59 protein-coding genes (2 of these 59 running past the window's edge) are annotated in these 55,074 nt (G+C 69.1%); 37 read left to right on the top strand and 22 right to left on the bottom strand.

The features are described from left to right. Both KW843_RS05130 and KW843_RS05125 read left to right on the top strand, forming a co-directional pair. A protein-coding gene (locus tag KW843_RS05130) for a peptidoglycan DD-metalloendopeptidase family protein (RefSeq protein ID WP_218293997.1) crosses the window boundary here: on the top strand, nt 1–173 show its 3' portion. 754 nt of this gene lie to the left of the window's left edge; the window shows 173 of its 927 coding nt (coding positions 755–927); the start codon falls outside the window, past its left edge; the stop codon is at nt 171–173. Nucleotides 174–248: 75 nt separating this feature from the next. Beyond that, nucleotides 249–785, top strand: coding sequence for a pseudouridine synthase (locus tag KW843_RS05125; RefSeq protein WP_218293996.1), 537 nt, complete (start codon nt 249–251; stop codon nt 783–785). A gap of 10 nt (nt 786–795) precedes the next feature. Here the strand turns inward: KW843_RS05125 and KW843_RS05120 are convergent, their stop codons facing one another. Together KW843_RS05120 and gstA are read right to left on the bottom strand one after the other, a co-directional pair. Then, a complete protein-coding gene (locus KW843_RS05120; RefSeq protein ID WP_218293995.1) occupies nt 796–1,509 on the bottom strand; it encodes a glutathione S-transferase family protein in 714 nt (237 codons plus the stop codon). Continuing rightward, a complete protein-coding gene (gene gstA / locus KW843_RS05115) occupies nt 1,506–2,114 on the bottom strand; it encodes a glutathione transferase GstA (protein WP_218293994.1) in 609 nt (202 codons plus the stop codon). The genes KW843_RS05120 and gstA overlap by 4 nt, the downstream gene beginning before the upstream one ends. A gap of 116 nt (nt 2,115–2,230) precedes the next feature. Between gstA and KW843_RS05110 the strand changes: the two genes are divergently transcribed. The 4 genes from KW843_RS05110 (at nt 2,231) to KW843_RS05095 (ending at nt 5,140) form a co-directional block, all read left to right on the top strand. Further along, nucleotides 2,231–3,121 (top strand): LysR family transcriptional regulator, encoded by an 891-nt coding sequence (locus tag KW843_RS05110; RefSeq protein WP_218293993.1) that lies wholly within the window; start codon nt 2,231–2,233, stop codon nt 3,119–3,121. 188 nt (nt 3,122–3,309) lie between these two features. Next, a complete protein-coding gene (locus tag KW843_RS05105) occupies nt 3,310–3,720 on the top strand; it encodes a PaaI family thioesterase (RefSeq protein ID WP_218293992.1) in 411 nt (136 codons plus the stop codon). Nucleotides 3,721–3,923: 203 nt separating this feature from the next. Next, entirely contained in the window at nt 3,924–4,736 is an 813-nt protein-coding gene (locus KW843_RS05100; RefSeq protein ID WP_255594543.1) for an IclR family transcriptional regulator, read from the top strand. A 2-nt stretch (nt 4,737–4,738) separates the two neighbouring features. Then, on the top strand, nt 4,739–5,140 hold the full coding sequence (locus tag KW843_RS05095; RefSeq protein WP_218293991.1) for a hypothetical protein: 402 nt from the start codon (nt 4,739–4,741) through the stop codon (nt 5,138–5,140). A gap of 13 nt (nt 5,141–5,153) precedes the next feature. Here the strand turns inward: KW843_RS05095 and KW843_RS05090 are convergent, their stop codons facing one another. The 4 genes from KW843_RS05090 to KW843_RS05075 form a co-directional block, all read right to left on the bottom strand. Continuing rightward, a complete protein-coding gene (locus KW843_RS05090; protein ID WP_218293990.1) occupies nt 5,154–6,140 on the bottom strand; it encodes a tripartite tricarboxylate transporter substrate binding protein in 987 nt (328 codons plus the stop codon). Between the two features lie 32 nt (nt 6,141–6,172). After that, entirely contained in the window at nt 6,173–7,375 is a 1,203-nt protein-coding gene (locus tag KW843_RS05085; protein WP_218293989.1) for a CaiB/BaiF CoA-transferase family protein, read from the bottom strand. Between the two features lie 8 nt (nt 7,376–7,383). Then, complete coding sequence (locus tag KW843_RS05080; RefSeq protein WP_218294456.1) at nt 7,384–8,523, bottom strand: MaoC family dehydratase N-terminal domain-containing protein; 1,140 nt, start codon at nt 8,521–8,523, stop codon at nt 7,384–7,386. 100 nt (nt 8,524–8,623) lie between these two features. After that, nucleotides 8,624–10,174 (bottom strand): acyl-CoA synthetase, encoded by a 1,551-nt coding sequence (locus KW843_RS05075; protein ID WP_218293988.1) that lies wholly within the window; start codon nt 10,172–10,174, stop codon nt 8,624–8,626. Between the two features lie 250 nt (nt 10,175–10,424). Here KW843_RS05075 and KW843_RS05070 point away from each other — a divergent pair, with 250 nt between their 5' ends. Further along, nucleotides 10,425–10,967, top strand: a complete 543-nt coding sequence (locus tag KW843_RS05070; RefSeq protein WP_218293987.1) for a dihydrofolate reductase family protein — start codon at nt 10,425–10,427, stop codon at nt 10,965–10,967. An 80-nt stretch (nt 10,968–11,047) separates the two neighbouring features. Here the strand turns inward: KW843_RS05070 and KW843_RS05065 are convergent, their stop codons facing one another. After that, nucleotides 11,048–11,485: an Lrp/AsnC family transcriptional regulator gene (locus KW843_RS05065; protein WP_218293986.1), complete on the bottom strand. Its 438-nt coding sequence runs from the start codon at nt 11,483–11,485 to the stop codon at nt 11,048–11,050. A gap of 131 nt (nt 11,486–11,616) precedes the next feature. Between KW843_RS05065 and KW843_RS05060 the strand changes: the two genes are divergently transcribed. Further along, nucleotides 11,617–12,156, top strand: coding sequence for an alpha/beta hydrolase (locus tag KW843_RS05060; protein ID WP_218293985.1), 540 nt, complete (start codon nt 11,617–11,619; stop codon nt 12,154–12,156). A 47-nt stretch (nt 12,157–12,203) separates the two neighbouring features. On the opposite strand, the gene KW843_RS05055 is transcribed toward KW843_RS05060, so the two are convergent. Then, a complete protein-coding gene (locus KW843_RS05055) occupies nt 12,204–12,740 on the bottom strand; it encodes a DUF2242 domain-containing protein (RefSeq protein WP_370628453.1) in 537 nt (178 codons plus the stop codon). A 362-nt stretch (nt 12,741–13,102) separates the two neighbouring features. Further along, complete coding sequence (locus tag KW843_RS05050; RefSeq protein ID WP_218293984.1) at nt 13,103–15,058, bottom strand: tail fiber domain-containing protein; 1,956 nt, start codon at nt 15,056–15,058, stop codon at nt 13,103–13,105. 485 nt (nt 15,059–15,543) lie between these two features. Between KW843_RS05050 and KW843_RS05045 the strand changes: the two genes are divergently transcribed. The 4 genes from KW843_RS05045 (at nt 15,544) to KW843_RS05030 (ending at nt 20,450) form a co-directional block, all read left to right on the top strand. Then, entirely contained in the window at nt 15,544–15,978 is a 435-nt protein-coding gene (locus KW843_RS05045) for a thermonuclease family protein (RefSeq protein ID WP_218293983.1), read from the top strand. A gap of 206 nt (nt 15,979–16,184) precedes the next feature. After that, complete coding sequence (locus KW843_RS05040; RefSeq protein ID WP_218293982.1) at nt 16,185–17,468, top strand: MFS transporter; 1,284 nt, start codon at nt 16,185–16,187, stop codon at nt 17,466–17,468. Nucleotides 17,469–17,642: 174 nt separating this feature from the next. Beyond that, nucleotides 17,643–19,229 (top strand): DUF1800 domain-containing protein, encoded by a 1,587-nt coding sequence (locus KW843_RS05035; protein ID WP_218294454.1) that lies wholly within the window; start codon nt 17,643–17,645, stop codon nt 19,227–19,229. Nucleotides 19,230–19,238: 9 nt separating this feature from the next. Beyond that, entirely contained in the window at nt 19,239–20,450 is a 1,212-nt protein-coding gene (locus KW843_RS05030) for a DUF1501 domain-containing protein (protein WP_218293981.1), read from the top strand. A 191-nt stretch (nt 20,451–20,641) separates the two neighbouring features. Here the strand turns inward: KW843_RS05030 and KW843_RS05025 are convergent, their stop codons facing one another. Further along, complete coding sequence (locus tag KW843_RS05025) at nt 20,642–21,559, bottom strand: DHH family phosphoesterase (RefSeq protein WP_218293980.1); 918 nt, start codon at nt 21,557–21,559, stop codon at nt 20,642–20,644. A 156-nt stretch (nt 21,560–21,715) separates the two neighbouring features. Here KW843_RS05025 and KW843_RS05020 point away from each other — a divergent pair, with 156 nt between their 5' ends. Further along, the gene (locus tag KW843_RS05020) at nt 21,716–22,183 is read left to right on the top strand and encodes a TerB family tellurite resistance protein (protein WP_218293979.1); all 468 of its coding nucleotides are present in this window, start codon (nt 21,716–21,718) and stop codon (nt 22,181–22,183) included. A gap of 109 nt (nt 22,184–22,292) precedes the next feature. On the opposite strand, the gene KW843_RS05015 is transcribed toward KW843_RS05020, so the two are convergent. Continuing rightward, entirely contained in the window at nt 22,293–22,628 is a 336-nt protein-coding gene (locus KW843_RS05015) for an ankyrin repeat domain-containing protein (RefSeq protein WP_218293978.1), read from the bottom strand. 109 nt (nt 22,629–22,737) lie between these two features. Here KW843_RS05015 and KW843_RS05010 point away from each other — a divergent pair, with 109 nt between their 5' ends. Beyond that, nucleotides 22,738–23,520 (top strand): pseudouridine synthase, encoded by a 783-nt coding sequence (locus tag KW843_RS05010; protein ID WP_218293977.1) that lies wholly within the window; start codon nt 22,738–22,740, stop codon nt 23,518–23,520. An 18-nt stretch (nt 23,521–23,538) separates the two neighbouring features. On the opposite strand, the gene KW843_RS05005 is transcribed toward KW843_RS05010, so the two are convergent. Beyond that, a complete protein-coding gene (locus tag KW843_RS05005; RefSeq protein ID WP_218293976.1) occupies nt 23,539–24,129 on the bottom strand; it encodes an NAD(P)H-dependent oxidoreductase in 591 nt (196 codons plus the stop codon). Nucleotides 24,130–24,592: 463 nt separating this feature from the next. Between KW843_RS05005 and KW843_RS05000 the strand changes: the two genes are divergently transcribed. The 4 genes from KW843_RS05000 to KW843_RS04985 all read left to right on the top strand — a co-directional run bounded on the left by KW843_RS05000 (nt 24,593) and on the right by KW843_RS04985 (nt 27,256). Next, nucleotides 24,593–25,105, top strand: coding sequence for an MgtC/SapB family protein (locus tag KW843_RS05000; protein ID WP_218293975.1), 513 nt, complete (start codon nt 24,593–24,595; stop codon nt 25,103–25,105). A 199-nt stretch (nt 25,106–25,304) separates the two neighbouring features. Then, complete coding sequence (locus KW843_RS04995) at nt 25,305–26,222, top strand: DMT family transporter (protein ID WP_218293974.1); 918 nt, start codon at nt 25,305–25,307, stop codon at nt 26,220–26,222. Between the two features lie 142 nt (nt 26,223–26,364). Next, nucleotides 26,365–26,592, top strand: coding sequence for a hypothetical protein (locus KW843_RS04990; protein WP_218293973.1), 228 nt, complete (start codon nt 26,365–26,367; stop codon nt 26,590–26,592). A 124-nt stretch (nt 26,593–26,716) separates the two neighbouring features. Beyond that, a complete protein-coding gene (locus KW843_RS04985; protein ID WP_218293972.1) occupies nt 26,717–27,256 on the top strand; it encodes a DUF924 family protein in 540 nt (179 codons plus the stop codon). A gap of 24 nt (nt 27,257–27,280) precedes the next feature. Here KW843_RS04985 and KW843_RS04980 read toward each other — a convergent pair whose 3' ends face one another. Further along, the gene (locus KW843_RS04980; protein ID WP_218293971.1) at nt 27,281–28,222 is read right to left on the bottom strand and encodes a succinylglutamate desuccinylase/aspartoacylase family protein; all 942 of its coding nucleotides are present in this window, start codon (nt 28,220–28,222) and stop codon (nt 27,281–27,283) included. A 101-nt stretch (nt 28,223–28,323) separates the two neighbouring features. Between KW843_RS04980 and KW843_RS04975 the strand changes: the two genes are divergently transcribed. After that, nucleotides 28,324–31,464 carry a YncE family protein gene (locus KW843_RS04975; protein WP_370628434.1) on the top strand — a complete coding sequence of 1,047 codons (3,141 nt, stop codon included), beginning with the start codon at nt 28,324–28,326 and terminating at the stop codon, nt 31,462–31,464. Nucleotides 31,465–31,501: 37 nt separating this feature from the next. Next, nucleotides 31,502–31,747 carry a hypothetical protein gene (locus KW843_RS04970; protein WP_218293970.1) on the top strand — a complete coding sequence of 82 codons (246 nt, stop codon included), beginning with the start codon at nt 31,502–31,504 and terminating at the stop codon, nt 31,745–31,747. A 48-nt stretch (nt 31,748–31,795) separates the two neighbouring features. On the opposite strand, the gene KW843_RS04965 is transcribed toward KW843_RS04970, so the two are convergent. The 3 genes from KW843_RS04965 to soxR form a co-directional block, all read right to left on the bottom strand. Continuing rightward, nucleotides 31,796–32,356 (bottom strand): GNAT family N-acetyltransferase, encoded by a 561-nt coding sequence (locus KW843_RS04965; RefSeq protein ID WP_218293969.1) that lies wholly within the window; start codon nt 32,354–32,356, stop codon nt 31,796–31,798. Between the two features lie 305 nt (nt 32,357–32,661). Then, nucleotides 32,662–33,024, bottom strand: a complete 363-nt coding sequence (locus tag KW843_RS04960) for a VOC family protein (protein ID WP_218293968.1) — start codon at nt 33,022–33,024, stop codon at nt 32,662–32,664. A 223-nt stretch (nt 33,025–33,247) separates the two neighbouring features. After that, complete coding sequence (gene soxR / locus KW843_RS04955; RefSeq protein ID WP_369643871.1) at nt 33,248–33,709, bottom strand: redox-sensitive transcriptional activator SoxR; 462 nt, start codon at nt 33,707–33,709, stop codon at nt 33,248–33,250. 217 nt (nt 33,710–33,926) lie between these two features. Here soxR and KW843_RS04950 point away from each other — a divergent pair, with 217 nt between their 5' ends. After that, a complete protein-coding gene (locus KW843_RS04950; RefSeq protein WP_218293967.1) occupies nt 33,927–34,376 on the top strand; it encodes a RidA family protein in 450 nt (149 codons plus the stop codon). Nucleotides 34,377–34,462: 86 nt separating this feature from the next. Next, nucleotides 34,463–34,606, top strand: a complete 144-nt coding sequence (locus KW843_RS04945; RefSeq protein WP_218293966.1) for a hypothetical protein — start codon at nt 34,463–34,465, stop codon at nt 34,604–34,606. A gap of 103 nt (nt 34,607–34,709) precedes the next feature. Here the strand turns inward: KW843_RS04945 and KW843_RS04940 are convergent, their stop codons facing one another. Further along, nucleotides 34,710–37,007, bottom strand: a complete 2,298-nt coding sequence (locus KW843_RS04940; RefSeq protein WP_255594541.1) for a bifunctional diguanylate cyclase/phosphodiesterase — start codon at nt 37,005–37,007, stop codon at nt 34,710–34,712. Nucleotides 37,008–37,129: 122 nt separating this feature from the next. After that, nucleotides 37,130–38,098, bottom strand: coding sequence for a ribosome biogenesis GTPase YlqF (gene ylqF / locus KW843_RS04935; protein ID WP_218293965.1), 969 nt, complete (start codon nt 38,096–38,098; stop codon nt 37,130–37,132). Nucleotides 38,099–38,202: 104 nt separating this feature from the next. On the opposite strand from ylqF, the gene KW843_RS04930 reads away from it, so the two are divergent. Further along, complete coding sequence (locus KW843_RS04930) at nt 38,203–38,454, top strand: hypothetical protein (RefSeq protein WP_218293964.1); 252 nt, start codon at nt 38,203–38,205, stop codon at nt 38,452–38,454. Beyond that, nucleotides 38,451–38,681: an oxidoreductase-like domain-containing protein gene (locus KW843_RS04925; RefSeq protein WP_370628433.1), complete on the top strand. Its 231-nt coding sequence runs from the start codon at nt 38,451–38,453 to the stop codon at nt 38,679–38,681. Before KW843_RS04930 ends, KW843_RS04925 begins: the two co-directional genes overlap by 4 nt. Nucleotides 38,682–38,870: 189 nt before the next feature. Here KW843_RS04925 and gshA read toward each other — a convergent pair whose 3' ends face one another. From gshA to KW843_RS04910, 3 genes are all read right to left on the bottom strand, one after another. Beyond that, nucleotides 38,871–40,400, bottom strand: a complete 1,530-nt coding sequence (gshA, locus tag KW843_RS04920) for a glutamate--cysteine ligase (protein ID WP_218293963.1) — start codon at nt 40,398–40,400, stop codon at nt 38,871–38,873. Nucleotides 40,401–40,471: 71 nt separating this feature from the next. Next, nucleotides 40,472–41,380: an SDR family NAD(P)-dependent oxidoreductase gene (locus tag KW843_RS04915; protein ID WP_218293962.1), complete on the bottom strand. Its 909-nt coding sequence runs from the start codon at nt 41,378–41,380 to the stop codon at nt 40,472–40,474. 291 nt (nt 41,381–41,671) lie between these two features. Then, entirely contained in the window at nt 41,672–42,580 is a 909-nt protein-coding gene (locus KW843_RS04910; protein WP_218293961.1) for an aminotransferase class IV, read from the bottom strand. 120 nt (nt 42,581–42,700) lie between these two features. On the opposite strand from KW843_RS04910, the gene KW843_RS04905 reads away from it, so the two are divergent. The 11 genes from KW843_RS04905 to tolA all read left to right on the top strand — a co-directional run bounded on the left by KW843_RS04905 (nt 42,701) and on the right by tolA (nt 50,853). Then, on the top strand, nt 42,701–42,982 hold the full coding sequence (locus tag KW843_RS04905) for a DUF427 domain-containing protein (protein ID WP_218293960.1): 282 nt from the start codon (nt 42,701–42,703) through the stop codon (nt 42,980–42,982). A 546-nt stretch (nt 42,983–43,528) separates the two neighbouring features. After that, the gene (locus tag KW843_RS04900) at nt 43,529–44,206 is read left to right on the top strand and encodes a DUF938 domain-containing protein (RefSeq protein ID WP_218293959.1); all 678 of its coding nucleotides are present in this window, start codon (nt 43,529–43,531) and stop codon (nt 44,204–44,206) included. Then, a complete protein-coding gene (locus tag KW843_RS04895; RefSeq protein WP_218293958.1) occupies nt 44,203–44,502 on the top strand; it encodes a 2Fe-2S iron-sulfur cluster-binding protein in 300 nt (99 codons plus the stop codon). The genes KW843_RS04900 and KW843_RS04895 overlap by 4 nt, the downstream gene beginning before the upstream one ends. A gap of 313 nt (nt 44,503–44,815) precedes the next feature. Next, entirely contained in the window at nt 44,816–45,937 is a 1,122-nt protein-coding gene (gene ribBA / locus KW843_RS04890; RefSeq protein ID WP_218293957.1) for a bifunctional 3,4-dihydroxy-2-butanone-4-phosphate synthase/GTP cyclohydrolase II, read from the top strand. 5 nt (nt 45,938–45,942) lie between these two features. Beyond that, entirely contained in the window at nt 45,943–46,407 is a 465-nt protein-coding gene (gene ribH / locus KW843_RS04885) for a 6,7-dimethyl-8-ribityllumazine synthase (protein WP_218293956.1), read from the top strand. Further along, nucleotides 46,404–46,982, top strand: a complete 579-nt coding sequence (gene nusB / locus KW843_RS04880) for a transcription antitermination factor NusB (protein WP_218293955.1) — start codon at nt 46,404–46,406, stop codon at nt 46,980–46,982. The genes ribH and nusB overlap by 4 nt, the downstream gene beginning before the upstream one ends. A gap of 102 nt (nt 46,983–47,084) precedes the next feature. Next, nucleotides 47,085–48,269: a pyridoxal phosphate-dependent aminotransferase gene (locus tag KW843_RS04875; protein ID WP_218293954.1), complete on the top strand. Its 1,185-nt coding sequence runs from the start codon at nt 47,085–47,087 to the stop codon at nt 48,267–48,269. A 4-nt stretch (nt 48,270–48,273) separates the two neighbouring features. Further along, nucleotides 48,274–48,693: a tol-pal system-associated acyl-CoA thioesterase gene (ybgC, locus tag KW843_RS04870; RefSeq protein ID WP_218293953.1), complete on the top strand. Its 420-nt coding sequence runs from the start codon at nt 48,274–48,276 to the stop codon at nt 48,691–48,693. Then, the gene (gene tolQ, locus KW843_RS04865) at nt 48,690–49,403 is read left to right on the top strand and encodes a protein TolQ (protein ID WP_218293952.1); all 714 of its coding nucleotides are present in this window, start codon (nt 48,690–48,692) and stop codon (nt 49,401–49,403) included. Before ybgC ends, tolQ begins: the two co-directional genes overlap by 4 nt. Nucleotides 49,404–49,421: 18 nt before the next feature. Continuing rightward, nucleotides 49,422–49,850, top strand: coding sequence for an ExbD/TolR family protein (locus tag KW843_RS04860; RefSeq protein WP_056170151.1), 429 nt, complete (start codon nt 49,422–49,424; stop codon nt 49,848–49,850). A 31-nt stretch (nt 49,851–49,881) separates the two neighbouring features. Beyond that, nucleotides 49,882–50,853: a cell envelope integrity protein TolA gene (gene tolA, locus KW843_RS04855; RefSeq protein WP_218293951.1), complete on the top strand. Its 972-nt coding sequence runs from the start codon at nt 49,882–49,884 to the stop codon at nt 50,851–50,853. Between the two features lie 121 nt (nt 50,854–50,974). Here tolA and KW843_RS04850 read toward each other — a convergent pair whose 3' ends face one another. Then, the gene (locus KW843_RS04850; protein WP_218293950.1) at nt 50,975–52,315 is read right to left on the bottom strand and encodes an MFS transporter; all 1,341 of its coding nucleotides are present in this window, start codon (nt 52,313–52,315) and stop codon (nt 50,975–50,977) included. 312 nt (nt 52,316–52,627) lie between these two features. Between KW843_RS04850 and cyoA the strand changes: the two genes are divergently transcribed. Both cyoA and cyoB read left to right on the top strand, forming a co-directional pair. Further along, complete coding sequence (gene cyoA, locus KW843_RS04845) at nt 52,628–53,689, top strand: ubiquinol oxidase subunit II (RefSeq protein ID WP_218293949.1); 1,062 nt, start codon at nt 52,628–52,630, stop codon at nt 53,687–53,689. 58 nt (nt 53,690–53,747) lie between these two features. Continuing rightward, on the top strand, nt 53,748–55,074 hold the 5' portion of the coding sequence (cyoB, locus tag KW843_RS04840; RefSeq protein WP_218293948.1) for a cytochrome o ubiquinol oxidase subunit I. 680 nt of this gene lie beyond the right edge of the window; only the first 1,327 of its 2,007 coding nucleotides appear in the window; its start codon is at nt 53,748–53,750; the stop codon falls past the right edge of the window.

The raw sequence follows: 55,074 nt of genomic DNA, 5'->3' as shown, positions 1-55,074 counted from the left end.
TCACCGTGTACGCCCACCTCAGCAGCAAGGATGTGCGCGTGGGCGACGTGGTGAACGCGGGCGACGCGTTCTGCAAGGTGGGCGCCACCGGCCGCGTGACCGGCCCGCACCTGCACTGGGGCGTGATGCTCAACCGCACCATGGTGGACCCGGCGCTGTTCATCCCCGCATAACTACCATTTTGATAGCTTCTTGCGCTTGATGGACAAGCGCCAGCGGCCAATTTCATTCACAACATCACTCCCCGCATGACCTCGCGCCTGATCCGCTTCAACAAACCCTATGGCGTGCTGAGCCAGTTCACGGCAGAGGGCAAGTGGCAGGGCCTGAAGGACTACATCGACCTGCCCGGCGTGTATGTGGCGGGGCGGCTGGATGCCGACAGCGAAGGGCTGCTGCTGCTGACCAACGACGGGCCGTTGCAGGCCCGCATTGCCGACCCGCGCTTCAAGATGGAGAAGACCTACTGGGTGCAGGTGGAAGGCATCCCGGGCGAAGCCGCGCTGGCCGCGCTGCGCAGCGGCGTGGTGCTGAACGACGGCCCCACCCTGCCCGCCCGCGCGCGCCTGCTGGAGCCCGCGCCTGCCGTGTGGGCGCGCAACCCGCCCATCCGCGAGCGCAAGGCCATCCCCACCGCGTGGATCGAACTCATCATCCGCGAAGGCCGCAACCGCCAGGTGCGGCGCATGACGGCCGCCGTGGGCCACCCCACGCTGCGGCTGATCCGCGCGGCCATCGGGCCCTACACGCTCGACGGGCTGGCGCCGGGCACCTGGGCCGATTGAATCGAGGCAGCTACGCCGTCACCGCATCCATGCGGCGCGACAGTGCCGAGCCGCGCGCCCGCAGGAACACACGCAGCCCTTCGGCATAGTCCGCACTGACGGCCTGCTGCACCGAGGCGCGCGCGGCCAGCGCTGTGCGCCAGCGCAGCACACGTGGCAAGCCTTGCCAGAGACCCAGGCCGTCCACGCCCGGCAACGTGTCGATGACGTCGAAGTACCGGAACACGGGGCCGAACACCACATCCACCATGCCGAAATCCGGCCCCGCAAAGTACGGCCCCGCGCCGCTGAACGCACCCAGCGCTTCTTCGAGCTGCACGAAGCGGCCGCGCAGCTCCTGCGCGCGGGCCCGCAGCGCGGCTTCATCCGGCGCGGCGTAAAAAGCGCCGATGGTGTTGAGCACCGTGGAGCCAAATTCCATCCACGCACGGTGGCGGGCGCGCTGCAGCGGGTCCTGCGGGTGCAGCGCGGGCATGGCCACCTCGTCCAGGTACTCGCAGATCACCGCCGACTCGAACAGGCTCTGGCCGCGCACCTGCAATACCGGCGTCTTGCCCAGCGGCGAGAGGGCCAGGAACCAGTCGGGCTTGTGGGCGAGGTCGATGGTGCGGCGCTCGAACGCCAGGCCCTTCTCGCGCAGCACGATGGCCACGCGCTGCACATACGGGCACAGCGCGTGCGAGACCAGCGTGAGCGCGGGCGCGCCAGCCGCTGCTGCGCTCACGGTGCCAGCCCCTCGGCGCGCAGCGCGGCCTGCACCTGCGGGCGGGCCGCCACGCGTGCCATCCAGGCCTGCAGATGCGGGTAGGCCGTGAGCGGCATGCCCAGCAGGTGGGCCCAGTTGACGATGGTGAAGCCATACGCATCGGCCACGCTGTACGCGCCTGCCAGGAAGTCGCTGCGCGAGAGCACGGCATCCAGCTCCGCAAAACGCGCGGCCAGCTTGGCCTTGGCCGCCTGCCGCGTGGACTCGGCCGTTTCCTTGTGCCACAGCCAGGGGCTGAAGCCCTTGTGCAGCTCGGTGCTGACGAAGGTGAGCCACTCCAGCACGGCCAGGCGCTCGCGCGAGCCGGGCTTGCCGATCAGCGCCTGCGCCGGGTCCAGGTCGGCCACGTACTGCAACAGCGCCGCGCCCTCGGTGTGGCGCGACTGGTCGTCCAGCTCCAGCAAGGGCACGTAGCCGCGCGGGGAGATGTCGAGGTAGCTGGCACCCGCCTCGGTGGTGTGGTGCGCCAGGTCCACCTTGGTCAGGTCGAAGGGGACGCCGACCTCGCGCAGCGCGATGTGGACGGCGAGCGAGCAGGCGCCGGGGGCGTAGTAGAGCTTCATGGCAGTGGCGGGCTTTCTGTGCAAAAAGGGGTTGGGAGCATCGCCGCTGCACACAGCGGTGGCACGGGCGACAGGCAGAATTTATGATTGCATTTACGCAAACAAAATACGCATCCATGAAAACATCCATTGCATCATCGCAATACCGCCTGGGCGCCGCCGAGCTGGAGGTGCTGCTGGCCATGGTGCGCACCGGCACGCTGGCGGCGGCCGGTGAGCGGCTGGGCGTGGATGCGTCCACCGTGTTCCGCGCCATCCAGCGCATCGAGCGCGGGCTGGGCCAGCCGCTGTTCGAGCGCTCGCGCGCGGGCTACCGCGCCTCGGAGCTGGCCCAGGCCCTGGCCGAGCAGGCCGAGCGCGTGGAAGCCGCGCTGGAGGCCGCCCGCACCGCCACGCAGGCGCAGCCCGAGCAGGTCTCGGGCACGGTGCGCATCTCCACCACCGACACCATCCTGCAGGGCCTCATCGCCCCCGCCCTGCAGGTGCTGCAGCCCCGCCACCCGGCCCTGGTGTACGAGCTGCATGCGGGCAATGAACTGGTGAGCCTCACGCGGCGCGACACCGACATCGCCGTGCGCGCCACCAGGCGCCCGCCGCAACACCTGGTGGGCCGGCAGCTGGGCATGATCCGTTCGGCGCTGTACACCGCAGCCTCGAACCCGCTGGCACTGTCCGACGTGGAGGCGGGCCGCGCGGCCTGGGTCGCGCCCGACGACTCCATGCCCGGCCACCCCTCGGTGCGCTGGCGCAAGAAGCAGTACCCCAGGGCGCAACCCACCTACCGCGTCAACAGCCTGCTCACCGTGATGGAACTGGTGGCCCGGGGCGCGGGCGTGGGCGTGTTGCCCACCTTCCTGGCCCAGGGCCGCGGCGACCTGCGCCCGCTCACCGGCTCGCTGCCCGAGTGCGACAACGGACTGTGGCTGCTCACGCACCCCGAGTCGCGCCACCTGCGGCGCATCGCGGCGGTGTACGGGCACCTGGCGGACACGGTGCAGCTGCCCTGAGGGACTCCGGCGATTCCTGCGGCCCGGCCCATTCCGCCGGCCGGCTCCAGGGCTTAGGGCCCGGCCTGCTGATGGGCGCGCAGGCCGGGCAGCTTCATGCCCAAGGTATTTTGTACTAATACAATTATTTTTCAAAAGTACAATTTACCTCCACCACCTGCCCTGCAGACAGGTGCGAGGAGTTCACATTGCCCGATACCCTCTCTCCCCCAGGCACGGGCTGGAAGGCGCGCAGCCTGGCCGGCTTCATCCAGCACGCGGGGCCGCTGTGGGCCCAGCGGGAAGACCATGGCTGGGCCTATGGCTTCGCGGTCGGACCGCAGCACCTCAACCCCGCGGGGGCGGCCCACGGCGGCGCGCTGATGACCCTGATGGACCACGCCCTCAGCGCCGTGGCCTGGGAAGCCTGCGGCCGCAGCCCCTGCGTCACGTTGCAGCTCGATTCCCATTTCGTGAGCCCGGTGCGGCCCGGCCAGTTCGTCGAGGCGCGGGCCGAGGTGATCGAGCGCACCGGCAGCCTGGTCTTCATGCGCGGCGAGCTGCGCGCGGGCGCGAGCCTGGTGCTGACGGCCCATGCGCTCATGAAAGCCATGAAATGAAGCCGGCCAGCCCCGCACCGGCATCTGCCCGCCGTCACGCCGTGGCCGAAATTCCTTTGTACCCTGACAAGGAGCGCGCCCTGGACATTCCAGCCCACCACAGCCTGATGGCCCTCTTCGGCGCCCGGCCGCACCACGGCGCTGCAGCCGACGCGGCCACAAATGGGTTTACGCTTGCCGGTTTGAAGCTCCAGAACCCGCCCATGGCCTCCCGCTCCAAGCCCGCCCCGCCCCCCGCCGACACCAAGCCGACCAAAGGCGTGCGCGTGCGGCCCGTGCCCGCCGTGACACGCTCCATCGCCATCCTGCGGCTGCTGGGCGAGCACAAGCAGCCGCTCACGCTGAAGACGGTGGCCGAAGCCTTGCACCTGGTGCCCAGCACCTGCCTGCACATCCTGCGGGTGCTGGTGGCCGAAGACCTGGTCACGCTCGACCCTTCGACCAAGCGCTACGCGCTGGGCACCGGCATGATCAGCCTGGCCCGCAGCGTGCTGGAGGGCGGCGGCTTCACGCAGCTGGTGCAGCCGGTGCTCGACCGCCTGGCCGCGCAGTTCGGCGTGACGGCCATGGGGGTGGAGATCACATCGCGCCAGACGGTGATGGTGCTGGCGCTGTCCCGCTCCAGCCAGCCGTTTCGGGTGCACACCGATGTGGGCAGCCAGTTCGAGACGCTGGTCAGCGCCACGGGGCGGCTGATCGCTGCCTACAGCGGCGAAAACTGGCCCGCGCTCAAGGAGAAATTCGCCCGGGTGGTGTGGGACAAGGCCCCCACGTACACCACCTGGAAGAAGGAGGTCGAGCTCACGCGGTCCCGGGGCTGGAGCCTGGACCGCGACAACTTCATGGCCGGCATCACGGTTGTGGCCGTGCCCGTCTTCGCGCCGGGCGGACGGCTGGTCCACACCCTGGTGGTGGTCGGGCTCAGCAGCCAGATGGGTGCCGCCGTGGTGCAGCAGTTGGCCCAGGTCATGCAGCGGGAGGCGGCCGAGCTGTCTCGCCTGCTGGGCGGGAGCTGACCATGCCGGCGCCCGGTACAGCGGCGGCACAGACACTGCTCAAGACCATCACCATGCCCGCGGACATCGATGCCAGCGGCCAGGTGCCCACGGGCTGGCTGCTGGCCACCATGGACCTCGCGGGGGCCGTGCTGCCGGGGCAGCATTTTGGAGCGCCGGTCGAGCTGGTGGAGCTGTCCGACGTCACGCTGCTGGCCCGGCCCCGGCTGGGCCAATGTGTGACGTTCACGGGCCGCCTGGTGTCCAGCAGCGGCGAGGATGCGTGTGTCGCCATCGAGGCCTGGTGCGAGGAGCGCGGCCAGACGGGGGGCACCCCGCTGATGCGCGCCCAATTGCGCTATGTGCCCGCCACCATCGAAGTGCCCGGGAATCTCTTCCCGGGCACGTTCCAGGCGGGCTCCTGAGCGGAGCCTTGCATCAGTCCGCGCGGATGCCCGCAGCCTTGATGATGGGCGCCCAGCGCTGGCGCTCCTTCCTGGCGAACTCGATCAGGGCCGCGGCCGTTCCCCCCGCGGGCTCGAAGCCCAGTTCCAGCAGGCGCTGGCGCACTTCGGGCCGGGCCAGCACCTTGTTGACCGCCGCATTGAGAACACCGGTCACCGCCGCCGGCGTGCCCCTGGGCGCATACAGCGCGTTCCACGCCACGAACTCGAAACCCGGATGGCCCTGCTCCGCGATGGGCTTCACGCCGGGCGCCAGGTTGCTGGCGGTTGCCGACGTGACGCCAATGGCGCGCAGCTTGCCGGCCGCGATGTGGGGCCGCAGCGCCAGGGGCGTGTCGATGACCGCCGGCAGCTGGCCACCCAGCACGTCGGTCACCGCGTTGCCCGAGCCTTTGTAGGGCACGCCGAACAACGGGGCCGACGAGCGCTCCTTCAGGAACTCGACCACCAGGCGCGCCGAGGTGCTGGGCATCGCGATGTCGGCCGAGCGGGGGGCGCGTTTCACGGATTCGAGCAGTTCCGCCACGGAATGGTGGGGGGCATTGGCCCCCACCGCCAGCACCATGGGAAACGTGCCCACCATGGCGATGGGTTCGAAATCCTTCTCGGGGTCGAACGCCAGCTTCGCATAGAGAAACTGGTTGAGCACATGGGTGGCGTTGGTGCCCATGGTCAGGGTGTAGCCGTCGCCCGGGGCCTGGGCCGCGAGCTCGGTGCCCAGGTTGCCACCGGCACCGGCCCTGTTCTCGACGACGATGGGCTGGCCCAGTTCCCGGCCGAGCTGCTCGCCCAAAAATCGGGTGGCCACATCGGTGCCCTGCCCCGCGGCATAGGCCACGATGATGCGGATGGGCTTGGTGGGATAGCTGGGGTGCTGGGCCTGGGCCTGGGCCTGCGCGTGGGCAGCGGGCATCGCCCACAGCAAACTGGCAGCGGTCATGATGGCAGCGAAGGTTCGCATGCTTGTCTCCTTTATTTTTTGTGCTCTGCAGATCAGAGAGGGCGGGTGCGCGCGACACCCCGGGTATACAGGTCCCGCCTCTGGGCGTCATTGAATCCGAGATCGGCCAGCACCTCGTCGGCATGCTGGCTGAAAGCCGGGGGCGGCGCTCCCGGCAGGGCCGGGGTGCCGTACAGCCGCGCCGGGCCACGCAGCGCCGTGAACGCGCCCTGCCGGATGACCATCTCGCGGTGCGCGCAGTGCGCCTGGGCCAGCGCCTGCGGCACGTCGTTCACCACCCCGGCGGGCACCCCCACACGCATCAGCGCCTCGCACAGCGGCTCGCAGTCCTGCGTGGCAATCGCGGACTCGATGATGTCCTTGAGCGCCTGGCGGTGCGCGATGCGGTCTGCGTTGGCGTGGAACCGGGGATCCTCGGGCAGGCCCGGGCACCCGATGTGCTGGCTGAAACGGCGGAATTGGCCATCGTTGAGGATGCCGATGAACACATGCCCGTCGCGCGCCCTGAACTTGTCGTACGGGGCGATGTTGGGGTGCGCGCTGCCCAGCAGGCCCGGGGCCTTCTTCGACGCGAACCAGTTCGATGCATGCGGCAGCAGCAGGCTCAGCGCCGTGTCGTAGAGCGTGGCCTCCACCCGCTGCCCGGCACCGCTTTGGTGCCGGCTGCACAGGGCCATGAGGATGCCGGTGAGCGCCACATAGCCCGTCAGATGGTCCACGATGGGAATGCCCATGCGCGTGGCGCCCGTGGCCGATTCGCCGTTGATGCTCATCAGGCCGCACTGCGCCTGCAGCACCGCGTCGTAGCCCGGCAGGCCGCCCAGCGGCCCATCGCGGCCAAAGCCCGAGATGGCGCAGTAGATGAGGCGCGGGTAGCGTTCGGCCAGCACGTCTTCGTAGCCCAGGCCCCATTTCTCCATGGTGCCGGGCAGGAAGTTCTCCACCAGCACATCGGCATCCCGCAGCAGGCGGTGCAGCACCTCGTGCGCGTCGGGCTGGCTCAGGTCCAGGCTGATGGCCTTCTTGCCCCGGTTCAGCGCGGCGAAGTACGCGGAGTGGCCCATGTCGTCGTATGGCGGTCCGAGGTGCCGGGTCTCGTCGCCCCCTGGCGGCTCGATCTTGACCACCTGGGCGCCATTGTCGGCGAGCATCTGGGTGCATAGGGGGCCTGCGAGCACGCGGGTGAGGTCCACCACCCGCAGGCCTTCCAGCGCCGGGGCGCTGAAGCTTGTCATGCTGCTATTCACCCGCGGCGGGGCAACACCACCACGCCACCGCCAAGCACCGACAGCTCGCCGTCCTGGTTGTGCGCCTCCTGTGCGATCTCGACCAGGTGCTTGCCGCCCTCCTCGAACTTGCGCGTGACCTTGCCCTTGATGAAGAGCATGTCGCCCTCGGGGTTGTGGCGGCGAATCTTGCAGCTGGCCTTGTGAAGGAAACCCGTGTCGCCCATCCAGTTGGTGAGGTGGTGCGTGAGCCACGAGGTGCGCTCGGGGCCGTAGTCGTACGCGCCGGGCGCGCCCACTTCGAGCGCGAAGTCTTCTTCCCAGTGCACGCGCTCGGGCACGTCCGGGATGCCGAAGCGGTTCTTGATGCCCACGCCCGGGTGCGCGTCGATCAGCTTCCAGGCCAGCTTGTTGGCGCGGATGTACAGGCCGCCCCAGCCCTGCGCGTAAGCGATGAAGCCGGTCACGGTCATCGGCCCCTTGAACATGGTGGGCAGCTCGTCGCCCACGTTCACGTCGTCCCAGTAGCGGGGCGTGGCGCCGCGCACTTCCTCATTGCGGTAGAGCTTGTAGGCCTCGTTCAACTCTTCGTCGGTGTACTGGCGCGGGCCGCGTTCGCGCACGTTCTGGTATTTGCTGCCCTGCTCCCGCGCATGGTCGCGCTCGGTGCGAAAGCACCAGCTGTCGGCCTCGGCCACCTTGTCGCCGTCCTGGTTGAAGAAGTCCACATGGTAGATCTGCTGGATGGCCCGGCCGGCAAAACGCGTCTGGTGCTCGATCAGGTCCTTGAGCGAGGCCTCGGTCGAGATCACGTCGTTGCGGCGCACGGGCTTGTGCCAGGTCCAGTCCGCACCCGACCACATGGCGTGCACGCCCGGCAGGCCGCCCACATAGCCCGACACGATGCGGCTGGTGGCGAACAGGAAGCTGGGCAGCGCGACGATGCCGCCGTAGTGGCTCCTGGCCGCGTAGTCGGGGTCGCACCACAGGGGGTTGTCGTCGCCGATGCCGTGCGCGTAGTGGCGGATGTTGTCGCGCGTGGCCTCGTGGCACCAGGGCTCGGCGGTCTGGCCGATCTTGATGCCGATGCGCTCGCGCAGTTCATCGAGGCCGCTGTCGGTGATCTTGGGAAAGCTGCGCTGCGGGGTGGTGGCAATGGACATGGGTGGAGTCTCCTTGGGGTGGTGGTGGTGAATGAATGAATGGATGGATGGACGGACAGACGGAGGGAAGAAGGGACCGCGGGTGGCGGGGTGCTCAGGCGCAGGCCACCGCTTCGCGCTCCCGCAAGACCTTGCGGTGCACCTTGCCGGCGGGGGTCTTGGGCAGCTCCGCCACGAACGCGATGTGGCGCGGGTATTCGTGCTGGCTGAGCTTGGTCCTGACAAGGTTCTGGATCTCGTCGATGAAGCCCTCGCTGCGCTCGCGGCCTGACACGACGAAGGCCTTGACGACCTGCCCGCGCAGTGCGTCGGGCACGCCGATCACGGCAGCTTCGAGCACGTCCTCGTGCATGAGGATGACGTTCTCGATCTCCACCGCGCTCATGGTCCAGCCCGCGGAAATGATCACGTCGTCGGCACGGCCGCCGTGGAAGAAATAGCCGTCCTCGTCGGTGCGGCCCAGGTCCTTGGTGGGTATCCACTGGCCGCGCCGCAAGACCATGAGCTGCCCCGTGGTGCCCGGCGGGCAGATGTGCCCCTGCGCGTCGTGCACCTCGACCCGGGTGCCGGGCACGGCCTTGCCGAGCGAGCCGCGCTTGACCGGGAAGTCGCTGGCGCCGGGGTAGCTCACCAGCACCACGCCGATCTCGGTCGTGCCGTACATGCTGCACACCTCCAGGCCAAAGCGCTCGTGCACGAAGTCGGCCGTGTCGTCGTCGATGGGCTCGCCGGTGAACGACAGCTTCGTGAAGTGATAGGCGTGGTCGCCCGCCTTGCCGCAGTTCTTCATCATGCGGTAGTGCGTGGCGGCGGCCGACATGTTGGTGAAGCGGTGGGCCGACAGCGCCTGCAGCAGCCGCTCGGCGTTGAACCGGCCGCTGTAGCTGCCGATCGTCAGGCCTAGCGCCAGCGGCGCCAGCGTGCCATGCCACAGGCCGTGCCCCCAGGCGGGGGACGACGGGCACATGAAGCGGTCGCCGGGGCGCAGCCCCGTGCCGTACAGCGCGGCCACCATCAGCGTGACCAGCGCCTTGTGGGTGTGCTTCACGGCCTCGGGCAGCTCCCGCGTGGTGCCGGACGTGTACTGGAACACGGCCAGGTCGTCGGCCCGCGACGTGCTGGCGTAGGTGGCAGGCAGCGCCTGCAGCTGCTGCCACAGCGCGTCATCGAAGACCTCGAACGCGGCGGTGCCCAGGCCCTCGACGACCCCGCGCTTTTCCTCGTTGGTAATGAGCAGGCTCGGCTTGCAATCGCCCACCCGCAGGCGCACGCCGTCGGGGCCGAACAGCGTGAACAGCGGCACGGCAATGGCGCCCCGCTTGATCACGCCGAACATCGCCGTGTAGAACGCCCGCGAGGGCTCCAGCATGATCGCCACACGGTCGCCGCGCTGCACGCCCCGGCCTTCGAGGAAGTGTGCGAAACGGGCCGAATCCCGCGAGAGTTCGTCGAAGGTGATGGTTTCGTCCACGCCATCGGCGCGGCAGACGATCACCGCATCGCGGCCCGCACCGGCATGGCGGTCCACGCACTCATGGGCGATGTTGAACGCAGCGCGGTCCCCATCGAAAAGATCCCACAGGCGCTCGGTCGCGAAGTGGCTCTGGGCATCGGCGTAGCTGGCGTAGTCGGTCAGGCGTTTCATGGCTGCATGGGCTCTGTGTGTCGGTGCATGCAGTCTCGATTCTTCGACATTGATTGTCAAATACGACTATCAATTGTCTCAATACAATTTTTAAAAATGCACTCCATCGGCTCCTCGCGCTATTCGCGTGCCCGCGCGAACGGGGTTTCAAGGGCCCCGCGAGGCCGCGCGCAACGCACCATTGCTGCCAGTACGCTGTCACCAGCGCGCACTACAGTGCAGGGCCACCCACCGACCGGAAGGAATCCGCGTGACCACCCAGTTCTATGGCGCCTCCAGCCTCGACGGCTTCCTCGCCACGCCCGACCACGACCTCGGCTGGCTGCTGCAGTTTGGCGAGATCGAGGGCTCCAGCTACCCCGCTTTCATCCGCGATGTGGGCGCGCTGGCCATGGGCTCGCACACCTACGAATGGATGCTCAGAAATGCCATCGACGCGGGCCAGCCCTGGCCCTACCCGCAGCCCACGTGGGTGTTCAGTTCGCGCAGGCTGCGCGCGATTCCCGGTGCCGACGTGCGCTTTGTGCAGGGCGACGTGCGGCCCGTGCACCAGGCCATGGCGCGGGCCGCAGCAGGGCGCAATGTGTGGATCGTGGGTGGCGGCGAACTCGTGGGGCAGTTCCATGACGCGGGCCTGCTGGACGAGCTGATCGTGCAGATCGCACCGGTCACGCTGGGCGCGGGCGCGCCGCTGTTTCCGCGGTCCATCGTGCAGCCCACGCTGCGCCTGAAGTCCGTGACCACGCTGGGCGGCATCTTCGCGGAGCTGCGCTACGAGGTGCCGCGGCCGTAGAGGCAAGATTTGCTATATTTTATATAGCAACCTAGATTGATACTGAAAGCGCCGCAAGCCGTCCCGTCTTGCACGTCCCCTCACGCCAGCGGCACCGCCTTGTGCACGGGATGGGACAGCACCAGCGATGTGGACACGCTGCCATGGGCCGCCAGCGCATCGACCACGCGCTCCAGGTCGGCGGGCTGGCCGAAGGCGCAACGCACCACGAAGCAGTCCTCGCCCGTCACGCGCACGGCATCCAGCACTTCGGGCATGGACTGGAACAGCTGCACGTAGCGCTTGATGTGCTCGTGCGTGGTGCGCACCCGCACCACGGCCTGCAGGCCCAGGCCCACGGCGGCCAGGTCGATGCGCGCCGCGTAGCCCGAGATCACCCCCGCGTCCTCGAGCTTCTTCACGCGCTCGCTCATCGCCGGCTGCGACAGGCCGATCTTCTTGCCCAGCGCCGACAGGCTCTGCCGCGCATCGTCCTGCAGGGCCATGAGGATCTGCCGGTCTTTCTTGTCCAGTTCCACGGGGATGGTTCCTTTGCGATGCTTTCAAGGTTTGGGGGCGCGCTTTCCGATGAAGCCCGCTGGCCGCGGCGGCATGGTTTTCCTATCGTCGGGGGGCAGTGATGGATCTGCTTTCACGACAAGGAACACCAATGGCGACGCGACCTGTTTTGCTCATTCCCGGCATCCACAACTCCGGCCCCGGGCATTGGCAGTCATTGTGGCAAACCCGGCACGCGGACGTGGCGCGCGTGGAGCAGGCGGACTGGGATCACCCCGTGTGCGACGCGTGGGTACAGGCGCTCGACGACGCCATCGCGGCGGCGGCGCAGCCCCCCATCCTGGTCGCCCACAGCCTGGGCTGCCTGGTGGCGGTGCACTGGGCCGCACGCCACCACCGGCCGCTGCACGCCCTGCTGCTGGTGGCCGTGCCCGACCCCGAGGGCCCGGCGTTTCCAGCCGATGCCCGGGGCTTCTTCCCGCTGCCCGCCGCGCTGCCGACGATGGACAGGCTCATGCTGATGAGCAGTACCAGCGATCCCTACTCCACCCCCGGTTTTTCGGCGCGGTGCGCGGGCGCGTGGAACGCCGAACACGTGGTGCTGGGCGCGCTCGGCCATGTGAATGCCGACAGCGGCCTGGGCGACTGGCCCGCGGGATGGGAGCAGGTGGCGCGCTGGCGCGGGCAGTGAGGCCGCCGCCCGGCTTCGCCAGGCCTCGCGCGCATCCCGCAAGGGCCTCAGCCTCCGGCCGCCTGGGCCTGGTCGATCGCCAGGTACCGTTTGACGAGGTCAAAGAAGCTCTCGTAGAACGTGTCCTTGGAGATGGTCTCGCTCCCCACCTTGACCAGCGATTCGCTGCTGGCGGAAAACGGCAGCGAGACCGAGCCGATGGCGCCCACGCCCACGCTGGCGGAGTTGTTGGTCTTGCGCAGCGCATAGGTGTCCTGCAGCGCGGTCACGAACCCCAGGCTCACCTTGCCATCGCTGGCCTCCGGCAGGCACACCACGCGCACCACCATCTGCAGGTGCGACTCGGCCTCCGGCTGGAAGCTCTTCTTGCCTTCCACCAACTCCGTCTGGTGGGTGGAGATGATGTAGCCCTGGCTCAGCAGCGCGCGGCGCGAGGCCTCGCAGGTCTGCTGCGGGGTGGCATCGAACAGGCGCGAGTAGGTGGCCACCGATCCGAAGTTCTCCGGCACGGCGAAGGTCTTGGCACCCGTGGCCGAGCAACCTGGCAAAGTCAGCGCCGCGGCTCCTGCCGCCAGGGCCGCCACGAAAGTCCGGGCACGGCGCAGAGCCGGTGCCCCGCCGAGAAATCCGCGGGAAGAAGGCGCGCCCAGGGCGCCTGGATCAATGGGGGTGGTCGAAGGAAAGCTCAAACCGGCACTCCTTTTGTGTCATGGATCATCATCGGCCGCGCCTGCCCGCAAGCAGGCGCCAGCCCAAGAGGTGGTGTGACGGGCCAGGCCGCCCGCAGTTCCCTTGCGCGAGGCAACGGGGTCGCCGGCGGCGGCCCATTGCGATGGCTTCGCAGTATGGCCCGCATGGCGGGGTGGCGATGTCAGCGGGCAGCCCGTTCCCCCGCACACAAGGTATCAAATTGCTGCGCCCTGGTCCGCACCGCTGCGCCCGCGCCTCAGGGCCTGGCCTGGGAGAGAAGCTTTTCCAGCCGCTGCAGGCGCTGGGCCATGGCGGCCAGCGCCTCCTCCTTGGCCTGCAGGTCCTTCTGGAGCGCATCGATCCTTTGCTGCTGCGCCACCGTGCGCTTGTCCAGCGCCTGGACACCCGCGAGCGCCACGCCGTCAGGATCGATGGTGGCAATTTTCGTATCGCTGTCCCCCAGGCGGAAAGCGGCGGAAAAATCCTGCGCCATGGGCCCCATGTGGCGCACCGCAAGGCCTTCTGTCTTGTAGTTCCAGGTGGTCACCGGCACCGCGCGCAGGCGCCGCAACACGTCTTCACCATCGACCGCCGCAAAGTTCTCCTTGAGATTGCGGTCGGAGACGGAGGACCACGAGCCGCCCCCCGCGCCCACCGTGACCCCGGCCGCCAGGCCCGCGTCGGTGTAGATCGTGAAGCCGCCCGAAGACCGGAAGATGGCCTGGTTGGTGCCCGACGGGGTGATCGCGGCATCGCTGGAGCGGTCGGTCCACACGAAGCTGCCGTAGAAATTGGACCCGCCAGTGGACAGATAGCTCATGCGCAGGCCGGTGGTGGCCGCGGCATTCGTATACAGGTTCACGCCGCCCGCGGCCCGCACATTGAAGGAATTGTTCACCCCCGCGCGGAAGTAGGTTTCTGGCGAGCAGGACACGCCGCCGTCGCAGAAGGTGGGAAACGAACGGTCGGCAAAAACGAATGAGCCCTGCCGCGCGTTGGTATGCGCGCCCATCCCCAGCGCCACCGACGCGAAGCCGGAGGCGACGTTGTACAGCCCCATGGCCACGGAGTTGCCGTTGGCCGCCACCGTACCCTGCCCCACGGCGAAGCCATAGTCGCCCGAAGCCCTGGCGTTGTAGCCGAACGCCGTGGAATACATGCCGATGTTGGCGTCGTCCCACTGGGTGCCGTCGATCTGCCCGGCGCGCAGGGACGCTTTTTGCGGATACCACAGGAACCGCGTGCCCGGGCCTTCGGCCGGCGCGCCCCCCATGCCGTTGGAAAAGTCGCCCACCGACAGGATGGCGCCGTCGTTGTCCACACGCACACGCTCCTTGTCGTGGTTTTGGCCATCCAGGTACAGGCCGCTGGCAGACAGCGACAGCAGTGGCGTATTGCCGGCCGAACCCAGCGTGGCGGCACCGACCAGCTTGAGGTTGACGAGCGCGCTGGCCGTGGTGGCAGCCTGCTGCACGGCGGGCGCGAACTGGACAGCCCCCGTTAGGTCACCCGTGGCGCCAGTGGCCCCCGTCGCGCCGGTGGCCCCGGCCGGGCCCGTGGCTCCCGCGGGACCGGCCGCACCCGCTGGCCCGGCCGCGCCAGCCGCTCCTGCGACGCCAGCGGAGCCGGTGGCGCCCGTCGCTCCCGTGGCGCCAGCCGCGCCTGCCTGCGCCACCAGCGCCCAGACGGCAGGGCTCACGGAGGGGTCGGCGTTGATCGAGTCCGAAGCCGATACCTGCAGGTAGGTCGAGCCGCCCTGGCTGACCAGCGTGCCGGAGGCATAGGCCGTGGCCGCGGACCAGGCACCCATGTAGCTGCCCGCAAACGAGCCGGCCGCCCCGGTGGCCCCCGTCGCACCGGCGGTGCCCGTGGTTCCTGCCGCGCCTGCGGGCCCCTGAGGTCCGGTCGGCCCCGTGGGGCCGGTGGCGCCCGTGGCCCCCACGGCCGAAGCCTGGCACGGACCGAGCACGCCGGCCGCTCCGTAGCACACCCGGTTGGCCACCGCCGGAGAAGCCGCGATCCCCGGTGCGGCGATGGCGCCGCCCTCATCCACGCGAAAGCGGATCTGCGTTCCGCTGGCGTCCTTGACGGCAAACCCCGAGCCCGCCGCCGGCCGGATCGTGACGTCCGCCGCCTGCGCGGCAGGGCCCCACATCGCGGCCGCAAGCAGGCTGAGGAACAACGGGCTGGCATGAACGCGCGGGGAGGACATGGTCGGAAGCTCTTTCTTCGGTGATTTCTTGCCTTGCGGCGACGGGGGATGGCGGCCGCGCGGGCACGACATTGCAGCGGGGCCGCACACCCCGCCTGGAGAGCGGCCGTGGCAGGCTTGCGCCCTCGCCCACCGGCCCGGCCGCGCAGGCGGGCACTTGCATGCCGAATCACGGTCGCAGGCCCTCGCCCCATGGGTGAAACATTTTCTCACAATGACCACCCAAAACCCTGCCTGAACCCCGCCCCGGCGGTTCAACGGTGGCGCGTTGATGCGTGCCCGCCACAGCGGCCACCGGACGGGCAAAGACGACGCACACGCAGCCGCCGCCGGAGTGGGAGCAGAGTGCCGGAAAGCTACACTATTGATAGCTAGAATCCATTGAATATCAAGCGCCACCCTCCGGTCCGTCCATCAAAATGGCAGGAGGGTGCGCACCGCCGCCGCCCCCTCGGCCCGACCCGCTTCCCCGCTTCGCTCCATCCATGCCGCTCGCCACCCTTTTGTGCCTGGTCGTCGCCATCAGCGACGGCGACACCCTCACCGCGCGCTGCGGTACGCCCGGCGCCTACCGGCAGGTCAAGGTGCGCGTGGCCGCCATCGACGCACCCGAGTCGCGCCAGGCCTTCGGACAGAAGTCCCGCCAGAACCTGGCGCGGCTGTGCTTCAGGCAGCGCGCCACCTTGCAGGCCTTGGACCGGGACAGCTATGGCCGCACGGTGGCCAATGTGCGCTGCGCAGGCACCGACGTGGCCGCGGCCCAGGTGCGGGCCGGCCTGGCCTGGGTGTACACGCCCTACGCCGCCAGCCACCCGCACCTGGCGCCGCTGCAGCAGCAGGCGCGGGGCGGCGGCGCGGGCCTGTGGTCCCAGCGGCGCCCGCTGGCGCCCTGGGACTACCGGCACCGGCACGGCCGCTGAAGCCTTCCGCGCCCCCAGGGCAAGGCGCACGCTCGCCACGGCGGAGGATGCGGCGGCGCGGTCGGCCCAGCACGGCGCCACTTTGAGGGATTTGCGCGGCGCGGGCCCGGGCGGCGCCGCACAACCGGTAGCATCCAGGGTCCTTCGCACCAGGCTTGGCGGCGCATTGCACCGCACCCGGCCGATCCGTCACCCCTCCCCCGCCCATGTCCACCCCTGAGCCCACGCCCATGGCGCCCGCCGCCAGCGTCTACCGCCATTCCGGTTTTGTTTCCTTTCTGATCGCCCGCGTGGTGGCCGTCGTGGCCACGCAGGTGCAGGCCGTGGTGGTGGCCTGGCAGGTGTACGACCTCACGCGCGAGCCGCTGGCGCTGGCCTATGTGGGCCTGGCGCAGTTCCTGCCCATGCTGTGCCTGCTGCTGCCGGCGGGCGACCTGATCGACAGGTTCGAGCGCAAGCGCATCCTGGCCATCAGCTGGAGCGTGGGCGGGCTGTGCAGCGCCCTGCTGTGGTGGCTGTCGGGCCACGGGGCCAGCGGCGTGGCGGGCATCTATGCGGTGCTGGTGCTGTACGGCTGCTCGCGCGCGTTCTCGGGCCCGGCCATGCAGAGCCTGCTGCCGCAGATCGTGCCGCGCGGCCAGCTCGCGCAGGCCATCGCGGCCAACAGCATGCTCATGCGCGTGGCCAGCATCGGCGGGCCGCTGCTGGGCGGGCTGCTGTATGCGCTCGGCGGCGGCGAACTGACCTACGCCGTGTGCTGCGCCTGCTTCGGGCTGGGCGTGGCGCTGCTCCTGCGCGTGGTGGTGGCGCACGCCACGGCGCCCGGACCCACGCAGGGGACGATGTTCGAACGCTTCGGGGCGGGCATCACCTTCATCCGCTCGCGGCCGATCATCCTGGGCACCATTTCGCTGGACCTGTTCGCGGTGCTGCTGGGCGGCGTGGTGGCCCTGCTGCCCATCTATGCACAGGAGGTGCTGCACGTGGGCCCCGCGGGCCTGGGGGCGCTGCGCAGCGCCATGGCCGTGGGCGAGGTCGGCGCGGGGCTGTACCTGAGCATGCGCCCCTTCAACCGCCATGTGGGACGCACCATGTTCATCGCCGTGGCGGTGTTTGGCGCGGCCAACCTGGTGTTCGCGCTCTCCAGCTGGTTCTGGCTGTCGTTCGCGGCGCTGATGGTGGCCGGCGCGGCCGACATGGTGAGCGTGTACATCCGCGGCGCGCTGGTGCAGTTCTCCACGCCCGACACCATGCGCGGGCGGGTGAACGCGGTGAACATGCTGTTCATCGGCTCGTCCAACGAACTGGGCGAGTTCCGCGCCGGCACCAGCGCGTCGTGGCTGGGCGTGGTGCCGGCGGCCGTGGTGGGCGGCCTGTGCACGCTGGGCGTCGTGGGCGGCTGGATGCTGGCGTTCAAGACGCTGCGCACGGTGGACCGCTTCGAGGAAGCCGCGCAGGCCACCGGTGCTGCGCCCGCGGGCGCGCGGTAGCAGGCGGGCAGACAGGCCGCGCACGCGCCACGCTGCGCGGCCTGCGGAAACCAATCGACACATCCTCCGGGCCGTTTGTGTCGCGCAGGTAAAACCCGCCGCACAGGCTTGCGCGGCGGTGCGGGGCGGCGCACCATGCGCCCACTTGCACCTGGCCTGCCGCCCAACCTCTTCATGACCTCGCCACCACGCCCCGCCCCCTTGCGCCGCCGCACCGTGCTCGCGGGCTTGCTGGGCGCGGCGGCCGGGGCGCTCCCCGGCATGGCTTGCGCGACGGGGATGGAGGCATGGAGCACCGCCGACGAGCCCACCCTGGCCCGCCTGCTGGACCGCGTCACCTGGGGCTGCACCGCCCAGGGCGCGCAGGCGCTGGCCCCCCAGGGCGCACAGGCCTGTCTGGCCGCCCAGCTGCGCCCCCCGCCGGCCGCGCTGCCGCGCGAAGCCCAGGCCCGCATCGACGCGATGACCATCTCCCGCGTGCCCGCCGAGGCGCTGGCCCTGGAAATGGACGCACGCCACCGCGCCGCCAAGGCCCTGCCCACCGAAGACGCGCGCAAGGCCGCGCTCAAGGCCTGGCAGCAGGACATGCGCGCCCTGCAGCAGGAGGCGGCCGAGCGTTTCGTGCTGCGCGCGCTGTACACGCCCGCGCAGCTGCGCGAGAAGATGACCTGGTTCTGGATGAACCACTTCAACGTGTTCGCGGGCAAGGGCAGCCTGCGCGCGCTGGTGGGCGACTACGAGGAGCGTGCCGTGCGCCCCCATGCGCTGGGCCGCTTTCGCGACCTGCTGGGCGCCACCGCGCGCCACCCGGCCATGCTGCGCTACCTGGACAACGCGCAGAACGCAGCCGGCCGCATCAACGAAAACTATGCGCGCGAGCTGATGGAGCTGCACACGCTGGGCGTGGACGGCGGCTACAGCCAGCAGGACGTGCAGGAGCTGGCGCGCGTGCTGACCGGCGTGGGCGTATCGCTGCGCCCGCCCGGCGAAGAGCCGCCGCGCATGAAGCCCGCACTGCGCCGCCATTACGTGCGCCAGGGGCTGTTTGAGTTCAACCCCCAGCGCCACGACTGGGACCCCAAGACGCTGCTGGGCCAGCCCTTGCGCGCCGAAGGCCTGGCCGAGGTGGACGAAGCGCTGGACCGCCTGGCCCGCGCTCCCGCGACCGCGCGCTTCGTCACGCGCAAGGTCGCGCTCTTTCTGGTGGGCGACAACCCGCCGCCCGCGCTTTTGCAGACGCTGGCCCGCACCTTCGAACGCACCGATGGCGACATCGCCGCCGTGCTGGAAGCACTCTTCAACGCCCCCGGATTTCGCGCATCGCTGGGCCAGCGTTTCCGCGACCCGGTGCACTACGTGCTGGCCGCCCTGCGCCTGGCGCATGGCGACGCCGTGCTGCCCGGCGCGGAGCCCGCGCTCGCCTGGCTGCAGCGCCTGGCCGAGCCCCTGTACGGCCGCGCCACGCCCGACGGCTACCCGCTCGATGCGGCCGCGTGGTCGGGCTCCGGGCAGATGTCCACGCGTTTCGAGATCGCCCGGGCCATCGGCGCCGGGGCCGCCACGGCCCCCGCCCCGCGCGAGGACGGGATGGCCGGGCCAGCGGCACCGCAGCGCACACCCCCGCCGCTGGCGCAAAGCGCCTACGTGCGCGCCCTGCAGCCCGCCTGGACCACCGCCACGCGCAACGCGCTGGCCCAGGCGGCGTCGCCGCGCGAATGGAACCTGCTGTTCCTCGCATCACCCGAATTCATGCATGGATAGGAGAACACCATGCAACGCAGACACCTTCTTCAGGCCCTGGGCGCCAGCGCGCTCGGCGTGGCCAGTGCAAGCGTTCTGGCCGCCCCGCGCGCTCAGGACGTGCGGTTTCTGCTCGTGTTCCTGCGCGGCGGCTACGACTGCGCCAGCCTGCTCGTGCCCACGGCCAGCAGCTACTACTACGAGACGCGGCCGAACATCGCCATCGCCCGCCCCGGACAGGACGGCGGCGCGCTGGCGCTCACGCCCGACTGGGGACTGCACCCCGCGCTCGCGGATTCCATGCTGCCGCTGTACCAGAAAAGCCAGCTGGCCTTCGTGCCCTTCGCGGGCACCGACGACCTCTCGCGCAGCCACTTCGACACCCAGGACAGCATGGAGCTGGGCCAGCCCGTGGGCGGGCGGCGCGACTACCGCTCGGGCTTTCTGAACCGGCTGGTGGCCGAACTCGCCGCCCCGGCGGCCGGCGCAGCGGCCACGCCGCAGCCCATGGCCTTCACCAGCACCCTGCCCCTGGTGCTGCGCGGCGCGGTGGACGTGCCCAACACCCTGCTGAGCGCGGGCGCGGGCCGCAGCGGCGTGGACGCGCGGCAGGCCCAGCTCATCGAATCCATGTACCGGGGCACCCCGCTGGCCACGTCCGTGGCCGAGGGTTTTGCCACGCGCGAGGAAGTGGCCCGCACCATGCAGGGCGAGATGGAGGCCGCCAGCCGCAACGCGCTCAGCACCAAGGGCTTCGAGGGCACGGCCCGGCGCATGGCGCGGCTGATGCAGACGCGCTACCAGCTGGGTTTTGTGGACGTAGGCGGCTGGGACACCCATGTGGCCCAGGGCGCGGCCACGGGCGCGCTGGCCAACCGCTTCGAGGAGCTGGGCCGGGGCCTGGCCGGCTTTGCCGACGAAATGGGCCCCGCATGGAAATCCACCGTGGTCGTGGTGGTGAGCGAGTTCGGCCGCACCTTCCGAGAAAACGGCAACCGGGGCACGGACCACGGCCACGGCACCGTGTTCTGGGTGCTGGGCGGTGGCGTGAATGGCGGGCGCATCGCGGGCGAGCAGCAGGCCCTGAGCGCCGCCACGCTGTTCCAGAACCGCGACTACCCGGTGCTCAACGACTACCGCGCCGTGCTCGGTGGGCTGTTCGCGCGGATGTACGGGCTGAACGCCGCCGCCGTGGCGCGGGTGTTTCCGGGGGCAAAGGCGGCCGACTTGCGGCTGGCGTAGCCTCGGGGGTCAATGGCACTGGCCCGACGATGCCCCAGAGCTGCGCAGGGCGTTTGCACACGCCCGCCCTGGGCCGGGAGAGATCCGTGCAAGGGCCGCCCCGCCGCACTGGCTGCGTTTCCCTTCCCGCATCGCGGAGCATTCGAGAGAAGGGGGAAGGCGCGAAGCGACCCAGGGGCGTGGCCCCGGTCTCAGGCGTTGAAGGTGCCCGTCAGCAGCTCGGGCAGGCGCTCCACCTTCATCTTGAAACCGCAGGCCTGCGCATGGCCGCCCCCGCCCATGCTCTCGGCCAGCGCGATGCAGTCGAAATTGCGCTGCGCGCGCAGCCCGGCCTTCACGCCCTTGGCGCCCGCGCTCCACATCAGCGCGAAGGTCCCCGTCTTCGCCGACAGCATGTCGCCCACCAGGCTGTGGAACATGCCGGGGGCGTTCACCATCAGGCCCTCGATGCCGTTGAAGACCAGCGGCTGCGCGCCCTCGGCGATGTCGGCCGCGAGCTTGCGGTACTTTTCATCCATGGCCGCGCCCCGCGCCATGAACAGCGTGAGCTCTTGCGGCGTGAAGGATGCGATCTCGCGCCAGCGCTCGAAGGTCTGCGCCTCCATGTCGAGCGCCGACAGGAAGCCCGCGCTCTCGGCGAACTCCCACTTCCAGATGTCGCGGTCTTCCACGTACTGCAGCAGCGCCGGGACGGGTTCGTGCGGGTGGAAGAACTCCCACGCCAGGCGCGCGCCCGACTTGCCCATGTCGAAATGCACCACGCCGCAGCGGCAGGCAAAGCCCGTGAGCTTCTCGGCCGCGCTCTTGTGGTGGTCCAGCATCACCAGCTTGGCCGCGCGCTCGTCGATGGCGCGCAGCACCTCGGCCGAGAAGGAGAAATCAAGGATGTAGACCGCGCGGCCCGCGACGGGCGGCAGGTCGTCCACGGTGTTGACATCGCCATGGTCCAGCCCCACGTACTCGGCGCTGTCGCCGTAGTAGAGCCAGGCGGCCAGCGCGGCGCCAAAGCCGTCGGGGCAATAGCGCCCGTGGTACAGGACCAGGGGCGAGGGATCATTCTTGGCGGGGGCAACCAGCAGTTGCAGGGGGAGTATGGTTTTCTTCGTCATGGCCCCCAATTGTCGCCGGGGTGGTGGCGGGGGGCGAGCACTGTATCGCCACGGCGGCCGTCCGCCCGGCCGCACCAGGGCGGGGGAACCAAGACCGCCCGTGCGACCTCCATCCATCCATGCCTGCATGCCGCGGCCCCATCGAAAGCACCCTCCATGTTCCAGACACTCAAAGACCTGCTCGACAGCCTGATGCACCCCCCGGCAACCCCTTCCGCCCAGGAGCAGGCCCACGCCGTGCAACTGGCCGCTGCCGTGCTGCTGGTGGAGGTGGTGCGGTTCGACGCGGCCATGGATGCGGCCGAACGCACGGCCATGGTCACCGCCCTGCGCGGCAAGTTCGCGCTGGCCGACGATGAACTGGATCGCCTGCTGGAGCTGGCCGTCGACACCTCCCGCAGCGCCTACGACTACCAACGCTTCACGGGCAGCCTGAACGATCACTTCACACAGCCGCAGAAGGTGCAACTGGTCGAGGCCATGTGGCAGGTGGCGTACGCCGACGCGCGCCTGGACGAGAACGAGATGCACACCATCAGCAAGGTGGCCGGCCTGCTGCATGTCACGCACGGCGAATACATCGCCGCCAAGATGCGGGCCAAGGAGTCTGCACGCCTTGCCTGAAGACCTTGGAAGGCCGCCAGCGGCGGGCAGACAGTCCTGGCATCCGGACGCGGCCGCCGCACGCGGATCGGCGGGCCCCTTCGCCGCCGCCGGCGGCTGACCGGCGCCGCTAGACGGGCAGCCAGCGCCACCAGAACGGCTTGCGCTCTTCCTTGCCGCCCCGGGCCCGCAGCAGCGGCACGAACTCGGTGCGCCCGTGGCGGCGCGCGGCCTCCAGCGGCGTCATGTCGTCGAAGTCGGACCTCAGCCCGGCGTCGGCGCCGTGGGCCAGCAGGTAGCGCGTGATCTCGGCATGCCCGTGGATCAGGCTGGCCACCAGGGGCGTGCACAGGATCTCGGGGTGCTGGTAGTTGGGGTTCACGCCCGCACCGATGTGGTAGCGCACCAGCGCCAGATCGCCGGCCACGGCGGCGGCGTACATGTCCTTCCAGTCTCCAGCCGACATACCACTGCATCCTTTGCATGAACGGGATCGGCGCAGTGTAGAGCGCGCGGCGTGCTGCACAATGCGCGCCTTCCCTACCCGGCCCGCGGCACAGGCCACTTTTCTTTCCATGCACCCTCCCCTGCACATCCTCTGGCGCGACGAGCACCTGGTGGCCGTCTACAAGCCGGCCGGCTGGCTGGTGCACCGCACGGGGCTCGATGCCGGCGAAACGCGCTTCGTGATGCAGGTGCTGCGCGACCAACTGGGCCAGCATGTGTTCCCCGTGCACCGGCTCGACAAGGGCACCTGCGGCGTGCTGGTGATGGCGCTGCACAGCGATGCGGCGCGCGCGCTGTCGCAGGCTTTCGAGCAGCAGGCCACGCACAAGCGCTACCTGGCCATGGTGCGCGGCTGGGCGCCCGAGGCCGTCGCGGTGGACCACGCGCTCCGGCCCGACGACGCGCCGGCCGATACGGCCGTGCAGGAGGCGCACACGCGCTTTCGGCGCCTGGCGCGGCTCACGCTGCCCGAGGCCAGCGACCCCCGCTTCGCCTCCACGCGCGCCTCGCTGGTCGAGGCCGTGCCCACCACGGGCCGGCGCCACCAGATCCGCCGCCACCTCAAGCACCTGGCCCATCCGATCATCGGCGACGCCACGCACGGCAAGGGCCCGCTCAACCGCTGGTGGGCCGAGCGGCTGGGCCAGCAGCGGCTGTGGCTGCACGCCTGGCAGCTCACGGTGCCGCACCCGGCAACGGGCCTGGCCATGACGTTCGAAAGCGGGCTGCCATGGCCCGTGGCCCCGCAGGGCGGCGCGGGCCCCGCGCCGGGTACCGGGGACGGCGCGCAGGCCACGGGCCCCACGGCAGACTGGCAGCGCCTGCTGGCGCGGTTGCCGTGGCAGGACTGAGGGCCCCGCCTACCCCGCCTACCCCGCCTTGGCGCCGAGCGCCTGCATGCGCGCCGTCCACTTGGCCACGCCGTCCTCGCCCAACTGCTCCACGCTGCCCACCAGCGTTTCATGCACCGGCGCAATGCCCACGAAACCCAGGATGTTGCGCTCCAGCGACTTCACGCTGTGCGCGCGGAAATACCAGCGGTAGACCATCGCGGGCATGCCCATGGTCACCACCACCCGCGCGCTGCGGCCCGTGAGCCCCTTGCGGCCGAACGGGTTGCTGCCCTCGGTGGTGAACGCGAAGCCGGGCCGCGCCACCTGCTCCAGAAAACCCTTGAGCAGGGCCGGCATGTCGCCCAGCCACAGCGGAAAGAACAGCACGATGTGCCGGGCCCAGCTGATGTCGTCCTGGGCGGGCCTGAGCCTGGCGGGCAGCAGGCCCAGCTCCCACTCATGCTGGCTGCGCAGCAGCGCGAAGTCGATGGCGGCCACGTCGATCTGCCGCACCTCGTGGCCAGCGCCGGTGGCCCCCCGGGCATAGGCCTGCGCCAACGCATGGCACAGGTGCGGCGCGCTCGCGTCGGGATGTCCCTGGATCAGAACAATGCGCTGCGGGGTCATGGCGAACTCCTCACTGGGCCGCGCCTGCCCCGTGGCGGCGGCCCGGGCAAACGGTGGCGTGGGGGGCCCGGAGCAAATCGTGACACGCGCCACCCTTGCGTGCAAGCGGCCCGTGGCACAGGGACGGCGCCGGTTCCGGGCGGGGGTCCAAGGTCCGTTCATCGCCACGCCATTTACTACTATTTTCATAGCTATTGGCGCTTTTCCATCAAGCGCTTCATGGCATTTTCATCCTCATTTCAGTGGCCGCCACCATGGCGTGGCCAGGCGTCGCGTCGGCACCGTCCTACCCCCGGGCCCGCCCGCCGCCGGTAGGCACGGCCTGGCGCGGGCGGCACAGTCGTGAACCAGCACCATCGCTGCCGCACCACCTGCCTGCCCACCATGCCAACACTCCGCACCTCCAGCCACCGCCGCGCGGCGGCAAGCGCCCGTCCCGCCACCGGCCACCGGGGCACGCCCCATGGCTGACCTCTGGCAGGAGATCGCCGCCGCCGTGGCGTCCGAGTTTTCGGACGTCTCCGACGCCGCGCAGGCCACGCGCATCGTCGTGCGGCTGACGGTGGCCGCGGTGCTGGGCGGGCTGCTTGGATGGGAGCGCGAGCACGCGGGCAAGGCTGCCGGCGTGCGCACCCACATGCTGGTGGCCATGGGCGCCGCGCTCTTCGTGCTGGTCGCGCAGCAGGCCGGCATCGCGCCCGCGGACAACAGCCGGGTGCTGCAGGGCATCATCGCGGGCGTGGGCTTCCTGGGCGCGGGCACCATCCTCAAGGGCGACGCCGAAAACCAGGTCAGGGGCCTGACCACCGCCGCCGGCATCTGGCTCACGGCCGCCATCGGGGTCGCGGCGGGCCTGGGGCGGGAGACCACGGCCGTGCTCAGCACGCTGCTGGCGCTGCTGGTGCTGTGGGCCGTGCCGCTGGTGCACGACCGCATGGCGCGCGCCAGCACCCGGCCGCAGCACAAGCCGGACTGAGCGGGCGCAGCCCGGGCCAGCCATTTCCGGCACCGCGCGTGCGCTACACTTTTTGGCTCTCAGCCACCTGGGCCCGCGGCGCCACCAGCATGCCGCCGGCATCGCACATGCACACCCCACCCGCGCAGCCTTTTCCCCCGCCCTGCCGCAGCCCGGCGCCCGCACCTCGCGCGCGCCGCTCCCACCTGGCGGCCCGCCCATGACGCAGGCCGGCAACCCCCGCGCGCCCACGGCGGCGCACACGGCGGCCACGGGCAACCTGCGCGGCATCGTCGCCATGGTGGCGGCCGTAGGCTTTTTCTCCCTGATGGACGCACTGCTCAAGACCCTGTCGGCCAGCTACCCGGCCATGCAGGTGGCGGCGCTGCGCGGCTGGGCGGCGCTGCCGCTGGTGGCGCTGTATGTGCTGTGGCGCGGCGAGGCGGGCCGCCTGCTCCAGGTGCGCTGGCCCCTGCACCTGCTGCGCGGCGTGCTCAACGTGACCATGCTGGGCCTGTTCACCTATGCGCTCAAGGAACTGGGCCTGGCCGAGGCCTACACGCTGTTTTTCATCGCACCGCTGCTGATCACGGCGCTGTCGACCGTGGTGCTGCGCGAGAGGGTGCGCGCCGCGCACTGGGTGGCGATCGCGCTGGGCATGGTGGGCGTCGTCGTGGCCCTGCGGCCGAGCCAGGAGGCCTTCTTCACCCTGGGCGCGCTGGCCGTGCTGGGGGCGGCGTGCGGGTACGCCGTGTCGGCCATCACGGGCCGCGTGCTCAGCCGCACGGATTCCAGCGCCAGCCTGGTGTTCTGGACCACGGCCTTCCTGGCGCTGGGCGCGGGGGCGCTGGCCTGGCCCCGCTGGGTGGGTGTGGCGCAAGCGCACTGGCCGCTGGTGGCGGGCCTGGCGGTCACGGGCTTCCTGGGCCAGCTGGCGATCACCGAGGCGTTCCGGCACGGGCAGGCATCGGTGGTGGCGCCGTTTGAATACACGGCGCTGGCCTGGGGCATGGGCCTGGACTGGGTGCTGTGGCAAACCGTGCCGGGCTATTCCACGCTGCTGGGCGGCGCCATCATCATCGGCAGCGGGCTGTACCTGGTGCGGCAGGAACGCACGCAGGCCGTGCTGCCGCCCTGACACCGGGCACGAGGGGTCCGGGATGGGTGGATCTGGGCCATGGCCCGCGCCGATGCACGGCATGGTCTTACAGCGCGGCGGCGCGCTTGGCGGTCCAATGAAGCGACCAGTATTGCGGCGGCACCCCGCCAAAGGAGATCGCATGACACAGCACGCCACCATCGCAGGCCACGTTACCTACACCCCGGGTGACGGCGCACCGCTCACCATACCCAAGGGCCCCGTGGAAATCGAGCCCGCCAAGGACAGCACCACCCTGAGCTGGACGGCCGACAATGACGCCGTGGGTTCGGCCGCCATTCCCCGCGACCAGTTCAACCAGTACGTGCGGGATGGCAAGATCCGCCTGGACAAGGAAACAGGCAAGTAAGCAAGCCATCGACTGCAAGGCACCCTCCCTGCCAAGCCTGCGGCGAACATGCGCGCATTGCATCCATAGCATCCCAGGCACCACGCTCCGGCGCCTGCTGCCCATTTCATCCAGAGAACGCCCCATGCAAGCTGAAGACGTCCTTCATTTCTGGTTCGAAGAACTCACGCCCGCGCAACACTTCGCCCAGGAAGATGCACTGGACGCCACCATCCGCGAACGCTTCGGCGCCACCTGGGAGGCCGCGCGCCTTTGCGAGCTGTGGACGTGGCGCAGCACGGCGCGCGGGCGCCTGGCGGAAATCCTGGTGCTCGATCAGTTTTCCCGCAACATCCACCGCGGCTCGCCCCTGGCGTTCGCACAGGACGCGCAGGCGCTGGCGCTCGCCCAGGAACTGGTGGCCGGCCGGCATGACCGGGACCTGCCCACCGCCCAGCGCGCCTTTGCGTACATGCCCTACATGCACAGCGAGTCGAGCACCATCCACGCGCAGGCGATGGCGCTGTTCGACCAGCCCGGCCTGGAAGACAACCTGCGGTTCGAGCTGCGCCACCGCGACATCATCGCGCGCTTTGGCCGGTATCCGCACCGCAACGCCGTGCTGGGGCGCGGCTCCACCGCGCAGGAAACCGCTTTTCTCGCGCAGCCCGGCTCATCGTTCTGAGCCGGCGGGGGCGCCCGAAGACCCTCAGACCGCGAGAGGCCGCGTGAGGTACACCGCCTCGCGGCCCACGATAGGTTCGCGCGTGGGCATCAGCACCGTGCAGTCATCACAGAGCGCGCGGATCTCGTGCGGACCATCGGTGGCGATGAGTTCGTCCTTCGCGAACACCTCGAACCCCTGCACCGGCCGTGTGAACCGGAAACCGGGCGTGCGCACCATGCAGGTCTCCAGCAGCTCGTAACGGCGCTGGGGACCGGGCACGGGCCGTCCCGCAGCTGCCTCGATCAGGCCGAAGTGCGCCAGGAAATCCAGTGCCACCGCCGTCGCCATGTCGGCCGCCGACTGCAGGAAATGCTGGCCGCACTCCACCACCAGCGCCACCCCCTGGCTGTCGGCCAGCCCATGGCGGCCGTGCTGGATGAGCGGCGTCCCCGACCCCAGCCCGCTGGGCATGACCAGGTGCACGGGCGGGCGTCCCAGGGCCAGCGCCACGTCCGCGTTGCGCGGGTAGGCCGGGTACACCCAGAAGGGCTCCACGTCCTGGCTGGTCGAATGGATGTCGAGGATGTGGTCCGCCGCGGCCACCACGGGGCGCAGGGCGCGCGCGCGCAGCAGCTCGGGGCTCTCGTCCGTGCCGTCGAGCTCGCCGGCCGACCAGATGCGGTTGAGGTTGTGCACGAGCTGGCGGCTTTCGAAGGGGCGCGCCTGGTCGAACGACTCGTACGCCGCCACGTTCGCGAAGCTGATGGTCAGGGTGCCGATGCGCGGGCGCACGCCCGTGTCCAGCAGGTGCGTGGCGGCGACCATGCCGCAAATCTCGTTGCCGTGCGTGAGCGCATTGATGAGCACATGGGGGCCGGGCTGGCCAGATTCGAAACGGTGCACGTAGTCGATGCCCACGTTGCCCTGGCGGTAGGCGGACAGGTCGCGCGGCAGCACTTCGAAGGCGGGGGGATTCTGTGTCATGGCGGTCCATTGATAAGACAACACATGATTGTCCGCGCAAAGCAGGAACCGTGCAGGGCGCGGTGTACGATGCCCGCCGGACGCCCCCCCCTCCCGCACCGATGCACATGCCCCCCGCCCGACTCTGTACGCTGGCCGATGTGGCCGACCGTCTGCCCGCCGACAGCTGGATCGCCGGGCGCCTGGCGCGGGACCCGGCCGCCCTGGCCGCCGAAACCGTGCTCTGCATCGCGGGCGACGTGCAGCTGACCGCGCTGCACCTGGATGCGGCCCTGGCCAGCGGCAGCCCGCTGCGGACGCTGCTGCAGGGTGGCGGCGCGCACCCGGCACACCCCGCCCTCGCGGGCCAGCCCTTTCTGATCCTGATCGAGGGGTGCCTGCAGATCGACGGCGCGCTCACCTGCGACGGCACTGGGGGCGCCGCCCACCTGGCCGTGCTGGGCGATGCGAGCCTGCGCAACGCCGTGGTGGGTGGCCAGCGGCTGCATGTGCAGGGCGCGCTGCGGGTGGCCGACCTGCTCTGGGGCGACGGCCGCCATGGCGGCCTCGCCGTGCGGGGCGGCCTGCAGGCCCGGGTGGCGCTGTTCACGGATGCCTATCCCGTGGACATCACCGGCCCCGAGCAGGTGGAGTTCCTCATGGACGAGGTGCGCGGCATACCGCACCGGGCGGAGTTCTCCAGCGAGATCGCGGGCATCGTGTTCCCGCCCGTGTTCCATGACGGCACGGACGATGGCGAGAATGGCATCGGCTGCATGCTCGACCGGCCCCGCGTGGTGGCCGCCGTGCGCACGGGCGAAAGCGCCACGCGCGGCAGCGACGACATCCATGCCGCCCTGCCCCTGGAGGCGGGCCTGTTCGCCGATGAAGCGGTCAGCGTGCGCAACATCCTCGCCGCAACACACACGCCGGTGATCGGCCCCAAGGAGCACACGGCCACGGGATGGTTCCGGCAGACCGATTTTTCGCTGTGCCAGCGGCATGTGGACGCGGAGGGCGACCAGCGCGATGACAACGTGTTCATCACCGTGTGGAAGACCTGGGACTTCTACCTGTCGGTGTCGCAGGTGCCCGAGCGCCAGGGGCTGCTGGCACGCCTGGCCGCCGCCGTCCTGGGCCGCAAGGTGCCGACCACCGCGCGGCCCACGCTGGTGTACCGCGCCTACCGCGAAGGCGAGCCCGGCGAGTGGCTGCCCCTGGCCCCCGACACCGCCCCCGAGGCTTGGCGGGCCTGCACGCAGGCCTGGCGTGGCGTGCTGGACTACCTGCGCAAGGCCGTGGGCCAGCACCGCGCCCGCTACCCGCTGCACCAGCGCCTGGTGGCCGCGCTGACCGCAGAACGCATCGAGGACTTCACCAGCCTGCCCGTGTTCACCGAGCGCTACAACGACTGGTGGGACAGCGACCGCAACGGCTGGTGGGAAGGCGACGTGTGGGTGGGCGCGCGCCAGCCCTGCATGCACGGCGGCGAGCCCTGGGGCCGCGCCTTCAAGCTCAGCTGGGAAAACGGCGAAGACGCCCCCGGCGACGAAGAAGACAACGCCCACAGCGCCTACCAGATCAATGTGGAGCCCGCGCTGGACGGGCCCGCCGTGGTGGAGTTCACCTACGCACAGCGCCAGAGCGATGCCCGCGCCCCCTTGCCCCGCGGCGCGGCCGACCACATCGCGCGGCTGCTGCGCTTCGCGGGCGGGGTGGAGACCCGTGTGCGCGCGCGCCACGAACAGGAACAGGCCCGCCAGGCCGAGGCCCAGCGCATCGCGGCGGCCGTGCACCTGCTGGCCGCGCCGCCGCTGGCGCCTGATGCCCCCGATGCGGCGGTCTTCCCCGCCGAGCTGATGGCCCTGTCCGGCCAGTGGCAGGCCGACGGACAAGGCTATGTGGCCGCCATCCGCGCCCACCAGCGCGCCCTGGATGCGGCCGAGGCGCAGACAGGCCACGGCGGCAACCCGGCAGACGGCGACCGTGACGGCGAAGGCGAAGGCGATACCGAGGAAGACAGCCACCTGCCCTCCGACCCGCGCAAGGCGGCTGCCGCCACGGTGCTGCAACTGGCCCGCGTGGTCAACACCCACGCCGACGAGGACCTGGCCGACCGCTTTCGCGAGCGTTTTGCGTTTGCCCCCGATGCTTTTGTGCGGCGCGCCGCCGATGCGGGCAGCTTCATCGGCCCGGTGTTCGCGCTGGAGGACGGCCGCGTGCTGGCGCGCATCGGCGCGCCCTACGACGATGCCGCCCATTGGGTGGAACTGCAGGGCGTGAGGCGCACCCCCTTGCCCGCGCTGCACGGCCTGGGCCGCTCGCCCAACCGGCGCTGCTTTGCCCGGAGCGATGGCCAGCACATCACCACCCACGACGGATTCGACGGCCCGGTGATCGCCCGGTTTGCACTGCCCCAGGGCAACGAAGGGCTGCCGCCCCAGGTGCCGGTGTCGGCTGGCCCGCCGGGCCAGCGCTGCGACGAACTGATCCCCTTCAACGACGGCCAGCGCGTGCTGCTGCGCAACCCCACGGGCATCTACCTGCTGGCCAGCCAGGGCAGTCAGGGGAGCCCCGGCGTACAGCGCCTGCACCCCCAGACCTTCGACGAGGATGGCCCCTACACCTGGCCCAAGAACCAGCAGGAAGAATGGGTAGATGGCACAGAGGTCACGGTGCTGGCGCTCGACATGCTGCACATGGCCCTGTCGCCGGACGAGCGCCACATCGCGGTGGGCGACCAGGACAGCCAGCACATCCTGCTCGATGCACGGGGCAACGTGGTGGCCGAATACGAAACGCTGTCGTCCTACCCGCACCACGCCACCTTCTCGCACGATGGCACGCGCCTGTTCGCCAACTCGTGCCACCTGTACGGGGGCGGCACCCGCTCCGTCCCCCTCGGAGGGCCGCCGCAAGGGGCTGCGGGCGACGAAGACGCCCCGCCGCTGGACGAACGCTGCCGCGTGTACGCCTCGGCCACCCTGCCCGGCATCGTGGTGCTGGGCGATGCCGACGGCTACCTGCACGCCCTCGGGGACGACGGCCGCCCGCTGTGGCGCCACCACATCGGCAGCACCATCAGCGCCATGGAGGCGTCGCCCGACGGCAGCACGCTGTGGGCGGCCAGCTACGGCGGCTATCTGGTGCAACTGGAGCGCCTGGAGACAGGCATGGACCCCTACTCCATCGGCACCTCGCCGTATGCGGAGACGCGGCGGTGGATATTCTGGCGTGGCGAGGCGGCGCCGTTATGCTGGTAGCCGATGTGGCAATAGCATGCGAGGCGCCGGGGGCACCATGATGAATGCGTTTGGCTTTCTGCTTGGGTACCTGGCTGCAGCGCTGCTGCTGGCCGTTCTGGTCGTCGCGGGCCTTCTTGCCGCCGCGGCGGTGCTTCCGCGCGGCCATGCGGTCGCCGATCAATTGCGAGAGTTCGCCAGCCGAGTTCCTGGTCTTGCTGTCCGCAGCGTCCTGCTGCTCGACGGACTCCTCTTTGTGGCCGGGGTGGTGCTTCTCGCCGTCCTGACCTTCGTCCATTCTTGACCCCATCCTGGGACGACAGGGTGCTCAACCTCGGAGTTGACCGGCCTGTCAGGCCGCACCGCCGCTCCTCCAATCCCGCTTCAGAAGCGAGTGCAGCATCAGGTCATGATGGGACCCCGCCCAATACCCAACCTCTCTGAGGCGCCCTTCCTCCACAAAGCCAAGCCTTCCGAGCACGGCCAAGGAGGCTCGATTGTCGGGATGCACCTGTGCTTCTACACGGTTCAACTCCATCTCTCCGAATCCCCAAGCGAGAACCGAAGCCAATGCCTCTTTCATGTAGCCGCGTCCCTGGTGCAGCGGAGAGATTTCATAGCCCACCACGCACATTCGCCAGTTTCGGTTCCAGCGGAACAGGCCGCAAGTTCCAATCAGGCCGGGGACGCTTCTTAGCTGTATGCCCCAGCGGGTGCCGGACGCAGGTTCCTCACGCCATTTCGCAAACGTCTGGATCAGACTTCTCGCCCCGTCGATGTCTGTCAAGGGATCCGATCCAAACCACTTCATGTGCTGGGCGTCGCCATGAATGCTCAAAAGATCTTCAGCATCAGTGTCAACGATCTCCCGCAAAAGGAGATTCTGAGTCTCGAGCTCCGGGAAGTTGCTCATAGTGCGGTCTAACGTGATGTATCCCGCAAAACTTGCGGGATAGACTGCACCTTGCGGAATATTCTGGACACTGATTCCTCCTGGAAGTGGCTTGCAGATGGGGCTTGCGGTCAGTGCGCTGTTCAAAAGCACACATATCAAATTTCCGACAAGCCCGGCAGGCATCACCTCGGCAAACTATAGCTTGCCAGTAGGCAGGCGCCGGACACCTGGACAACGCGGTTTGGGCCGCAAGCCAGCGGGCAGTGAATCAACGCCAGCTTTGGGGTGGTTTCGTCCAGCGGCGGCCTCGGGCCCCAACTCGGTCAGTCGCGAAACTTGCGGCTTGAAACGCTGACCGAGTTCCCGTCTGGATCTTTTGTGTTGGCGAATGCGTAGCCGTTTGCTTGATGGATGGCCCCGAAGACAACGCCCGTTGCCTTGGCGGCCGCGACGAACTTTTGCACATCAGTCACCGCAAATGACATCTTGATGGCGGCGGAGCCAAGCCTAAGACTTTTGGCGGCCTGATGGATCAGTATCTCGGCGCCGCCGGCAATCGGGCGAAGTTCGATAAGTCCCTCACTGATTTCGCCACTTGTCTCGTAGCCAAAGTTCTCACTGTAAAACCGGGCGCTGCGATGCATGTCCTTCGCATAGATGATTACGGTGCTAAGTGCGATGGTCATGGAGATCAGATGCCTTGTGGAGTGCGCGGGAGTGTATCGAGCGTCCGCTCCTGGCCCCATTCTGCCCTCGCACCCCATCCGCCTGCAGCAATCACCGCATGGCAGCCCCTTTTCCACCAACCTGCGGCAGCCACTGCCTTCGAGGCTTGTTGCTGACCACGGGCACAAGCGACGCCACCCGCTCACCACGCGCCGGCAGGCGCAGCAAATCACGCACCTGCGCTCAAAAATGCGGCCCGGGCCCTTCCTGCGCCAGCGTGTCGTGCGCATTGCGCAGCGGGCAGACCTTGAGCGACAGGCAGCCACAGCCAATGCAGCCGTCGAGCTGGTCGCGCAATGCCGTCAGCGTGCGGATGCGCTCGTCCAGGTCGTCGCGCCAGCGGGCCGACAGGCGGCGCCAGTCCGCCACCGTGGGAGTGCGTCCGGCGGGCAGGGCCTGCAAGGCATCGGCGATGGCGGCCAGGGGCACGCCCATGCGCTGCGCCACCTTGATCACCGCCACGCGGCGCAGCACGGAGCGCGGGTAGCGCCGCTGGTTGCCCGCATTGCGCACGCTGGCGATGAGCCCGCGCGACTCGTAGAAATGCAGCGCGGAGACGGCCAGGCCGCTGCGGCTGGCGACCTCGCCCACCGACAGCTCGGACTGTTCGTGCACCGGCACGTCGGGAACGGGGGCGCCCTGCACACCGGGGGCGGGGGGGACGATGGGGACGACGCGCTTGCCTGGCTTCACAACAACTCCTGCAGGGTTTTTCTCCACGGCATTTGACCTCAATTTAACTTGAGGTTTGATACTAACCCATGAAACCGGAGAAGCCGCCGAGCCCACGGCGGCCGCCCTGGTTTCCCTGGCCATTCCACCTTTGGCTTCACTTCACCACCCACCTCTGGACTCCTGCACCATGCGCCCTGATTCCGCGACGACCCTGCGCCCCGCCACGGCCGCCTCCAAGCTCCGCTTCCTCAACCCGCCCGGCCTGTACGACCCGCGCGCCAACGGCTACACCCACGTGGTGGTGGCGCCTGCCCAGGCGCGCACCGTCTACGTGGCGGGCCAGGGCGGCGAAAACGCGGCGGGACAGCTTTCCGCCGACTTTGGCGAGCAGTTGCGGCAGGCGTTCACCAACCTGCGCATGGCACTGGTCGGGGCAGGAGCCAGCGTGCACGATGTGGCCAAGCTCACCGTGCTGGTCGTGGACCACACCGAACAGCGGCTGGCCCTGTTCAGCCAGGCGGTGCGCAGCCTGTGGCCCGACGGGGCGGCACCGGCCTGCACCCTGATCCCCGTGCCCCGGCTGGCGCTTGACGGCATGCTCATAGAAATCGAGGCCACGGCCGCCATGCCTGCATGAGCACCACGAAGGTGGCCGCGAACGCACCCCGTTTGTGACGTACCATGCCGGCACGGTCCCATTCCGAGACCCTTACAGGAGGCCCCATGGCAAAAGGCGAACAACGCAGCAACAAGATGGCGAAGAAACCCAAGAAGGACACTTCGCTGCCCAAGGAAAGCGGCGGTTCTGACCGCCCCATGCCACCGGTGACCTCCGTCATTCCGCGTGGCAAGGAAAAGAACAAGTAACGCGGTGGCGCGCACGCGCCCACCACCCTCTTGCTATCATATCAATAGCTGCCAGCGCTTTGCCATCAAGCGCTGGCAGCTATTTTCATTTGAACCTTGCGTATCAGTTCCGCGTGCTCGCGGCGTCGGCCCGCGCCGTGCGGGCCAGCCAGTCGGTATCGGGCTCGGGGCGGCCGAACAGGTAGCCCTGGTACACGATGTCGGGCGCGCGCTGGCTCAGGAACTCGGCCTGGTCGCGGGTCTCCACGCCCTCGGCCACCACGCGCAGGCCGAAGTGGCGGGCCACCGCCAGGATGCCCTCCACCAGCACGCCATCATCGGCATTGGTGGGCGCGTCGCGCACGAAGGAGCGGTCGATCTTGATCTCCTGGATGGGCAGGCGCTTGAGGTAGGCCAGCGACGAGTAGCCCGTGCCGAAGTCGTCCAGCGACATGTCCACCCCCAGCGCCGCGAGCTGCCCCATCTTGGCCACGGCGTCATCGAAATCATCGATCACCAGGCCCTCGGTCACCTCCAGCGTCAACAGCCGCGGGTCGGCGCCCGTGGCCGCCAGCACCGCGCGCAGCTGCGGCACGAAACCCGCCTGCCGGAACTGCCGCGCGCTCAGGTTGACCGACAGCCGCAGGCGGCGCTCCTGGAACACCGGCCCCGCCAGCAGCGCGCAGGCGTGCGTGAGCACCCAGTTGCCCAGGCTCACGATGAGGTCCGATTCCTCGGCCACGGGGATGAAGACGCCTGGCGGCACCAGGCCGTCGCGCGGATGCTGCCAGCGCACCAGCACCTCGGCGCCGGTGAGCTGGCCCTGCACGTCCACCTGCGACTGCAGGTACAGGCGCAGCTCGTCCGCCCCGATGGCCTGGCGCAGCTCGCGCTCCACGCGAAAGCGCTGCTCGGCCGCCTCGCCCATGCCCTGCTCGAAGAAGGCCGCGCGCCCGCCGCCCGCCTGCTTGGCGCGGTGCAGCGCGGTGCCCGCGCGGCGCAGGGCGTCGTGCGCGACGTCGTTGGCGCTCTGCGGGTAGAGCGTGATGCCCACGCTGGCGCCCAGTTGCGCCTCCTCGGCATTGTTGTCCTGCAGGCGCAGCGGCCGCAGCAGCGCCGACTGCAGTTTTTCCGCGAAGGCCAGCGCATGCCGGCCCGCGAGCGAGGCGTCCGCGCCCAGGCCATGCAGCACCACGGCAAATTCATCGCCCGCCACGCGCACGAGCAGGCCCTGGGGGGGCAGGATCTCGGACAGGCGCAGCGCCACCGCGCACAGCAGGCGGTCGCCCATCTCGCTGCCGCGCGCATCGTTGAAGGTGGTGAAACGGTCCAGGTCGAGCAGCAGCAGCGCATGCTGGGTGCTGGGTGCCCGGCCCGGGCGCCCCTGCAGCGCGGACAGCCGCTCCACCAGCGTGAAGCGGTTGGGCAGGCTGGTGAGGCTGTCGAAGTGCGCCAGGCGGTGGATCTCCTGCGCCGCGTGCTTGCGCTCGGTGACGTCCTGCTTGAGCTCCACGTAGTGGCTGATGTGCCCGTCGGGCTGGCGGATCGGCGCCACCACCACGGCCTCGGCGATCTCGGCACCGTCCTTGCGGCGGTTGAGCTGCTCGCCCGCCCAGTTCTCGCCGCGCGCCAGCGTGTCGCGCAGCCCCTGGCGCTGGGCGGGCGCCATGCCGTTGCTGGACACCAGCGCGGAGGGCTGGCCCAGCACTTCGCCGCGCGCGTACCCGGTGCGCGCGAGGAAGGCGGCGTTGACGTATTCGACGCGCCCCTGCAGGTCGGTGATGACAATGCTCTCGGGGCTTTGCTCCACCGCGCGCTGCAGCTTGCGCAGCTCGGCATCGATGGTGGCCAGGTTCACGGCGGTGCGCTGTGCCTCCTGCACGCGGCGCAGATAGCTGCGGCGCGACAGCAGGGTGGCCGCCGCCGTGACCGCCAGGATTCCGCTCAGGTAGGCGACATAGGCCAGCCGGTTGCCATAGCGCGCCGCGGGCAGCCAGCCCCGCAGGTCGGCCCAGACGAAGAACAGGAACAGCACGCCCGTGGCACCGGTCAGCACCAGGGTGGGCCGCGCGCCGAGGATCCAGCCGGCGAACACGATCAGCACGGGAAAGTTGAGCAGGTTGGGGCCCCGCAGGCCCCCGTTGGTCGCGGCCACGATGGCGACCACGCCCCAGACGCCCCAGATCAGCACCAGTGCCGCCTGGTGCCAGCGCCGCAGGCGCCCCAGCAGCACCGCCACGCCCCCCATCGCGCCCGCGCCCAGGTTGAGCAGCACGTGGGTCCACGACAGGGGCCGGTCCAGCAGCAGCAGGGCGGCGATGACGGTGCCCGTGACCATGACCGTCCAGGAGCCAGCCCGCACCAATTGCTCGGTGGTGGCATCGTCTCGTTCGGAAGGCGAGGAAGGGACAGCAGCGGGCATTGGTTTCAGGCGGTAACAGCCAGGCTGGCATGGTAACGCGATACCCCGCGGCCACCGAGCCTGCCGTGCGCGCCCACCGCCCGGGATGCCCTGGCCGGCGCCCGCGGCCCCGGGCGCGGGGCCTACTCGGCGTCGCCGGACGCCGGTTCGCGCACGCCCGAACCCTTGCCCTTGGCCTTGGCGCGCGCGTCCTTGCGGGCCTGGCGCCTGGCGTCCTCGGCCAGCCCGGCGGCCCGCCAGGCCTCGAACTCCTGCGGGGTTTCCAGCGTGATGCGGCCCAGGATCGCGGTGCGGAAATCGGTCATCACGATCTCGGCCGTCTTTTGCAGGTTCACGCGGCCGCCGCCCAGCATGGCGCCGCGCTTGCGGCCGATGGCCTCGAGCAGTTCGTCGTCCTGCATCGTGGCCATGGCGCCGGCTGGCAGGCCCAGCTTGTAGCGTGCCTCCAGCAGCGGGGCGTAGTGCTGCTGCAGGCGGCGCAGCAGCTCCAGCGCCACCAGTTCCTCGTCGAAGGCATTGCGGCCTACCGCGCCGCTGGCGGCCAGGTTGTAGCCGCTTTCGGGCACGATGATGCGCGGCCACAGCATGCCGGGCGTGTCCCACAGGTAGAAGTCGTCGGCCAGCGTGATGCGCTGCTCCAGCTTGGTGATGCCGGCCTCGTCGCCGGTCTTGGCCTGGCGCTTGTTGGAGAGGGTGTTGATCAGCGTGGACTTGCCCACGTTGGGCACGCCACAGATGAGCACGCGCATGGGCTTGGCCATGCCGCCCCGGTTGGGCGACAGCAGGTGGCAGGCGTCGATGAGCTTGCGCGTGGGGGCCGGGTCGGACGCATCGAGCGGCAAGGCGCGCGTGTCGCTCTGGGCGTTGTACCAGTCCACCCACAAGGCCGTGCGTGCCGGGTCGGCCACGTCCTGCTTGTTGAGCACCTTGAGCGTGGGCTTGTGGCCCGTGATCTCGGCCAGCAGCGGGTTGGCGCTGGAGCCGGGCAGGCGCGCGTCCAGCACCTCGATCACCACGTCAATGTCCTTGATGCGTTCGGTGATGGCTTTGCGGGTCAGGTGCATGTGACCGGGGAACCACTGGATGGCCATGCGGGGGTACTTTCTTCTGTATTTGAATCAATCCAAGGGTGGCAAGGATAATCGCGGTCTCATCTTTTCATGATCTGGCGCGTTTTTGCGCCGCCCTGCCCACCATGCCGCTGCCCACTCCGTCGCCCTCCAAGCCCACCGCCAGCAAGGCCGACAAGGAAGTGCTGTTCAAGGGCGTGACCTGCGCCCTGATCGGCCTGGTCATCCTGCTGGCGCCCCATGTGGCGCGCTCCAACAGCGTGCGCGACCTCATGAGCCAGGCGGCCCTGGTGGGCTGGTTCGCGCTGGTGCTGGGCATCGCGTTCGTGGCGCAGTACGGCATGCGGCGCGCCCGGGCCGGGCGCCGCCCACGATGACATCGAACACCGCCACCATCCCGGCCCGCGCTGTGGACGGTGCCTCCGCGCAGCGGATGTTCCAGTGGCTGCAGCAGCGCGCCACGGACGCGGGCATCACCCTGCGCAACCCGCCTCCCGAGCCCACCACCTGCTGCGGGCGCGGCTGCAATGGCTGCGTGTGGGAGGGGTTTCTGGACGCCGCCGAGTACTGGCGGCAAGAGGCGCTGCTGCGGCTGGAGGGCTGAATTTCAAGCCAAATTGGCCTCTAGCGCTTGATGAATAAACGCTGGAAGCTATCAAATTCAGAGTACCGAACAACTCTGCCTTCTAGCAGACGTCGCCTAAAACTGGCGCTGCCCAAGGCCAGTGCCACCGTGGAACTGGCTCTGCCAGGCCACCGGTGGCGTCCCCCTTGGGGGAAGCGGCTCAGCCGCTCAGGGGGTCAATTCCTTCACCGACATGTACTGCTCGCGCCAGGCCTCGAACGGCAGCGTGTCCGCCGCCTCGATGGCCTTCTGCGCCGCGATCGACTCGTCGGCCATGGCCAGGTAGCGCGCCTGCTGCTCGGCCGTCCAGGGCAGGCCCAGCAAGGCGTCGCGCGCGGCGATGGACTGCTGGCGGGCAAAGGCTTCGAAGCTGTGATGGTGCTCCTGCACGATGCTGTCGAGCACGCGGGCCGATGGCGTGCGCCCGGGAGCGGACATCAGCGCTCGGGCGTCGCGCAGCGCGGCGCTGTAATCCTGGGTGCCGTGGGTGGCGTCCAGCGCGGCGGCCAGGGGCTCGCACGCGGCCAGCACCTCGGCGCCCCATTCGATCAGGGGCACGCTCTGGCCGTTGCGCGAGAGCCGCAAGCCGGGCTCGCGGCCCCGCTCGGCCGTGAGGTGCTGGTTCTGCTTGAGTTCGGCGATCTCTTCGGGGGTGTCGGGCGGGCTGTCGGACAGCAGGCAGTGCAGCAAGAACACGTCCAGGAGCCGCATGGTGGGCGCCGTGATGCCCACGGGCACGAACGGGTCCAGGTCCATCAGGCGCACCTCGACGTATTCGACACCGCGTTCACGCAGCGCGTGCAGCGGGCGCTCGCCGGTGCGCACGGTGCGCTTGGGGCGGATGGTGCCGTAGAACTCGTTCTCGATCTGCAGCAGGCTGGTGCCCAGCTGGTTGTAGTCGCCACCCGGGTTGCGCACGCCCACGGTTTCGTAGGCCGGGTACGGCTTGGTGAGTGCTTCGTGCAGCGAGTTGGCGTAGCCCGTGAGGCCGTTGTAGCTCACGGCCAGCGTGGCCTGCGCGTCGCTCTGGTAACCCAGGCGCCCCATGCGCAGCGAGGTGGCGTGCGGCAGGTACAGCGCGCTGCCGCCCTCCATCTGCTGCAGGCGGTGTTCGCGCCCTTCCACGAAACACGGGCACAGCGCGGGCGAGGCGCCGAACAGGTACAGCAGCACGAAGGCATGGCGGCGGAAGTTGCGGATCAGCGAGAAATACTGCTCGCTGTCCACGCCCGGCAGCGACCAGTTGTAGTGGATGCCCGAGATGGTCTGCATGCGCCGGCCATAGCGGTGGCCCAGGCCCATGCGGTACACGCTCTTGGCGCGCCCGATGTTGGAGCCGCCGTAGCGCCCGATGGGAATGGTCTCGTCGGTGGGCAGGCCACAGGGCATGCTGGACGCCCACAGCAGCTCGCCGCCGCTGTTCTTCAGGGTGTGGTGCACGAACTGGTGCACCTCGGTCAGCTCATCCAGGCACTGCTGGACGCCCTTGTGGGCGCCGGTGATGAGTTCGAGCTGGGACTCGCTGTAGTCGGTGGTGATCAGGGGGTGCGTGAGGGCCGAGCCCAGCGCCAGCGGGTGCGGCGTGAGGGCCAGGCCATCGTGGGGCAGCACCCGCAGCCCCTCCTTTTCAATGCCGCGGCGAATCCCTCCCAGGGCCTGCGCCGGGTAGGCGGCCAGTCTCTCGTGCAATTTGCTCATATGTTTATACCGATCCGTCTTCTGTCGGCCCGGAACTTAGCACGGAGCAGGATTGCGCGTATGGACCTGGCTTAAACCCTCGCCGCCATGGCCTTGCTCACTTCATTGGTTCCCTGCGCCGCGCCACTTTGTGGTACTTGTTCGCCCGCGCGCCCCGTCGCTTCGGCCAGGCGGGCCGCCAGCTGCTCGGGAACGTCGGCGCCCAGCCCCAAGTGGATGCCCTGCGTGAGCGTGATGTGCGCGGCCTCGAACGTGCCCGCGCCCGCGCACAGGATGGTGCGCGTGGGCGCACTCTCGTGCGCCAGCACCAGCATGGCGGGCACCACGGCCTCGGGCTTCAGGGCGTCCAGCACCTCCTGGGGCATCAGGCCCTCGGTCATGCGCGTGGCGGCGGTAGGGGCCAGGGCGTTCACGTGGATGTGGTATTTGGCCCCCTCGATGGACAGGGTCTGCATCAGCCCCACCTGCGCCAGCTTGGCCGCGCCGTAGTTGGCCTGGCCGAAGTTGCCGTACAGGCCCGTGGACGACGTGGTCATCACGATGCGGCCGTACTGCTGGGCCACCATGTGCGGCCACACGGCCTTGCAGCAGTGGGCGGCGCCCATCAGGTGCACGTCCACCACCAGGCGGAAGTCGTCCATCTCCATCTTGGAAAACGACTTGTCGCGCAGGATGCCGGCGTTGTTCACCAGGATGTCCACCCGGCCCCAGGCGTCGATGGCCTGCTGCACCATGGCCTGCACGGCCGCGTAGTCGGTGACCGAGGCGCCGTTGGCGATCGCCTCGCCGCCGGCCGCGATGATCTCGTCGACCACGGCCTGCGCCGCGCCCACCGAACCACCCTTGCCGTCCACCGCGCCGCCCAGGTCATTGACCAGCACCTTGGCGCCCCGCGCCGCCAGGGCCAGTGCATGCTGGCGGCCCAGGCCGCCGCCCGCCCCCGTCACGATGGCCACGCGGCCCTTGAATTCGATGTCCATGCAAGGTTCTCCTGTTGTGTCTGTGAAAAAGTTGGCTGGCGCACGCGCGCCGCGCGTGGCACTGTAAGCCACGCGGCACGCGAGCATGGTTGCGCAGGCGACTCGGGGCCAGGGGCCCATGGCGCCCGCGCGCCACGCATGCCGCAGGCACGGCCCGGGCCGGCAGACGCCGCACCAGGGCCCGCGGGCGCCCCGGCGGCCTTGGCGTGCGTGCGCTGGCAGCGCCTCTCTTGCCGTGCACAGCGCGGGAAAAAAGGGGGAAGCAACGGCGCCGCTCAGGGGGTCGCCGCTTCATGCATAGCGCACGGGCTGGCTGTAGCGTGGATCGCGGTGCCAGTCCCAGTAGGTCCGCACCAGCTGGCGCACCACCGGCCCCACGGCGCCATCGCCCACCGGCCGCCCGTCCACCCGGGTGACAGGCAGCACGCCCCCGCCCGAGGTGGACAGGAACACCTCGCGCGCACCGCGCAGTTCGGCGGCCGGCAAGGCCCGCGCCTGCAGCGGCAGGCCCAGCGACGCCGCCATCTCGAGGACCGTGCGGCGCGTGATGCCTTCGAGCATGCCCTGGGCGGGCGTGGCGATGGTGCCCTGCGCATCCACGCAGAACACGTTGAAGCCAGGGCCTTCGACCACATGGCCTGCTCCGTCGGTGAGCACGACGGTGTCGCCCCCGGCGTCCAGCGCCCCCAGGAGCCCCATGGTGAGGTCGTTCCAGTGGTAGTTCTTGACGCGCGGGTCCACGCTGCTGGCGGGGATGCGCTGCACGTCGCTCACGATGAGGTTCAGGCCCCGCTCGCGCTGCGCCTCGTTGGCGATCCACACATAGGGCACGGCGAACGCGTAGAACTGGTTCACGGCCTGGCGCGGGTCGCGCGAACCCCAGGGCGGCTGGCCGCGCGTGACGATCATCTCCACATACGCATCGCGCAGGCCCGACAGGCGCACGCACTGCTCCAGCACCGCCGCGATCTCGGCGGGCGAGCGTCCCGGGTCGAGCCGCAGGCGCGCACAGCTGGCCAGGAACCGCTCCAGGTGCGCGTCGAGCCGGAAGAATGCGCCGTCCCAGACGGTGACCACGTCGTAGGTGGCGTCGGAGCGCAGAAACCCCCAGTCGGTCAGCGGAATCGCCGCGTCGCCAATGGGAACGTACTGGCCGCGCACGCAGGCGGCCCCCTGGGAATAATCGGGTAAGGTGCTCATGCCCGCATTCTGGCCAGCGCGGGCCGCCCCGCAAGGCCCGTGGGGCCATTGCTCGCACATTCATCGCGGTCACCGCTTGTCCGTCAAGCGCTGCGCGGCATTCAATTGAAAGGAAATACCATGAAAGCAGTCTGGAACGGCGTGGTCGTCGCCGAGAGCGACGACACCGTGGTGGTCGAAGGCAACCACTACTTTCCCGAAAGCGCGCTCAAGCGCGAGTTCTTCACCTTCAGCAACCACAAGACCACCTGCCACTGGAAGGGCCAGGCCAGCTACCTGTCGCTGCTGGTCAACGGCGAGATGAACACCGACGCCGCCTGGTTCTATGCCGATCCCAAGCCCGAGGCCGAAGAAATCCGGGGCCGCGTGGCGTTCTGGAAGGGCGTGAAGGTCGCCGCCTGACCAGGAGGCCAGGGTTATCCCTGCCAGCGCTGGACAATCATGTGGATAAGTTTTGGCAAGTCCTGTATGGCAGCGCCAAGTGCTTGATTCATAAGGCCAAGGCCTGCGACGCCTCTTTTTTAGGCAATCGATCCCGCACTGGCTCCGGTTATCCCAGCCCGCACTGGACAATCATGTGGATAAGTTTGGAGAAGTCTTGTATGACATCCTTAAGTGATTGATTTATAAGAAATATCCTTGCATTGCCCAAAAAAGCGGCAACCACGCCCAGGGATTCCGCGCACCGCGCCCAGCCCCTTGCCACCCCCCAGTCCGCCCCGGTTATCCCTGCCCGCACTGGACAATCATGTGGATAACCCTGGACAAGCCTTGTATGGCGGGGGTAAGTGCCTGATTTACAAGGAATATCCTTGCACCGCTTAAAAAACAGGCACTGCCCCGCCACGCGCCGGCTGGGATACAGTTCCCATCGGCGCCCCCTGCATAGCTACATTTTTAATAGCAACCAGCGCCCGCCAGTCCAGCGCGCATGAGCAAAATCATCCCATGTCCCACCCTCCGCTCCCGCACAGTCCCGCCGCCGAACGCAACCAGGGCCCCATCCTGGCGGTGCTGCAGTCCCTGCTGGCGCCGGAAGGCGCGGCACTGGAGATCGCCAGCGGCACGGGCCAGCACGCGGCGCACTTTGCCGCCGCCCTGCCCGGCTGGAGCTGGCAGCCCACCGACCTGCAGGGAACGCACTTCGGCGCCATCGCCGGCTGGGCCGCGCACACGGGCGCGCGCAACGTGCGCACACCCGTGGCGCTCGACGTGCTCCAGCCCGCCTGGCCCGCCGATGGCCCGGCGTTCAGCCAGCCGTTCGACCTGATCTACTGCGCCAACATGCTGCACATCGCGCCCTGGGCGTGCTGCGCGGGCCTGATGCGCGGGGCGACCCGCCACCTGGCGCCAGGCGGCCTGCTGGTCACCTACGGCCCGTACCTGGAAGACGGCGTGCCCACCGCCGCGGGCAACCTGGCGTTTGACGCCAGCCTGCGCGCCCAGGACGCCACCTGGGGCATCCGCCGCATCGACGACGTGGCCGCCGTGGCGGCCGGGGCCGGGCTGCGGCTGGCGGCCCGCCATGCGATGCCCGCCAACAACCTCCTGCTGGTGTGGACACGCGCCACCCCCGCCCCCGCCCCCGCCCCCGACGCCCGCCCCGACACCACACACCACCCATGAGCACCCCACCCAACACCGCGCCCTTCTTCATCGCCACGGTAGAGCCCGGCGGCCAGCAATGCGACGCCTGGCCCGAGCAGCCGCTGCTGCTGTCGCTGGAACAGGGCGGCATCGACTGGCCCAGCTCCTGCCGCAACGGCACCTGCCGCACCTGCATGGGCCAGCTGGCCGAGGGCACCGTGCGCTACGCCATCGAATGGCCGGGCCTCACGGCCGAAGAAAAAGACGAAGGCTGCGTGCTGCCCTGCGTGGCCTATCCCACATCGGACGTGGTGCTGCAGGGCAGCATGGTCTGAAGCCCCTCGCAGCCGCGCCGCACCGCCCGACGGCAGGGCGGCGCCGGCAAGGGGCGCCCCCGTCTGGGGAGCCTGCCCAACCCACGGGGAACTGATTTGCATCAGCCCCGGGGCGCCCCACCGGGCACGGCGCGGCCCGGTGCACTAAAATCCCATCCTTCTGGGGCAATATGCCCCTTTGACGAGCGGCAGCGCCGCATCGCATGTTCTTTGGGCGGTTTCTTGGGGGTGCGCACAGCGTGGCGGCCTCCGGCCACGGGGACCTGCGCTGCGGCACCACCGCCAGCGGTCCCCTCAGAAAGCCCAGCCTTCCATGAACTCCCCCCTCACTCCCGTGCCGATCTCGCCCGTCGAGGACATCGTGGCCGAGATGCGCGCCGGCCGCATCGTCATCCTCGTGGATGAAGAAGACCGCGAAAACGAAGGCGACCTCGTCCTGGCCGCCGACCATGTGACAGCCGAGGCCATCAACTTCATGGCCCGCTTCGGCCGGGGCCTGATCTGCCTCACGCTCTCACGCGAACGCTGCGAACGCCTGCGCCTGCCGCCCATGGTGGCCAGCAACGGCACCAAGATGGGCACGGCCTTCACCGTATCGATCGAGGCGGCCGAGGGCGTGACCACCGGCATCTCGGCCGCCGACCGCGCCCGCACCGTGCAGGCCGCCGTGGCCCCCAACGCCGTGGCCGCCGACCTGGTGCAGCCCGGCCACATCTTCCCGCTGCAGGCCGTCGAAGGCGGCGTGCTCATGCGCGCGGGCCACACCGAGGCCGGCTGCGACCTGGCCGTGATGGCCGGCTGCAGCCCCGCCGCCGTGATCTGCGAGATCATGAAGGACGACGGCACCATGGCCCGCCTGCCCGACCTGCAGCTCTTCGCGGCCGAGCACGGCCTGAAGATCGGCACCATCGCCGACCTGATCGAGCACCGCAGCCGCACCGAATCGCTGGTCGAGAAGGTGGGCACGCGCGTGCTGCAGACGGCCTTTGGCGCCTTCACCGCCCACGCCTTCCGCGACAAGCCCAGCCAGGCCGTGCACCTGGCCCTCGTCAAGGGACAGTGGGGCGCCGACGACGTGGTGCCCGTGCGCGTGCACGAACCGCTGTCGGTGCTGGACGCACTGGAAGTCAACCGCTCCATGCACTCGTGGAGCCTGGACACCAGCCTGCAATACCTGTCCGAACAGGGCAAGGGCGTGGCGGTGCTGCTCAACTGCGGCGAGACCGCCGGCCAGCTGCTCTCGCAGTTCGAGGGCACGGCCCGCGCGGCGCAGGCCCCCGAGCGCGGCCGCATGGACCTGCGCACCTACGGCGTGGGCGCGCAGATCCTGCGTGAATGCGGCGTGCACAAGATGGCGCTCATGGGCCAGCCACGCCGCATGCCCAGCATGATGGGCTACGGCCTCGAAATCACCGGCTTCATTCCGAAAGAGTAAAAAACATGTTTGGCGCAGAAAAAGGAACAGCGGACAAGCTGGACGGCAAGAAGCTGCACATCGGCATCGTGCAGGCCCGCTTCAACGAAAGCATCACCAATACCCTGGCTGCGGCCTGCCGTGCCGAGCTTCTGAACCTGGGCGTGCAGGAAAAGAACATCCGGCACGTGCTCGTGCCCGGCGCCCTCGAGGTGCCCGTGGCCCTGCAGGCCATGGCCGAAAGCGATGAGTACGACGCGCTGATCGCCCTGGGCTGCATCATCCGCGGTGAAACCTATCACTTCGAACTGGTGGCCAACGAATCCGGCGCGGGCGTCACGCGCCTGTCGCTGGACTACCAGATCCCGATTGCCAACGCCATCATCACCACCGAGAACCTCGATCAGGCGGTGGCCCGCCAGACCGAAAAGGGCACCGATGCAGCCCGCGTGGCGGTGGAAATGGCCAACCTGCTGGACGAACTGTCATGAGCGAAAACACCCCCACGCCCTCCTCGGCGCGCCCTCCCAAGCAGGGCCGCACCGGGCTCAAGTCCACGGGCACGCGCAAGGCCGCCTCCAAGTCCAACCGCAGCCGCGCGCGCGAGTTCGCGCTGCAGGCGCTCTACCAGCACCTGGTGGGCGGCAACGACGCCCACGCCATCGACGCGTTCACGCGCGACCTGGCCGGTTTTCACAAGGCGGACTCGGTGCACTACGACGCCCTGCTGCACGGCTGCATCGCCACCGCCGCCGACATGGACCTGCTCATCACCCCGCTGCTGGACCGCAAGATGGCCGAAATCTCGCCCATCGAGCACGCCACGATGTGGATCGGCGTGTACGAGTTCCAGCACTGCCTGGACGTGCCCTGGCGCGTGGTGCTCAACGAGTGCATCGAACTGGCCAAGGAATTTGGCGGAACCGACGGCCACAAGTATGTGAATGCCGTGCTCAACGGCCTGGCCCCCCAGCTGCGCGCGCTGGAAGTGGCGGCGGACAAGGCTGGCGGCGCGGCGGCCGCCCCCACCGCCCCCCCATCCGGGGCATCCGCTGACGGCGCCTGAGCTCCCGGGCGCGCCGGGCCGCCACGGAGCGGCGGCGGGCGCGCCCCCATTCCCCCTTCCATTTCAAACGACACCCGGCCAGCACGGGCAGGACGCCTTTCCATGAAGTTTTCCACGCGCGCCGAGCGCATCGAACCGTTCTATGTAATGGAGGTGGCCAAGGCCGCGCAGGCCCTGGCGCGCGAAGTGGCGGGCACGCGCGAGCCGATGATCTTCCTGAACATCGGCGAGCCGGACTTCACAGCGCCGCCGCTGGTGCAGGAGGCCGCGATGCGCGCCGTGCACGGCGGCGCGACCCAGTACACCAACGCCCTCGGCCTGGATGCGCTGCGCGAACGCATCAGCGGCTGGTACCAGGGCCGCTTTGGCGTGAACGTGCCCGCGCGCCGCATCGTGGTGACGGCCGGCGCCTCGGCCGCGCTGCAGCTGGCGTGCCTGGCGCTCATCGAATCGGGCGACGAGATCCTGATGCCCGATCCCAGCTACCCGTGCAACCGCCACTTCGTGAGCGCGGCCGAGGGCAAGGCCGTGCTCGTGCCCACCACGGCCGCCGAGCGCTACCAGCTCAGCGCCGACAAGGTGCGCGCCGCCTGGGGCGAAAAAACCCGGGGTGTCCTGCTCGCATCGCCATCGAATCCCACGGGCACCTCCATCGCCCCCGGCGAGCTGCGCCGCATCCACGACGTGGTGCGCGCGCACGATGGCATCACCCTGATCGACGAGATCTACCTGGGCCTGTCGTACGAGGAAGAGTTTGGCCACACGGCCCTGGCCATCGACGACAACATCATCAGCATCAACAGCTTCAGCAAGTACTTCAACATGACGGGCTGGCGCCTGGGCTGGATGGTGGTCCCCGAGGCCATGGTGCCCGTGGTCGAGCGCCTCGCGCAAAACCTGTTCATCTGCGCGAGCACCGTGTCGCAGCATGCCGCGCTGGCGTGCTTCGAGTCCGAGAGCATCGCCGAGTACGAACGCCGCCGCGCCGAGTTCAAGGCCCGGCGCGACTTCTTCATCCCCGCGCTGCAATCGCTGGGCCTTTCCGTGCCCGTGATGCCCGACGGCGCCTTCTACGCCTGGGCCGACTGCACGCAGGCCGCACAGCGCCTGGGCGTGAACGGCAGCTGGGACCTCGCGTTTGAGCTGATGCGCCGCGCCCACATCGCGGTGACGCCGGGGCGTGACTTCGGCACGGCAGAGCCCGAGCGCTTCATCCGCTTCTCCACCGCGAACTCCATGGCCCAGCTGCAGGAATCGGTGGAACGGCTGCGCAGGCTCCTCGGGTGACACCATGGGCTTTGAGTTCCCCATCCGCGTCTACTGGGAGGACACCGATGCCGGCGGCATCGTGTTCTATGCCAACTACCTCAAGTTCTTCGAGCGCGCCCGGACCGAATGGCTGCGCTCGCTGGGCGTGGGCCAGCAGCGATTGCGGGAACAAACCGGCGGCATGTTTGTCGTAACCGATGCGCAGCTGCGCTACCACCGGCCCGCCCGGCTGGACGATGAACTGATTGTTACCGCCGCCCTGCGGGCCCCAGGCCGCGCATCGTTGACAATAGTGCAGCAGGCGCTCCTGAAACCAGAGCAGATGACCGAACAGCCTCCCCTGTTGCTGACCGAAGGCACCATCCGCATCGGATGGGTCGATGCCGCGACGATGCGCCCTGCAAGAATACCGAGCACCCTCCTGGAACAACTCTCACCATGAACTCCCAAAACATGTCCATCATCTCCCTGGTGCTGCACGCCAGCTGGGTGGTGCAACTCGTGATGCTGCTGCTCCTGGGCGTGTCGGTCGCCAGCTGGGCGGCCATCTTCCGCAAGCTGTTTTCCTTGAAGCGCGTGAAGACGCTCAACGACGACTTCGAACGCGAGTTCTGGTCGGGCACCAGCCTCAACGACCTGTACGCCAGTGCCGCGCAGAACGCCAAGCAGGCCGGCCCCATGGAACGCATCTTCGCCAGCGGCATGCGCGAGTACCAGAAGCTGCGCGAGCGCCGCATCGTGGACCCCGGCACCCTGCTCGACGGCGCACGCCGCGCCATGCGCGCGAGCTTCCAGCGCGAGATGGACGTGGTCGAATCCAGCCTGTCGTTCCTGGCCTCGGTGGGCTCGGTCTCGCCGTACGTGGGCCTGTTCGGCACGGTGTGGGGCATCATGCATGCGTTCACCGGCTTCGCCGGCATGGAGCAGGTCACGCTGGCCACCGTGGCGCCGGGCATCGCCGAAGCCCTGGTGGCCACCGCCATCGGCCTGTTCGCCGCCATCCCGGCCGTGATCGCCTACAACCGCTTCGCGCGCGACATCGACCGCGTGGCCACGCACCAGGAGACCTTCATCGAGGAGTTCTCCAACATCCTGCAGCGCAACCTGGGCGCGCACCCGGCGGCCCCCGCCCCATCGGCCTCCGGCCACTAACCGCAGGAGCGCCACACCATGCCCGCCATGGCATCCCGCGGCCGAGGCCGCCGCACCATCAACGAGATCAACATGGTCCCGTTCATCGACGTGATGCTGGTGCTGCTCATCATCTTCATGGTGACGGCCCCCATGCTCACGCCCGGCGTGGTCGACGTGCCCAGCGTGGGCAAGGGCAAGAACATGCCCAAGGTGGTGGCCCAGGTCATCGTCAACAAGGACGGCTCGCTCCAGTTCAAGACGCCCGAGGCCACGCGCAGCCTGAGCCAGCGCGAGATCGGCGATGCCGCCAGCCGCTGGCAGAAGGCGCAGGGCGCGGACAGCGCGAGCGCGGTGGTCATCAGCGCCGACAAGGGTGTGCAGTACGAAAACGTGGTGAAGGCGATGGACGCCCTGCAGAAGGCGGGCGTGCAACGGGTGGGCCTGTCCGTCAAGCAGGGCGGCTGAACCGAAACCGCGCTCCGCACTCTCACCGCCCATGCACGCCCACACCGACCGCGACCAGTTTGCCCCGCCCCGCCCGCCGGCACGCCTGCGCGCCATCACGCTGGCGGTGCTGGTGCACGCGGTGCTGATCGGCGCGCTGACCTGGGGCGTGAACTGGAAGAGCAGCGCCGACCAGCCCGCGGTGGAGGCCGAGCTCTGGGCCGCCGTGCCCCAGCAGGCCGCGCCCCGTGCCGTGGAGCCCCCACCGCCGCCGCCCGCGCCCCCCGAAGTCCGCACCCCCACGCCGCCGCCACCACCGCCACCGCCACCGCCCCGCGCGGTGGAACCGCCGGACACGCGCGAGGCCGACATCGCCATCGAGCGTGAAAAGAAGCGCCTGGAACAGGAAAAAAAGGCCCGCGAACAGCAGCAGGAGCGTGAAAAGCGCGAACGTGAACGCAAGGAAGACGAGCGCCGCGACCGCCTGGAGCAGGAGAAGAAGGAACGCCTGCAAAAGGAAAAGGAAAAAGAGCAGCGTGAAAAGCAGCTGGCCGAGCAGAAGAAGGCCGAGCAGGACAAGCAAAAGAAGCTGGCCGAAGACAAGCGCAAGGCGGAAGAAGCCACCAAGCGCAGGACAGAGGCCGAGGAAAAGCAGCTGGCCAAGCAGCGCGAGGACAACCTGCGGCGCATGCAGGGCCTGGCGGGCGCCACCGGCAGCGAAAATGCCACCGGCACCGCGCAGCGCAGCGCCGGCCCCTCGGGCAGCTACGGCGGCAAGGTGGCGGCCAAGGTCAAGCCCAACATCGTGTACCCCGATGCGATCTCGGGCAACCCACGCGCGGAGGTGGAGGTGCGCCTGTCGCCCGATGGCACCATCGTCGGCAAGCGCCTCGTGCAGTCCAGCGGCAACAAGGCCTGGGACGAAGCCGTGCTGCGCGCGCTGGACAAGACCGAGACCCTGCCGCGCGACGTGGATGGACGCGTGCCGCCTTCCCTGACCATCGGTTTCAGGCCGCAGGACTGAGCCGCCCCCAAAACAAAGCGCCCGGTACTTCCGGGCGCTTTTTCTTTGGCTTTTTGGACCTCCAGCGCTTGATGGCCAAGCGCCAGAAGCTATCTATTCGATAGCAAAATACCCGCCATTGCTACCGGTCGCGCCGCTCCATGCGGCGGTTCAGATTGAGGGCACCCAATGTGCAGGCCACGCCGGACAGCAAATACACCGTCACCGCCAGCAGCCCGAATCGGGAGGACAGGTACAGGGCCACGAGGGGCGCGAAGGCGGCGCCAATGATCCAGGCCAGGTCGGCCGACAAGGCGGCGCCCGTGTAGCGGTACTGGGGCGAGAAATTGGCAGTCACCGTGCCAGAAGCCTGGCCGTACGACAGGCCCAGCAGCACGAAGCCCAGCAGCAGGAACATGGTGCTGCCCACCTCGCCGGAGTTGAGCAACACCCGCGCCATGAAGCTGAACACGCCAATCATCACCGCCATGCCGCCCAGCAGCTTGCGGCGGCCCAGGTGGTCCGACAGCCAGCCCGACACCATGATGGCCCCCGCCGCCAGGAAGGCGCCCACGATCTGCACCCCCAGAATCTGCGTGACGGGTTGTTCCGAGTACAGCGTGATCCACGACAGCGGGAACACCGTGACCAGATGGAACAGCGCAAAACTCGCCAGCGCGGCGAAAGCACCCAAAAGCACATTGCTGCCTTCGTCGCGCACCACGCGGCTCACGGGCACGGGCTGCAGTTCGCGCTCCTGCAGCAGTTCGGCGTACGACTGGCCCACCACCAGGCGCAGGCGGGCGAACAAGGCCACCACGTTCACCGCGAACGCCACGAAGAACGGATAGCGCCAGCCCCAGGCCAGGAATTCCTCGACGGTGAGGCTGCTGTACAGATAGGCAAACAGGCCCGCGGCCAAGACAAACCCCAGCGGCGCGCCCAGCTGCCCGATCATGGCGTACCAGCCCCGGCGGTGCCGGGGGGCGGACATCGCCAGCAGCGACGGCAGGCCGTCCCACGAGCCGCCGAGCGCCAGCCCCTGGCCGATGCGCAGGATCAGCAGCGCCACGATGGCGGTCATGCCCACGTCCTTGTAACCCGGCAGGAAGGCCATGGCCACCGTGCACACCCCCAGCAGGAACAGCGCGATGGTCAGCTTCGTGCCCCGGCCCCAGCGCCGCTGGATGGCCATGGAAATGGCCGTGCCCACGGGCCGCACCACGAACGCCACGGCCAGCAGCGCAAAGGCGGCGAGCGTGCCATCCAGGCGCGACATGAAGGGAAACAGGAACGACGGGAACACCAGCACGCAGGCGATCCCGAAAACGAAGAAGTCGAAATACTCGGACGACCGCCCGATGATCACGCCCACGGCGATTTCGCTGGGAGTGACATCTTCATGCGTGTCCGCCCGGGAGAGAGAGGCTGGGCTTTCTTCGAAGCCGGCCGCGGGGTAGGTGGCAGAGGCGGGGCTGCTCATGAACAGGACTCCTTGTCGTTGTCGGAAAAAACCAGGACGGCTGGGCTCGTCCGCCTGATTTTCAGGGATCGCGCTGCCCGCAAAGGCACCGGGTACCTAGGTTTTACCCGCAAGCCTGCCCCGGGACAAGTACGCCTGGGCCAGGGCGCCGTGCAGGACAACGCCGGCTCTGCCCCCATGCCCCGGATGGGGGCAACAACCTTTGACCCTGGACAAAATGTCCAATGGACAAAAAAGCTAGCGATATTACATTCTGCGGTATCCCGACATCCGCGTTTACCCTCGAATCAACGCCTTGGTAACGCCTTTCACATGTTCAAACTTCCTCACTTTCGCGGGCCTGCCTGGCTCGCCGCCGCTGCTGCCCTGGGCGGCTTGGCCGGCTGCAGCAAGGCGGTGGTCCTCAACCCGGCGGGCGACATCGCGGCCCAGCAGGGCCACATGGTCATCCAGGCCACCTTGCTGATGCTCATCATCATCGTGCCGGTGATCGCCCTCACCCTGTGGTTTGCCTGGAAGTACCGCCAGAACAACACCGCCAACACCGAGGAAGACTACGACCCCGACTGGCACCATTCCACCACCCTGGAGCTGGTGATCTGGACGGTGCCGCTCATGATCATCATCGCCCTGGGCGCGCTGACCTGGATCGGCACGCACAAGCTCGACCCGTACCGTCCGCTGGACCGCATCTCGGCCACCAAGCCCCTGGACACGCAATCCACCCCCATGGAAGTGCAGGTGGTGGCCATGGACTGGAAGTGGCTGTTCCTGTATCCCGAGCTGGGCATCGCCACGGTCAATGAACTGGCGGCGCCGGTGGACCGGCCCATTCTCCTGAAGCTCACGGCCACGTCCACCATGAACGCGTTCTACGTGCCCGACCTCGCCGGGATGATCTACGCGATGCCCGGCATGCAGACCGAGCTGAACGCCGTGATCAACCAGCCCGGCGTGTTCCACGGCATGGCGTCGCACTACAGCGGCTCGGGCTTTTCGGGCATGACCTTCAAGTTCCACGGCCTGGTCCAGGGCGACTTCGAGCAGTGGGTCGCCAGGGCCCGGTCCGAGGGCAAGCCCCTGACCCGCCAGGCCTACATGGCCCTGGCCAAGCCCAGCGAACGCGACCCCGTGCAGCGCTTTGCCAGCGTGGAAGAAGGCCTGTACGACAAGGTGCTCAACCGCTGCGTCGAGGACGGCAAGATGTGCATGCACCACATGATGGCCATCGACGAGAACGGTGGCGATGCCTACGTGCGCGCCATGGGCCTGAACCTGCCCCAGGACGTGTGCACCTCGCAGAACGCCGCCCAGGTGGTGGCCGCCCTCGAGTCGCGCCACGCCATTTCCACCCGCAGCACCGCCGCCCAATGACTTGCTCCAGCCCCGCCCTGCCGGCCGCCGGCGCCCACGCCCAAGAAGACTGACCGCCATGTCCTCCTCACCTGTTACCGCACCCCACTGGGCCCTGGGCCGCATCACCTGGGATTCCATACCGATGGCGCACGAGCCCATCGTGCTCTGGACCTTTGTCGCCACCGTGCTGGGTGGGCTGGCCGTGATGGCCGCCATCACCAGGTTCCGCCTGTGGGGCACCCTGTGGCGCGACTGGATCTGCAGCATCGACCACAAGAAGATCGGGATCATGTACATGATCCTGGGCGTGGTGATGCTGCTGCGCGGCTTTGCCGACGCCGTGATGATGCGCCTGCAGCAGGCCATGGCCTTTGGCGACAACATGGGCTACCTGCCGCCGCACCACTACGACCAGATCTTCACCGCCCACGGCGTGATCATGATCTTCTTCGTGGCCATGCCGCTGGTCACGGGCCTCATGAACTACCTCGTGCCGCTGCAGATCGGCGCACGCGACGTGTCGTTCCCGTTCCTCAACAACTTCAGCTTCTGGATGACCACGGCCGGCGCCGTGCTGGTGATGGTGTCGCTGTTCCTGGGCGAGTTCTCCACCTCCGGCTGGCTGGCCCTGTCCAACCTCGGCGCGCAGGACCCCGGCGTGGGGCTGGACTACTACATCTGGGCGCTGCAGATCGCGGGGGTGGGCACCACGCTCTCGGGCATCAACCTGATCGTCACCATCATCAAGATGCGCGCGCCGGGGATGAACCTGATGAGGATGCCCGTCTTCACCTGGACGGCCCTGTGCACCAACGCGCTGATCGTAGCCTCGTTCCCGGTGCTCACGGCCGCGCTCGTGCTGATGTCGCTGGACCGCTATGCCGGCACCAACTTCTTCACGAACGACCTGGGCGGCAACGCCATGCTGTACGTGAACCTGATCTGGATCTGGGGCCACCCCGAGGTGTACATCCTGATCCTGCCGTGCTTCGGCATCTTCTCCGAAGTGGTGGCCACGTTCTGCAGGAAGCGCCTGTTCGGCTACACCTCCATGGTGTATGCCACGGTGGTGATCACCATCCTGTCGTACCTGGTGTGGCTGCACCACTTCTTCACCATGGGCTCGGGAGCGAGCGTGAACACGTTCTTCGGCATCACGACGATGATCATCTCGATCCCCACGGGCGCGAAGATCTTCAACTGGCTGTTCACCATGTACAAGGGCCGCATCCGCTTCGAGCTGCCCATGATGTGGACCGTGGCCTTCATGGTGACGTTCGCCATCGGCGGCATGACCGGCGTGCTGCTGGCCGTGCCACCGGCCGACTTCGTGCTGCACAACAGCCTGTTCCTGATCGCCCACTTCCACAACGTGATCATCGGGGGCGTGCTGTTCGGCCTGT

Source organism: Acidovorax sp. sif1233 (genome assembly GCF_019218755.1).
In the GTDB taxonomy this organism is placed as follows: Bacteria; Pseudomonadota; Gammaproteobacteria; order Burkholderiales; family Burkholderiaceae_C; genus Acidovorax.
Note: the sequence above shows the minus strand (reverse complement) of the source record. Positions and strands in the feature narration are given on the sequence as shown.

Bases quoted from the DNA above. Each gene is read 5' to 3' on its own strand.
- KW843_RS05125 (WP_218293996.1), top strand. From the start codon at position 249: ATGACCTCGCGCCTGATCCGCTTCAACAAACCCTATGGCGTGCTGAGC.
- gstA (WP_218293994.1), bottom strand. From the start codon at position 2,114: ATGAAGCTCTACTACGCCCCCGGCGCCTGCTCGCTCGCCGTCCACATC.
- KW843_RS05110 (WP_218293993.1), top strand. From the start codon at position 2,231: ATGAAAACATCCATTGCATCATCGCAATACCGCCTGGGCGCCGCCGAG.
- KW843_RS05100 (WP_255594543.1), top strand. From the start codon at position 3,924: ATGGCCTCCCGCTCCAAGCCCGCCCCGCCCCCCGCCGACACCAAGCCG.
- KW843_RS05095 (WP_218293991.1), top strand. From the start codon at position 4,739: ATGCCGGCGCCCGGTACAGCGGCGGCACAGACACTGCTCAAGACCATC.
- KW843_RS05090 (WP_218293990.1), bottom strand. From the start codon at position 6,140: ATGCGAACCTTCGCTGCCATCATGACCGCTGCCAGTTTGCTGTGGGCG.
- KW843_RS05085 (WP_218293989.1), bottom strand. From the start codon at position 7,375: ATGACAAGCTTCAGCGCCCCGGCGCTGGAAGGCCTGCGGGTGGTGGAC.
- KW843_RS05075 (WP_218293988.1), bottom strand. From the start codon at position 10,174: ATGAAACGCCTGACCGACTACGCCAGCTACGCCGATGCCCAGAGCCAC.
- KW843_RS05060 (WP_218293985.1), top strand. From the start codon at position 11,617: ATGGCGACGCGACCTGTTTTGCTCATTCCCGGCATCCACAACTCCGGC.
- KW843_RS05050 (WP_218293984.1), bottom strand. From the start codon at position 15,058: ATGTCCTCCCCGCGCGTTCATGCCAGCCCGTTGTTCCTCAGCCTGCTT.
- KW843_RS05045 (WP_218293983.1), top strand. From the start codon at position 15,544: ATGCCGCTCGCCACCCTTTTGTGCCTGGTCGTCGCCATCAGCGACGGC.
- KW843_RS05040 (WP_218293982.1), top strand. From the start codon at position 16,185: ATGTCCACCCCTGAGCCCACGCCCATGGCGCCCGCCGCCAGCGTCTAC.
- KW843_RS05035 (WP_218294454.1), top strand. From the start codon at position 17,643: ATGACCTCGCCACCACGCCCCGCCCCCTTGCGCCGCCGCACCGTGCTC.
- KW843_RS05030 (WP_218293981.1), top strand. From the start codon at position 19,239: ATGCAACGCAGACACCTTCTTCAGGCCCTGGGCGCCAGCGCGCTCGGC.
- KW843_RS05025 (WP_218293980.1), bottom strand. From the start codon at position 21,559: ATGACGAAGAAAACCATACTCCCCCTGCAACTGCTGGTTGCCCCCGCC.
- KW843_RS05020 (WP_218293979.1), top strand. From the start codon at position 21,716: ATGTTCCAGACACTCAAAGACCTGCTCGACAGCCTGATGCACCCCCCG.
- KW843_RS05015 (WP_218293978.1), bottom strand. From the start codon at position 22,628: ATGTCGGCTGGAGACTGGAAGGACATGTACGCCGCCGCCGTGGCCGGC.
- KW843_RS05010 (WP_218293977.1), top strand. From the start codon at position 22,738: ATGCACCCTCCCCTGCACATCCTCTGGCGCGACGAGCACCTGGTGGCC.
- KW843_RS05005 (WP_218293976.1), bottom strand. From the start codon at position 24,129: ATGACCCCGCAGCGCATTGTTCTGATCCAGGGACATCCCGACGCGAGC.
- KW843_RS05000 (WP_218293975.1), top strand. From the start codon at position 24,593: ATGGCTGACCTCTGGCAGGAGATCGCCGCCGCCGTGGCGTCCGAGTTT.
- KW843_RS04995 (WP_218293974.1), top strand. From the start codon at position 25,305: ATGACGCAGGCCGGCAACCCCCGCGCGCCCACGGCGGCGCACACGGCG.
- KW843_RS04990 (WP_218293973.1), top strand. From the start codon at position 26,365: ATGACACAGCACGCCACCATCGCAGGCCACGTTACCTACACCCCGGGT.
- KW843_RS04985 (WP_218293972.1), top strand. From the start codon at position 26,717: ATGCAAGCTGAAGACGTCCTTCATTTCTGGTTCGAAGAACTCACGCCC.
- KW843_RS04980 (WP_218293971.1), bottom strand. From the start codon at position 28,222: ATGACACAGAATCCCCCCGCCTTCGAAGTGCTGCCGCGCGACCTGTCC.
- KW843_RS04975 (WP_370628434.1), top strand. From the start codon at position 28,324: ATGCACATGCCCCCCGCCCGACTCTGTACGCTGGCCGATGTGGCCGAC.
- KW843_RS04970 (WP_218293970.1), top strand. From the start codon at position 31,502: ATGATGAATGCGTTTGGCTTTCTGCTTGGGTACCTGGCTGCAGCGCTG.
- KW843_RS04965 (WP_218293969.1), bottom strand. From the start codon at position 32,356: ATGAGCAACTTCCCGGAGCTCGAGACTCAGAATCTCCTTTTGCGGGAG.
- KW843_RS04960 (WP_218293968.1), bottom strand. From the start codon at position 33,024: ATGACCATCGCACTTAGCACCGTAATCATCTATGCGAAGGACATGCAT.
- KW843_RS04950 (WP_218293967.1), top strand. From the start codon at position 33,927: ATGCGCCCTGATTCCGCGACGACCCTGCGCCCCGCCACGGCCGCCTCC.
- KW843_RS04945 (WP_218293966.1), top strand. From the start codon at position 34,463: ATGGCAAAAGGCGAACAACGCAGCAACAAGATGGCGAAGAAACCCAAG.
- KW843_RS04940 (WP_255594541.1), bottom strand. From the start codon at position 37,007: ATGCCCGCTGCTGTCCCTTCCTCGCCTTCCGAACGAGACGATGCCACC.
- ylqF (WP_218293965.1), bottom strand. From the start codon at position 38,098: ATGGCCATCCAGTGGTTCCCCGGTCACATGCACCTGACCCGCAAAGCC.
- KW843_RS04930 (WP_218293964.1), top strand. From the start codon at position 38,203: ATGCCGCTGCCCACTCCGTCGCCCTCCAAGCCCACCGCCAGCAAGGCC.
- KW843_RS04925 (WP_370628433.1), top strand. From the start codon at position 38,451: ATGACATCGAACACCGCCACCATCCCGGCCCGCGCTGTGGACGGTGCC.
- gshA (WP_218293963.1), bottom strand. From the start codon at position 40,400: ATGAGCAAATTGCACGAGAGACTGGCCGCCTACCCGGCGCAGGCCCTG.
- KW843_RS04915 (WP_218293962.1), bottom strand. From the start codon at position 41,380: ATGGACATCGAATTCAAGGGCCGCGTGGCCATCGTGACGGGGGCGGGC.
- KW843_RS04910 (WP_218293961.1), bottom strand. From the start codon at position 42,580: ATGAGCACCTTACCCGATTATTCCCAGGGGGCCGCCTGCGTGCGCGGC.
- KW843_RS04905 (WP_218293960.1), top strand. From the start codon at position 42,701: ATGAAAGCAGTCTGGAACGGCGTGGTCGTCGCCGAGAGCGACGACACC.
- KW843_RS04900 (WP_218293959.1), top strand. From the start codon at position 43,529: ATGTCCCACCCTCCGCTCCCGCACAGTCCCGCCGCCGAACGCAACCAG.
- KW843_RS04895 (WP_218293958.1), top strand. From the start codon at position 44,203: ATGAGCACCCCACCCAACACCGCGCCCTTCTTCATCGCCACGGTAGAG.
- ribBA (WP_218293957.1), top strand. From the start codon at position 44,816: ATGAACTCCCCCCTCACTCCCGTGCCGATCTCGCCCGTCGAGGACATC.
- ribH (WP_218293956.1), top strand. From the start codon at position 45,943: ATGTTTGGCGCAGAAAAAGGAACAGCGGACAAGCTGGACGGCAAGAAG.
- nusB (WP_218293955.1), top strand. From the start codon at position 46,404: ATGAGCGAAAACACCCCCACGCCCTCCTCGGCGCGCCCTCCCAAGCAG.
- KW843_RS04875 (WP_218293954.1), top strand. From the start codon at position 47,085: ATGAAGTTTTCCACGCGCGCCGAGCGCATCGAACCGTTCTATGTAATG.
- ybgC (WP_218293953.1), top strand. From the start codon at position 48,274: ATGGGCTTTGAGTTCCCCATCCGCGTCTACTGGGAGGACACCGATGCC.
- tolQ (WP_218293952.1), top strand. From the start codon at position 48,690: ATGAACTCCCAAAACATGTCCATCATCTCCCTGGTGCTGCACGCCAGC.
- KW843_RS04860 (WP_056170151.1), top strand. From the start codon at position 49,422: ATGCCCGCCATGGCATCCCGCGGCCGAGGCCGCCGCACCATCAACGAG.
- tolA (WP_218293951.1), top strand. From the start codon at position 49,882: ATGCACGCCCACACCGACCGCGACCAGTTTGCCCCGCCCCGCCCGCCG.
- KW843_RS04850 (WP_218293950.1), bottom strand. From the start codon at position 52,315: ATGAGCAGCCCCGCCTCTGCCACCTACCCCGCGGCCGGCTTCGAAGAA.
- cyoA (WP_218293949.1), top strand. From the start codon at position 52,628: ATGTTCAAACTTCCTCACTTTCGCGGGCCTGCCTGGCTCGCCGCCGCT.